At 72.6% G+C, this 56,344-nt stretch carries 50 protein-coding genes (1 of these 50 only partly in view); 27 read left to right on the top strand and 23 right to left on the bottom strand.

The window, feature by feature from the left end:
• Positions 1-1,277, bottom strand: the 5' portion of a protein-coding gene (locus ACFVVA_RS26485; RefSeq protein ID WP_387693261.1) for an NAD(P)H-quinone dehydrogenase. It extends 178 nt beyond the left edge of the window; 1,277 of the gene's 1,455 nt are visible here — the first part of the coding sequence; it begins with the start codon at positions 1,275-1,277; its stop codon lies off the left edge, out of view.
• A gap of 99 nt (positions 1,278-1,376) precedes the next feature.
• On the opposite strand from ACFVVA_RS26485, the gene ACFVVA_RS26480 reads away from it, so the two are divergent.
• The 3 genes from ACFVVA_RS26480 to ACFVVA_RS26470 all read left to right on the top strand — a co-directional run bounded on the left by ACFVVA_RS26480 (position 1,377) and on the right by ACFVVA_RS26470 (position 4,759).
• Positions 1,377-1,814: a gamma-glutamylcyclotransferase gene (locus tag ACFVVA_RS26480; protein ID WP_224284955.1), complete on the top strand. Its 438-nt coding sequence runs from the start codon at positions 1,377-1,379 to the stop codon at positions 1,812-1,814.
• Between the two features lie 205 nt (positions 1,815-2,019).
• Positions 2,020-2,841 carry a purine-nucleoside phosphorylase gene (locus tag ACFVVA_RS26475; protein WP_359906064.1) on the top strand — a complete coding sequence of 274 codons (822 nt, stop codon included), beginning with the start codon at positions 2,020-2,022 and terminating at the stop codon, positions 2,839-2,841.
• 193 nt (positions 2,842-3,034) lie between these two features.
• On the top strand, positions 3,035-4,759 hold the full coding sequence (locus ACFVVA_RS26470) for a phospho-sugar mutase (RefSeq protein WP_387693259.1): 1,725 nt from the start codon (positions 3,035-3,037) through the stop codon (positions 4,757-4,759).
• 66 nt (positions 4,760-4,825) lie between these two features.
• Here ACFVVA_RS26470 and ACFVVA_RS26465 read toward each other — a convergent pair whose 3' ends face one another.
• The gene (locus ACFVVA_RS26465) at positions 4,826-5,506 is read right to left on the bottom strand and encodes a PH domain-containing protein (RefSeq protein ID WP_387693257.1); all 681 of its coding nucleotides are present in this window, start codon (positions 5,504-5,506) and stop codon (positions 4,826-4,828) included.
• Between the two features lie 106 nt (positions 5,507-5,612).
• Here ACFVVA_RS26465 and deoC point away from each other — a divergent pair, with 106 nt between their 5' ends.
• From deoC to ACFVVA_RS26440, 5 genes are all read left to right on the top strand, one after another.
• Complete coding sequence (deoC, locus tag ACFVVA_RS26460; RefSeq protein ID WP_387693255.1) at positions 5,613-6,599, top strand: deoxyribose-phosphate aldolase; 987 nt, start codon at positions 5,613-5,615, stop codon at positions 6,597-6,599.
• A gap of 5 nt (positions 6,600-6,604) precedes the next feature.
• A complete protein-coding gene (locus ACFVVA_RS26455; protein WP_387693253.1) occupies positions 6,605-8,092 on the top strand; it encodes an aldehyde dehydrogenase family protein in 1,488 nt (495 codons plus the stop codon).
• A gap of 1 nt (position 8,093) precedes the next feature.
• Positions 8,094-8,999: an aldehyde dehydrogenase family protein gene (locus ACFVVA_RS26450; protein ID WP_387693251.1), complete on the top strand. Its 906-nt coding sequence runs from the start codon at positions 8,094-8,096 to the stop codon at positions 8,997-8,999.
• Between the two features lie 221 nt (positions 9,000-9,220).
• Positions 9,221-9,628, top strand: a complete 408-nt coding sequence (locus ACFVVA_RS26445) for a hypothetical protein (RefSeq protein ID WP_387693249.1) — start codon at positions 9,221-9,223, stop codon at positions 9,626-9,628.
• A 62-nt stretch (positions 9,629-9,690) separates the two neighbouring features.
• Positions 9,691-10,314 carry an ATP-binding protein gene (locus tag ACFVVA_RS26440; RefSeq protein ID WP_387693312.1) on the top strand — a complete coding sequence of 208 codons (624 nt, stop codon included), beginning with the start codon at positions 9,691-9,693 and terminating at the stop codon, positions 10,312-10,314.
• Positions 10,315-10,520: 206 nt separating this feature from the next.
• Here the strand turns inward: ACFVVA_RS26440 and ACFVVA_RS26435 are convergent, their stop codons facing one another.
• Positions 10,521-11,393, bottom strand: a complete 873-nt coding sequence (locus ACFVVA_RS26435) for a SigE family RNA polymerase sigma factor (protein WP_387693310.1) — start codon at positions 11,391-11,393, stop codon at positions 10,521-10,523.
• A gap of 380 nt (positions 11,394-11,773) precedes the next feature.
• Between ACFVVA_RS26435 and ACFVVA_RS26430 the strand changes: the two genes are divergently transcribed.
• From ACFVVA_RS26430 to ACFVVA_RS26415, 4 genes are all read left to right on the top strand, one after another.
• Positions 11,774-12,451 (top strand): response regulator transcription factor, encoded by a 678-nt coding sequence (locus ACFVVA_RS26430; RefSeq protein ID WP_030257458.1) that lies wholly within the window; start codon positions 11,774-11,776, stop codon positions 12,449-12,451.
• Between the two features lie 60 nt (positions 12,452-12,511).
• Complete coding sequence (locus ACFVVA_RS26425; protein WP_387693247.1) at positions 12,512-14,056, top strand: ATP-binding protein; 1,545 nt, start codon at positions 12,512-12,514, stop codon at positions 14,054-14,056.
• Entirely contained in the window at positions 14,053-14,385 is a 333-nt protein-coding gene (locus ACFVVA_RS26420; RefSeq protein ID WP_387693245.1) for a hypothetical protein, read from the top strand. Before ACFVVA_RS26425 ends, ACFVVA_RS26420 begins: the two co-directional genes overlap by 4 nt.
• A 117-nt stretch (positions 14,386-14,502) precedes the next feature.
• Positions 14,503-15,108, top strand: a complete 606-nt coding sequence (locus ACFVVA_RS26415) for a VanZ family protein (protein ID WP_387693243.1) — start codon at positions 14,503-14,505, stop codon at positions 15,106-15,108.
• On the opposite strand, the gene ACFVVA_RS26410 is transcribed toward ACFVVA_RS26415, so the two are convergent.
• Positions 15,078-15,758, bottom strand: a complete 681-nt coding sequence (locus ACFVVA_RS26410; RefSeq protein WP_387693241.1) for a PhzF family phenazine biosynthesis protein — start codon at positions 15,756-15,758, stop codon at positions 15,078-15,080. The genes ACFVVA_RS26415 and ACFVVA_RS26410 overlap by 31 nt on opposite strands.
• Before the next feature lie 148 nt (positions 15,759-15,906).
• On the opposite strand from ACFVVA_RS26410, the gene ACFVVA_RS26405 reads away from it, so the two are divergent.
• A complete protein-coding gene (locus tag ACFVVA_RS26405) occupies positions 15,907-16,506 on the top strand; it encodes a hypothetical protein (RefSeq protein WP_387693239.1) in 600 nt (199 codons plus the stop codon).
• Between the two features lie 80 nt (positions 16,507-16,586).
• Here ACFVVA_RS26405 and ACFVVA_RS26400 read toward each other — a convergent pair whose 3' ends face one another.
• Complete coding sequence (locus ACFVVA_RS26400) at positions 16,587-17,978, bottom strand: hypothetical protein (protein ID WP_387693237.1); 1,392 nt, start codon at positions 17,976-17,978, stop codon at positions 16,587-16,589.
• A 348-nt stretch (positions 17,979-18,326) separates the two neighbouring features.
• Between ACFVVA_RS26400 and ACFVVA_RS26395 the strand changes: the two genes are divergently transcribed.
• A complete protein-coding gene (locus tag ACFVVA_RS26395; RefSeq protein ID WP_387693235.1) occupies positions 18,327-18,512 on the top strand; it encodes a PspC domain-containing protein in 186 nt (61 codons plus the stop codon).
• A 60-nt stretch (positions 18,513-18,572) separates the two neighbouring features.
• On the opposite strand, the gene ACFVVA_RS26390 is transcribed toward ACFVVA_RS26395, so the two are convergent.
• From ACFVVA_RS26390 to ACFVVA_RS26380, 3 genes are all read right to left on the bottom strand, one after another.
• Positions 18,573-18,944 (bottom strand): ATP-binding protein, encoded by a 372-nt coding sequence (locus tag ACFVVA_RS26390; RefSeq protein WP_359911518.1) that lies wholly within the window; start codon positions 18,942-18,944, stop codon positions 18,573-18,575.
• A 229-nt stretch (positions 18,945-19,173) separates the two neighbouring features.
• Entirely contained in the window at positions 19,174-20,331 is a 1,158-nt protein-coding gene (locus ACFVVA_RS26385) for an adenosine deaminase (RefSeq protein ID WP_387693233.1), read from the bottom strand.
• A 130-nt stretch (positions 20,332-20,461) separates the two neighbouring features.
• Positions 20,462-21,430 carry a LysR family transcriptional regulator gene (locus tag ACFVVA_RS26380; RefSeq protein ID WP_387693231.1) on the bottom strand — a complete coding sequence of 323 codons (969 nt, stop codon included), beginning with the start codon at positions 21,428-21,430 and terminating at the stop codon, positions 20,462-20,464.
• Between the two features lie 92 nt (positions 21,431-21,522).
• Between ACFVVA_RS26380 and ACFVVA_RS26375 the strand changes: the two genes are divergently transcribed.
• The 3 genes from ACFVVA_RS26375 to ACFVVA_RS26365 are packed head-to-tail and all read left to right on the top strand — an operon-like array spanning position 21,523 to position 23,467.
• Positions 21,523-22,824 carry an MFS transporter gene (locus tag ACFVVA_RS26375; protein ID WP_387693228.1) on the top strand — a complete coding sequence of 434 codons (1,302 nt, stop codon included), beginning with the start codon at positions 21,523-21,525 and terminating at the stop codon, positions 22,822-22,824.
• 9 nt (positions 22,825-22,833) lie between these two features.
• Positions 22,834-23,187 (top strand): AbrB/MazE/SpoVT family DNA-binding domain-containing protein, encoded by a 354-nt coding sequence (locus ACFVVA_RS26370; protein WP_387693226.1) that lies wholly within the window; start codon positions 22,834-22,836, stop codon positions 23,185-23,187.
• Positions 23,174-23,467, top strand: a complete 294-nt coding sequence (locus ACFVVA_RS26365) for a hypothetical protein (RefSeq protein WP_387693224.1) — start codon at positions 23,174-23,176, stop codon at positions 23,465-23,467. The genes ACFVVA_RS26370 and ACFVVA_RS26365 overlap by 14 nt, the downstream gene beginning before the upstream one ends.
• 60 nt (positions 23,468-23,527) lie before the next feature.
• Here ACFVVA_RS26365 and ACFVVA_RS26360 read toward each other — a convergent pair whose 3' ends face one another.
• From ACFVVA_RS26360 to ACFVVA_RS26325, 8 genes are all read right to left on the bottom strand, one after another.
• A complete protein-coding gene (locus ACFVVA_RS26360) occupies positions 23,528-24,805 on the bottom strand; it encodes a thymidine phosphorylase (RefSeq protein ID WP_387693222.1) in 1,278 nt (425 codons plus the stop codon).
• Between the two features lie 114 nt (positions 24,806-24,919).
• Positions 24,920-25,330 (bottom strand): cytidine deaminase, encoded by a 411-nt coding sequence (locus tag ACFVVA_RS26355; protein WP_387693220.1) that lies wholly within the window; start codon positions 25,328-25,330, stop codon positions 24,920-24,922.
• On the bottom strand, positions 25,327-26,592 hold the full coding sequence (locus ACFVVA_RS26350; protein ID WP_387693218.1) for an ABC transporter permease: 1,266 nt from the start codon (positions 26,590-26,592) through the stop codon (positions 25,327-25,329). Before ACFVVA_RS26350 ends, ACFVVA_RS26355 begins: the two co-directional genes overlap by 4 nt.
• Positions 26,589-27,749: an ABC transporter permease gene (locus ACFVVA_RS26345; protein ID WP_387693216.1), complete on the bottom strand. Its 1,161-nt coding sequence runs from the start codon at positions 27,747-27,749 to the stop codon at positions 26,589-26,591. Before ACFVVA_RS26345 ends, ACFVVA_RS26350 begins: the two co-directional genes overlap by 4 nt.
• A gap of 3 nt (positions 27,750-27,752) precedes the next feature.
• Entirely contained in the window at positions 27,753-29,279 is a 1,527-nt protein-coding gene (locus ACFVVA_RS26340) for an ABC transporter ATP-binding protein (protein WP_387693308.1), read from the bottom strand.
• A 346-nt stretch (positions 29,280-29,625) separates the two neighbouring features.
• Entirely contained in the window at positions 29,626-30,684 is a 1,059-nt protein-coding gene (locus ACFVVA_RS26335) for a BMP family protein (RefSeq protein WP_387693214.1), read from the bottom strand.
• A 253-nt stretch (positions 30,685-30,937) separates the two neighbouring features.
• On the bottom strand, positions 30,938-32,191 hold the full coding sequence (locus ACFVVA_RS26330) for an amidohydrolase (protein ID WP_387693212.1): 1,254 nt from the start codon (positions 32,189-32,191) through the stop codon (positions 30,938-30,940).
• A gap of 212 nt (positions 32,192-32,403) precedes the next feature.
• Positions 32,404-33,993, bottom strand: a complete 1,590-nt coding sequence (locus ACFVVA_RS26325) for a methylmalonyl-CoA mutase (protein ID WP_387693210.1) — start codon at positions 33,991-33,993, stop codon at positions 32,404-32,406.
• A 121-nt stretch (positions 33,994-34,114) separates the two neighbouring features.
• Between ACFVVA_RS26325 and ACFVVA_RS26320 the strand changes: the two genes are divergently transcribed.
• The 7 genes from ACFVVA_RS26320 to ACFVVA_RS26290 all read left to right on the top strand — a co-directional run bounded on the left by ACFVVA_RS26320 (position 34,115) and on the right by ACFVVA_RS26290 (position 41,221).
• Complete coding sequence (locus ACFVVA_RS26320) at positions 34,115-34,870, top strand: SDR family oxidoreductase (RefSeq protein ID WP_359911551.1); 756 nt, start codon at positions 34,115-34,117, stop codon at positions 34,868-34,870.
• Positions 34,871-34,943: 73 nt separating this feature from the next.
• A complete protein-coding gene (locus ACFVVA_RS26315) occupies positions 34,944-36,593 on the top strand; it encodes an alpha/beta hydrolase (protein WP_387693208.1) in 1,650 nt (549 codons plus the stop codon).
• Positions 36,594-36,919: 326 nt separating this feature from the next.
• The gene (locus ACFVVA_RS26310) at positions 36,920-37,405 is read left to right on the top strand and encodes a 2-oxo-4-hydroxy-4-carboxy-5-ureidoimidazoline decarboxylase (RefSeq protein ID WP_359911557.1); all 486 of its coding nucleotides are present in this window, start codon (positions 36,920-36,922) and stop codon (positions 37,403-37,405) included.
• 368 nt (positions 37,406-37,773) lie between these two features.
• Positions 37,774-38,154, top strand: coding sequence for a succinate dehydrogenase, cytochrome b556 subunit (sdhC, locus tag ACFVVA_RS26305; protein WP_033332398.1), 381 nt, complete (start codon positions 37,774-37,776; stop codon positions 38,152-38,154).
• Positions 38,155-38,162: 8 nt separating this feature from the next.
• Positions 38,163-38,654 carry a succinate dehydrogenase, hydrophobic membrane anchor protein gene (sdhD, locus tag ACFVVA_RS26300; RefSeq protein WP_359911559.1) on the top strand — a complete coding sequence of 164 codons (492 nt, stop codon included), beginning with the start codon at positions 38,163-38,165 and terminating at the stop codon, positions 38,652-38,654.
• Between the two features lie 51 nt (positions 38,655-38,705).
• The gene (sdhA, locus tag ACFVVA_RS26295) at positions 38,706-40,448 is read left to right on the top strand and encodes a succinate dehydrogenase flavoprotein subunit (protein WP_387693206.1); all 1,743 of its coding nucleotides are present in this window, start codon (positions 38,706-38,708) and stop codon (positions 40,446-40,448) included.
• Entirely contained in the window at positions 40,448-41,221 is a 774-nt protein-coding gene (locus ACFVVA_RS26290) for a succinate dehydrogenase iron-sulfur subunit (protein ID WP_359911565.1), read from the top strand. Before sdhA ends, ACFVVA_RS26290 begins: the two co-directional genes overlap by 1 nt.
• A 64-nt stretch (positions 41,222-41,285) precedes the next feature.
• Here ACFVVA_RS26290 and ACFVVA_RS26285 read toward each other — a convergent pair whose 3' ends face one another.
• Both ACFVVA_RS26285 and ACFVVA_RS26280 read right to left on the bottom strand, forming a co-directional pair.
• Positions 41,286-42,899, bottom strand: coding sequence for a hypothetical protein (locus ACFVVA_RS26285; protein ID WP_387693204.1), 1,614 nt, complete (start codon positions 42,897-42,899; stop codon positions 41,286-41,288).
• A 95-nt stretch (positions 42,900-42,994) separates the two neighbouring features.
• Positions 42,995-43,255, bottom strand: coding sequence for an SCO4848 family membrane protein (locus ACFVVA_RS26280; protein WP_359911571.1), 261 nt, complete (start codon positions 43,253-43,255; stop codon positions 42,995-42,997).
• A 136-nt stretch (positions 43,256-43,391) separates the two neighbouring features.
• Here ACFVVA_RS26280 and ACFVVA_RS26275 point away from each other — a divergent pair, with 136 nt between their 5' ends.
• Complete coding sequence (locus ACFVVA_RS26275; protein WP_387693202.1) at positions 43,392-44,579, top strand: D-alanyl-D-alanine carboxypeptidase family protein; 1,188 nt, start codon at positions 43,392-43,394, stop codon at positions 44,577-44,579.
• 64 nt (positions 44,580-44,643) lie between these two features.
• Here the strand turns inward: ACFVVA_RS26275 and ACFVVA_RS26270 are convergent, their stop codons facing one another.
• Together ACFVVA_RS26270 and ACFVVA_RS26265 are read right to left on the bottom strand one after the other, a co-directional pair.
• Positions 44,644-45,645 carry a YihY/virulence factor BrkB family protein gene (locus ACFVVA_RS26270; RefSeq protein WP_387693200.1) on the bottom strand — a complete coding sequence of 334 codons (1,002 nt, stop codon included), beginning with the start codon at positions 45,643-45,645 and terminating at the stop codon, positions 44,644-44,646.
• 103 nt (positions 45,646-45,748) lie between these two features.
• Positions 45,749-46,747 carry a glycosyltransferase family 2 protein gene (locus ACFVVA_RS26265; RefSeq protein WP_387693198.1) on the bottom strand — a complete coding sequence of 333 codons (999 nt, stop codon included), beginning with the start codon at positions 46,745-46,747 and terminating at the stop codon, positions 45,749-45,751.
• A 134-nt stretch (positions 46,748-46,881) separates the two neighbouring features.
• Between ACFVVA_RS26265 and ACFVVA_RS26260 the strand changes: the two genes are divergently transcribed.
• On the top strand, positions 46,882-50,454 hold the full coding sequence (locus ACFVVA_RS26260) for a CDP-glycerol glycerophosphotransferase family protein (protein ID WP_387693196.1): 3,573 nt from the start codon (positions 46,882-46,884) through the stop codon (positions 50,452-50,454).
• Between the two features lie 208 nt (positions 50,455-50,662).
• The gene (locus tag ACFVVA_RS26255) at positions 50,663-53,194 is read left to right on the top strand and encodes a CDP-glycerol glycerophosphotransferase family protein (RefSeq protein WP_387693194.1); all 2,532 of its coding nucleotides are present in this window, start codon (positions 50,663-50,665) and stop codon (positions 53,192-53,194) included.
• A gap of 31 nt (positions 53,195-53,225) precedes the next feature.
• On the opposite strand, the gene ACFVVA_RS26250 is transcribed toward ACFVVA_RS26255, so the two are convergent.
• The 3 genes from ACFVVA_RS26250 to ACFVVA_RS26240 all read right to left on the bottom strand — a co-directional run bounded on the left by ACFVVA_RS26250 (position 53,226) and on the right by ACFVVA_RS26240 (position 56,173).
• Positions 53,226-53,780: a 2'-5' RNA ligase family protein gene (locus tag ACFVVA_RS26250; RefSeq protein WP_380542974.1), complete on the bottom strand. Its 555-nt coding sequence runs from the start codon at positions 53,778-53,780 to the stop codon at positions 53,226-53,228.
• Positions 53,777-54,772 (bottom strand): tryptophan--tRNA ligase, encoded by a 996-nt coding sequence (gene trpS / locus ACFVVA_RS26245; protein ID WP_380542986.1) that lies wholly within the window; start codon positions 54,770-54,772, stop codon positions 53,777-53,779. The genes ACFVVA_RS26250 and trpS overlap by 4 nt, the downstream gene beginning before the upstream one ends.
• A gap of 75 nt (positions 54,773-54,847) precedes the next feature.
• Positions 54,848-56,173: a hemolysin family protein gene (locus ACFVVA_RS26240; protein ID WP_359915475.1), complete on the bottom strand. Its 1,326-nt coding sequence runs from the start codon at positions 56,171-56,173 to the stop codon at positions 54,848-54,850.
• Between the last annotated feature and the right edge of the window lie 171 nt (positions 56,174-56,344).

Raw genomic sequence — 56,344 nt, 5'->3', positions numbered from 1 at the left:
CCGCCGACCACGATGCCGGTGCCCGGGCGGCAGAACAGCTTCACAAAGCCGTCCCGGATGCCCTGCATCTTCGCCCGCGGGTTGCCGCGCAGCGGGAGCTTGACCACGACGGCGTCCATCTTGCCGCACTCCACGTCGGCCGCCGTGTAGCCGACGGTGGCGATCTCCGGGTCGGTGAAGACGTTGGACGCCACGGTCTTGAGGTTCAGCGGCTGCACCGCGTCGCCGAGCGCGTGGTACATCGCGATCCGGCCCTGCATGGCCGCCACCGAGGCGAGCATGAAGACGCCGGTGCAGTCGCCGGCCGCGTACACGCCGGGGGCGCTGGTGCGGGAGACCCGGTCGACCTGGATCTGGCCCCAGTCGTTGAGCTTGACCCCGGCCTCCTCCAGGCCCATCTCGGAGGTGTTGGGGATCGAGCCGACCGCCATCAGGCAGTGGGTGCCCTCGATCACCTTGCCGTCGGCCAGCATGACCTCGACCCGGTCGCCGATCCGCTTGACGCTCTCGGCGCGCGAGCGGCCCATCACGTTCATGCCGCGGCGGCGGAAGACGTCCTCCAGCACCTCGGCGGCGTCCGGGTCCTCGCCCGGCAGCACCCGGTCGCGGCTGGAGACCAGGGTCACCTTGGAGCCGAGCGCCTGGTAGGCGCCGGCGAACTCGGCGCCGGTCACGCCGGAGCCGACCACGATCAGCTCGCGGGGCAGCTCCTCCAGGTCGTACACCTGGGTCCAGGTGAGGATCCGCTCGCCGTCCGGCTGGGCGTCCGGCAGCTCGCGCGGGTGGGCGCCGGTGGCGATCAGCACGGCGTCGGCGCGCAGCGTCTGCACGGTGCCGTCGGGCGCGTCCACCAGCACCTCGCGGGAGCCGTCCGCGGCCTGCCCGCCGGTGCCGAGCCGGCCGCGGCCGCGCAGCACGGTGACGCCGGCCCGGGTGACGGACTGGGTGATGTCGTGGGACTGCGCGATGGCCAGGCGCTTCACACGGCGGTTGACCTTGCCCAGGTCCACGCCGATGACCCGGGCCGCCTGCTCGACCGGCGGAGTGTCGTCCGCGACCAGGATGCCCAGTTCCTCGTACGAGCTGTCGAAGGTGGTCATCACCTCCGCGGTCGCGATCAGGGTCTTCGACGGAACGCAGTCCGTGAGCACCGCCGATCCGCCCAGACCGTCGCGGTCGACGACGGTCACCTCCGCGCCGAGCTGAGCGGCCACCAGCGCCGCCTCGTAGCCGCCGGGTCCGCCACCGATGATCACGATCCGAGTCACGCTCCCCATTGTCCCGCACGCCGGGACGGCCGCCACGCCGGGGTCCGGGCTCCCGTACGTTCGTCCAGTAGCCCCGGCCCGCCCGCCGCCCGGGCTACGCTGGCCCCCATGCCCCTTTACGCCGCGTATGCCACCAACCTCGATGCCCGGCAGATGACCCGCCGAGCCCCGCACTCCCCACTGCGCGGCACGGGGTGGCTAGCCGGTTGGCGGCTCACCTTCGGCGGCGAGCAGCTCGGCTGGGAAGGCTCGCTGGCCACCGTGGTCGAGGACGAGAAGGACCAGGTCTTCGTCTCGCTGTACGACGTCGCGCCGATGGACGAGGAGGGCCTGGACCGCTGGGAGGGCGTCCAGCTCGGCATCTACCGCAAGATCAAGCTGCGCGCGCAGACCCTGGACGGGGACATCCCGGTCTGGACGTACGTGCTCAACGACTACGAGGGCGGCCTGCCCGCGGCCCGCTACCTCGGCCTGATCGCCGACGCCGCGGAGAGCGCCGGCGCCCCGCACGACTACGTGATGGACCTGCGCCGCCGCCCCTGCTGAGGGGTTCCCGGGGCTCCGTGCGCCTGCGGGCCGCGCGCCGGGCGAGCGGGTACGGAGGGTACGGAGCGCCGTCTGTGTGGGAACCGACGAACCGAGTGGCCCGGAACCACCGCCGAGCTGTGTTTTCGGGTCATCCGGGTAACGATCCGGCATGCCGCGGCGGAATTTCTACGCGCGTAGCCGATTCCCGTCTATCCTCGGACCCGTGAACGCTTCTCCTCAGTCGGTCGTCTCCGCCGACCCCTACGCCGCCGCCCAGGCCGCCGCCGAGCGCCTGCGCGAGCTGACCGGTGCCGAGCGGCACGACGTCGCCCTGGTGATGGGCTCCGGCTGGGTGCCGGCCGCCGACGCCCTGGGCGAGACCGTGGCCGAGTTCCCGGTCACCGAGCTCCCTGGCTTCCCCGCCCCCGCCGTCGCCGGCCACGCCGGCACGATCCGCTCGGTGAAGATCGGCGACAAGCGCGCCCTGATCTTCCTCGGCCGCAACCACTACTACGAGGGCCACGGCGTCGCCACCGTCGTCCACGGCGTGCGCACCGCCGCCGCGGCCGGCTGCGGCATCATCGTGCTGACCAACGGCTGCGGCGGTCTGCGCCAGGGCTGGACCCCGGGCCAGCCGGTCCTGATCAGCGACCACATCAACCTGACCGCGGACTCCCCGATCGTCGGCGCCAACTTCGTCGACCTCACCGACCTGTACTCCAAGCGCCTGCGCGCGCTCTGCCGCGAGGTCGACCCGTCCCTGGACGAGGCCGTCTACGTCCAGTTCCGCGGCCCGCACTACGAGACCCCGGCCGAGGTCAACATGGCCCGGGTGATCGGCGGCGAGCTGGTCGGCATGTCCACCACCCTGGAGGCCATCGCCGCCCGCGAGGCCGGCGCCGAGGTGCTCGGCATCTCCCTGGTCACCAACCTGGCCGCCGGCATGACCGGCGAGCCGCTCAACCACGCCGAGGTGCTGGAGGCCGGCAAGGCCTCCGCCGAGCGCATGGGCGAACTGCTGGCGAAGGTCCTTGAGCGGATCTGACGCCCACCAGGCGCAGAATCATGACCGACGGGGCCCACGGGCGGCGTGATCCGCTGATCACGCCCTCCCGTGGGCCCCGTCCGCATGCGCGACCCCTTTCCTTGCGGAACCCTCCGGTCACAGCGGAAACCCTCCTCCCGATCAACCGCGGAACCTCCGGCCGACACACCGACGCACTCCCGATGGAGCTGGCATGACGCAGGCACTCAACCCCGATCTCCTCGCCCGGGCCCGGACCTGGCTGGCCGAGGACCCCGACCCGCAGACCCGCGAGGAGCTCGCCGCGCTGCTGGCCCTGGCCGAGGGCCCGGAGGCCGAGACCGACGCCAAGCTCGCCTGGTCGGAGCTGGCCGAGCGGTTCTCCGACCGGCTCCAGTTCGGCACCGCCGGCCTGCGCGGCGAACTCGGCGCCGGTCCGATGCGGATGAACCGCGCCGTGGTGATCCGGGCCGCCGCCGGCCTGGTCGCCTACGTCAAGCAGCAGGGCCTGGGCGACCTGGTCGTCATCGGCTACGACGCCCGCCACAAGTCGTACGACTTCGCCCGCGACACCGCCGCCGTGGTGGTCGGCGCCGGCCTGCGCGCCGCGCTGCTGCCGCGCCCGCTGCCGACCCCGGTGCTCGCCTTCGCCGTCCGCCACCTGGGCGCGGCCGCCGGCGTCACCGTCACCGCCAGCCACAACCCGCCGCAGGACAACGGCTACAAGGTCTACCTGGGCGACGGCTCGCAGATCGTCCCGCCGGCCGACGCCGGGATCGCCGCCGAGATCGACGCGATCGGCTCGCTGGACGAGGTCCCGCGCGCCGAGGAGGGCTGGGAGGTGCTCGGCGAGGAGGTCGTCGAGGCCTACCTGACCCGGGCCGTCTCGATCATCGACGAGCACGGCCCGCGCGACCTGGAGGTGGTCTACACCCCGATGCACGGCGTCGGCCGCGACACCCTGGTCGCCGCGTTCCGCCGGGCCGGCTTCCCCGCGCCCACCGTGGTCGCCGAGCAGGCCGAGCCCGACCCGGACTTCCCGACCGTGGCCTTCCCCAACCCGGAGGAGCCGGGGGCGATGGACCTCGCGTTCCGCACCGCCGCCACCGTCGGCCCGGACATCGTGATCGCCAACGACCCGGACGCCGACCGCTGCGCGGTGGCCGTCCCCGCCAACGGCAACGCGGCCGGCGGCGGCGCCGGCGCGGCCGGCTGGCGGATGCTGCGCGGCGACGAGGTCGGCGCGCTGCTCGGCTCGGCCCTGGTCGCGAAGAAGGCCGAGGGCACCTTCGCCACCACCATCGTCTCCGCCACCCTGCTCGGCCGGATCGCCGAGGCGGCGGGGCTGGGCTACGCCGAGACCCTGACCGGCTTCAAGTGGCTCTCCCGCGCCGAGGGCCTGCGCTACGGCTACGAGGAGGCGCTCGGCTACTGCGTCGACCCGCAGGGCGTCCGGGACAAGGACGGCATCACCGCCGCCCTGCTGGTCGCCGAGCTGGCCGCCACGCTCAAGAAGTCCGGCCGCACCCTGTCCGACCTGCTGGACGACCTGGCGCTGGAGCACGGCCTGCACGCCACCGACCAGCTCTCCGTCCGGGTCAAGGACCTCACGCTGATCGCCGACGCGATGCGCCGGCTGCGCGAGCAGCCGCCGACCGTCCTGGCCGGTCTGCGGGTCACCCGCGCCGACGACCTGTCGGCCGGCTCCGCGGACCTGCCGCCCACCGACGGGCTGCGCTACTACCTGGCCGGCGAGGACGTCCGCTCCGCCCGCATCGTGGTCCGCCCCTCGGGCACCGAGCCCAAGCTCAAGTGCTACCTGGAGGTCGTCCTCCCGGTCGCCTCCGCGGCCGACCTCGGTCCCGCCCGCGAGCGCGCCGCCGCCCTCCTCGCCACCGTCAAGCACGACCTCGCCGAGGCCGCCGGCATCACCGTCTGACGTCCGCGCACACGTGAAGGGGCCCGCCGGTCGCGACCGGCGGGCCCCTTCGTGCGGTCGGCGGGGTCAGACCGCGATGACGGTGATCAGCGCGATCAGACCGGCCAGGGTGGGGGCGATGACCCACCAGCACCAGCGGACCTCGACCGGGCCGGCGGCGGAGGGTCGGGCGGCGTTGCGCTCGGCCGTCTCCTGGAGGACGGCGGTGACCTGGTCGGACCAGGCGCGGGTGGGGTCGGGCGAGCCCTGGACGACCGGGTTGGTCCGCTTGGCCATGCCCATCCCCAGACCGGTCCGGGAGGCGTGCTCGGCGGCGCTGGGGCTCTGCGCCCGGGTGGCCCGCTTGCGCTGCCGCAGCGACACCGGCACGGCCCAGAGCTGGAACTTCTTCCCGCCGGCGAGCAGCTCGACCGAGTACCCGGCGCGCAGCGCCTCCACCGAGGCCCACGGCGCGACGACGGTCCGCCACGGGTTGCGCACCACCAGCCGGTCGCGGCCGGCCGTCACGGCCGGGCGCAGCGTGTACGCGATCACCGGGAAGGCGAACACCGGCACCGCCGCGAGCGAGACGTACGGGGTCTTCCCGGTCCCGCTCACCACCGCGTCGCCGATCAGCCAGGCCGCCACGACCAGCAGCAGCACTCCGGAGATCACACCGGGGACAGAGCGGTACACGCGGTCGGCGTACTCGGGCTCCCCGTCGGGGGCGGCGGGGCCCTGGTGGGGCTTGCCGTCGGAATCGGTCATGACGTCGATTCTGCCCCATGCCCCTCGCCCCGAGGTCTCGGTCCGGCCACGAATGACGAGCGCTCTAGCGGTTTGCTACGCGCGTAGATATGCTGCTCTTGTGACTATGTCCACTGTTGCAGCCAATGCCCCCGGCGTTGCGGGCAGCGGCCTTCAGGACGTTGCGGCGTCCGAGGCCTCGCTCCGCCGATTCCTGCACGGCCTGCCCGGCGTCGACCAGGTCGGCCTGGAGGCGCGTGCCGCCGCTCTCGGTACCCGCTCGATCAAGACCACGGCGAAGGCGTACGCCATCGACCTGGCGATCTCGATGATCGACCTGACCACGCTGGAGGGCGCGGACACGGTCGGCAAGGTGCGCGCGCTGTGCGCCAAGGGCAGGACCCCCGACCCGACCGACCCGACCACCCCCCGCGTCGCCGCCATCTGTGTCTACCCGGACATGGTCGCCACCGCGAAGGCCGCCCTGAAGGGCACCGACATCCAGGTCGCCTCGGTGGCCACCGCCTTCCCGGCCGGCCGCGCCGCCCTCCCGGTCAAGCTCGCCGACACCGCCGACGCGGTGGCCGCGGGCGCCGACGAGATCGACATGGTGATCGACCGCGGCGCCTTCCTCTCCGGCCGCTACCTCGACGTCTTCCGCGAGATCACGGCCGTCAAGGAGGCGTGCGAGCGCCCCGACGGCAGCTCCGCCCACCTCAAGGTGATCTTCGAGACCGGCGAGCTCCAGACCTACGACAACGTCCGCCGGGCCTCCTGGCTGGCGATGCTGGCCGGCGCCGACTTCATCAAGACCTCCACCGGCAAGGTCGCCGTCAACGCGACCCCGCCGGTCACCCTGCTGATGCTGGAGGCGGTCCGCGACTTCCGCGCGGCCACCGGCGTCCAGGTCGGCGTCAAGCCCGCCGGCGGCATCCGCACCACCAAGGACGCCATGAAGTACCTGGTGATGGTCAACGAGACCCTCGGTGACGACTGGCTGACCCCGCACTGGTTCCGCTTCGGCGCCTCCAGCCTGCTCAACGACCTGCTGATGCAGCGCCAGAAGCTGGCCACCGGCCGCTACTCCGGCCCCGACTACGTGACGGTGGACTGATCACCATGGCCAAGAAGAAGAACACCGAGGAGCCCGTGGCCAAGCCCGCCGGCGGCCTCTTCGCCTACGCCCCGGCCCCGGAGTCCCCCGCCGCCGCGGGCGACATCGCCACCTCCTACGGCCACTTCATCGGCGGCGAGTTCGTCGACTCCTCCGGCAACGAGGCCCTGAAGACGGTCAACCCGGCCACCGAGCAGGTGCTCGCCGAGTTCGCCCAGGGCACCGAGGAGGACGTGGACCGCGCGGTCGCCGCCGCCCGCAAGGCCTTCGCCGACTGGTCGGCGCTGCCCGGCAGCGAGCGCGCCAAGTACCTGTTCCGGATCGCCCGGATCATCCAGGAGCGCAGCCGCGAGCTGGCCGTGCTGGAGTCGATCGACAACGGCAAGCCGATCCGCGAGACCCGCGACGTCGACCTGCCGCTGGTCGCCGCCCACTTCTTCTACTACGCGGGCTGGGCCGACAAGCTGGACTTCGCCGGCTTCGGCCCGAACCCGAAGCCGCTGGGCGTGGCCGGCCAGGTCATCCCGTGGAACTTCCCGCTGCTGATGCTGGCGTGGAAGATCGCGCCCGCGCTGGCGACCGGCAACACGGTCGTCCTGAAGCCGGCCGAGACCACCCCGCTGACCGCGCTGCGCTTCGCCGAGATCTGCCGCCAGGCCGGTCTGCCGAAGGGCGTCGTCAACATCGTCACCGGTGACGGCCGCACCGGCGCCGCGCTGACCTCCCACCCGGACGTCAACAAGGTCGCGTTCACCGGCTCCACCCCGGTCGGCCGCGCCATCGCCAAGCAGCTGGCCGGCACCCGCAAGAAGCTCTCGCTGGAGCTGGGCGGCAAGGCCGCGAACATCGTCTTCGACGACGCGCCGATCGACCAGGCCGTCGAGGGCATCGTCAACGGCATCTTCTTCAACCAGGGCCACGTCTGCTGCGCGGGTTCGCGCCTGCTGGTCCAGGAGTCGATCCAGGACGAGCTGCTGGACGCCCTGAAGCGCCGGATGACCACCCTGCGGGTCGGCGACCCGCTGGACAAGAACACCGACATCGGCGCCATCAACTCGGCCGAGCAGCTGGCCCGGATCACCGCGCTGACCGAGGCCGGCGAGGCCGAGGGCGCCGAGCGCTGGTCGCCGGCGTGCGAGCTCCCGGGCACCGGCTTCTGGTTCAAGCCGACCCTGTTCACCGGCGTGAGCCAGGCCCACCGGATCGCCCAGGAGGAGATCTTCGGCCCGGTCCTGTCGGTGCTGACCTTCCGCACCCCCGCCGAGGCGGTCGAGAAGGCCAACAACACCCCGTTCGGCCTCTCCGCCGGCATCTGGACGGAGAAGGGCTCGCGCATCCTCTGGATGGCCAACCGGCTCCGGGCCGGCGTGGTCTGGGCCAACACCTTCAACAAGTTCGACCCCACCTCGCCGTTCGGCGGCTACAAGGAGTCGGGCTACGGCCGCGAGGGTGGCCGCCACGGTCTGGAGCCCTACCTGAATGTCGAGGCCTGAGATGTCTGACACGACCTTCCAGCGTCTTGACGTCCTCAAGACCTACAAGCTGTACGTCGGCGGGAAGTTCCCGCGCTCCGAGAGCGGGCGGGTGTACGAGGTGACCGACGCAAAGGGCGAGTGGCTCGCCAACGTCCCGCTGGGCACCCGCAAGGACGCCCGCGACGCCGTCGTGGCCGCCCGCAAGGCGGTCAAGGGCTGGTCCGGCACCACCGCGTACAACCGCGGCCAGGTGCTGTACCGGGTGGCCGAGATGCTCCAGGGCCGGCGCGAGCAGTTCGCCGCCGAGGTGGCCGTCTCCGAGGGCATCGGCCCGAAGAAGGCCGCCGCGCTGGTGGACGCCGCGATCGACCGCTGGGTCTGGTACGCGGGCTGGACCGACAAGGTCGCCCAGATCGCGGGCGGCGCCAACCCGGTCGCCGGGCCGTTCTTCAACATCTCCACCCCGGAGCCGACCGGCGTGGTCGGGATCGTCGCCCCGCAGGCCGGGTACGGGCACTCGCTGCTCGGCCTGGTCTCGGTGATCGCCCCGGCGATCGCCACCGGCAACACGGTCGTGGTCGCGGCCGCCGCGGACGCCCCGCTGCCCGCGCTGTCGCTGGGCGAGGTGCTGGCCACCTCGGACGTCCCGGGCGGCGTGGTCAACATCGTCTCGGGCCGGACGGCGGACATCGCCCCCACCCTGGCCTCGCACCAGGACGTCAACGCGCTGGACCTCACCGGAGCCATCGCCGTCGACGGTCCCGGCGCGCCGCAGCCGCTGGAAGCGGCCGCCGCGGATACCCTGAAGAGGGTAGTCCGTCCGGTGCTGGACCCGTTCGCCCAGGACTGGACCAATGCGCCCGGTACGGACCGGCTACTCTCGTTCCTGGAGACGAAGACGGTCTGGCACCCGATGGGGATCTGACCTCCCCGCTCCGAGTAACAACTCCACAAGCTGGCCGTCCCCAGTGCCCTCACCCCCCCAGGGCCCGGACGGTCATTGGACGGACCCGCGCCTCTCCCCCCCTGGCGCGGGTCCGTCGGCGTTCCCGCGACTTTCGTCGCCGCCCGGGCCGACTTTCGGGGCTCCCGGTCCGTACGCGCCCGGGCCATGATCGTCGGGACGGAACCGGCCGAGGGGGCGCGATGGAAGAACTGGGCGAGCTGATGGCACTCGTCACGGACGGCGTGCTGCGCCGGTGGCGGGTGGCCCGGGCCCGCCGCCGGCTGGCCGCCGGGAAGGCGGTGCGGCTGCCCTGCTCGGCCCGCTCCGACCGGCCCGGCCGACGGCCCGGCTACGTCAACGGGACACTGGGGATCACCCCCGGAGCCGCCACCGCGTGCTTCCGCGCGCGCGGCGCCGACCCGCTCGAACTGCCCGTCGGGGGCACCTTCCACGAACCCGAGCCCGACACCTGGCACGACCAGGACTGGGCCGCCACCGCGTACCGGCCGCCCGGCGGCGGGGAGCCGGTGTACCTCCAGGTGGACAGCCGCTGCCTGCCGATGGTCCGGTCCGCCCTGGCCGGCCCGAAGCCGCGTCAGAAGGTCTGAGCCGACCGGTTTCGGCAACCGGCCGGGATGCGTCAGACTGGTGTCCCGTGAGTGACTCCCCCATGAACCCCGCACCGACCGGGCATGCCCGGGTGATCCTGCTCTCCGGGCCCTCCGGGTCGGGGAAGTCCTCGCTGGCCGAGCGCAGCGGCCTGCCGGTGCTCCAGCTCGACGACTTCTACAAGGACGGGGACGACCCGACCCTGCCGCGGCTGCCGGACGGCGCCGTCGACTGGGACTCCCCGCTGGCCTGGCACCGCGACCGGGCCGTCGCCGCGATCCGCGCCCTGCACGAGCACGGGCGCACGGACGTCCCCGTGTACTCGATCCCGGACAACGGCCGGATCGGCACCCGCGGCCTGGATCTGGGCGGGGCGGGCGCGTTCATCGCGGAGGGCATATTCGCCGCCGAGATCACCGCCGAGTGCGCCGACCAGGGCCTGCTGGGCGACGCCCTGTGCCTGCGCAACGGCGCGCTCACCACGGCCTGGCGCCGGCTGCGCCGGGACGTCCGGGAGGGCCGCAAGTCGCTGCCGGTGCTGCTGCGCCGCGGCCTGCGGCTGATGCGGGCCGAACGGTCCATCGTCGGGCGGCAGGTCGCGCTCGGCTCGTACGCGTGCGCCGGCCCGGAGGCCGAGCGGCGGATCCGCGCCGCGGCCCGGAGCACCGAGCTCTCCGCGGCCTGAACCCCGGGGCCGGATCCCGCGCCCCGGACCGGCCCGCGCCGCGGGGCCGGGACACCCAGGACATGACGAAGGGCCCGGTGCGTCTCCCCCGCACCGGGCCCTTCGCCTTCCCCGAACGGTCCTCGGCTCCCCCACGGGCGTGCTCCCCCGAGCCGCTGCCCCCGGACCGTGACCGTCCGCTTCCCGTCCCCCGACGGGAGTCCTCGTTACGCGACCAGCTCGCCGAACGCCCGGACGGTGTCGCCCGACTTGTTCAGGTGCTCGTCCTCGCGCAGCCGGCGCAGGGCGCGCCAGATGCTGCTCTTGACCGTGCCGACGCTGATCCCCAGCACGTCGGCGATCTCCGGGTCGGTCTTGCCCTCGTAGTACCGCAGCACCAGCATGGTGCGCTGGTTCTCCGGCAGCTTCGCCAGCGCCTGCCAGAGCACGGTGCGCAGCTCGGTGCCGCCCATCGCGTCGGTGTCGCCGGCCGTCTCCGGCAGCTCCTCGGTCGGGTACTCGTTGACCTTGCGGCGCCGCCAGGCGGAGATGTGCAGGTTGGTCATGGTGCGGCGGAGGTACCCGCCGACCGCGGCCTTGTCGGTGATCCGGCCCCAGGCCCGGTAGGTGCTGAAGAGCGCGCTCTGCAGCAGGTCCTCGGCCTCGTAGCGGTCACCGGTCAGGTGGTAGGCCGTGGCGTACAGGGAGGCGCGGCGCTCGCGCACGTACGCGGTGAACTCCGTGATGTGGTCCTCCGCGACGGCCGGGTGCTCCCCCTGCGCGCCTCCCTGTCCCGCCTCGGTGGTGCGGGCCGCGGCGGGGTTCAGCCGCAGCAGCGTCGCACCGGCGGCCTCACGACCGGTCGGCTCCCCCGAACCGACCGTCCGCAGACCGTTCCCCCCGGTCCCCCGGTTACCCCCCGGGACGTCCTTGCCCTCGACGCGGACGGGGAGGATCCCCCGCAGCGTGAGGGTGTTGGCGGAGTCGGCCGAACTCCCCAGACGGCCGATCCCGTACAGCTCCCCCGCCCTGCCGCCGCCGCTCACCCGACGGGCGCCAGGGTTTCCACCGGTGCTGTGCGCGCACCCCCGCACGGTCACGGCACCGGAGTTCTCGTCGGTCCTGACCTCGTACCGGGTCCGGTGGGACGTGGCTGACGAACGCGCGGTGCGGACAGCCGGGTTGGTCCGGGTCTGAAGCATGGCGTTCATCGTGCGCCCCCTGGGTCGGTACGAGCGGTTCCGGTAGCCGCCCTTCAGCCGGCCTTGCGGCCCGCTGTCCTGCGGCGACATGGAAAATCCTGCCCGCCGGTTGTGATGGCGCTGTCCGCCGACTGTCACAGGGGTGTCACAGGAGGGGGCCGAACATCCCGGACCGCCTCCCTCCGTACCGGACGCCGGTGGCGTCCGTTCCGGTTCCCGGAGGGACGGTGGGTGGTCCGGGGGGTGATTCGGCGCGGCCGGTGGGCCAAAATGGGGCCGTGCCTTTCCTCCTTCTGATCGAGGACGACGACGCCATCCGGACCGGCCTCGAACTCGCTCTCACCCGCCAGGGCCACCGCGTGGCCACCGCCGCCTCCGGCGAGGACGGCCTGAGGCTCTTCAAGGAGCAGCGGCCCGACCTGATCGTTCTGGACGTGATGCTGCCCGGGATCGACGGCTTCGAGGTGTGCCGCCGGATCCGCCGCACCGACCAGCTGCCGATCATCCTGCTCACCGCGCGCTCGGACGACATCGACGTGGTGGTGGGCCTGGAGTCCGGCGCGGACGACTACGTCGTGAAGCCGGTGCAGCCACGCGTGCTGGACGCCCGGATCCGGGCGGTGCTGCGGCGCGGCGAACGGGAGAGCTCGGACTCCTCCGCCTACGGCAGCGTGGTGATCGACCGCGCGGCGATGACCGTCACCAAGGACGGACAGGACCTCCAGCTCACCCCGACCGAGCTGCGGCTGCTGCTGGAGCTCAGCCGCCGCCCCGGCCAGGCGCTCTCCCGCCAGCAGCTGCTGCGGCTGGTCTGGGAGCACGACTACCTCGGCGACTCCCGCCTGGTGGACGCGTGCGTGCAGCGGCTGCGGGCCAAGGTCGAGGACGTGCCGTCCGCGCCGACGCTGATCCGCACCGTCCGCGGGGTGGGTTACCGGCTGGACCCGCCGGCCTGACCCCGAACACCTCCGACCAGCCCCACCCGCCCCTGAACTCCCGTACCACGACAGGCTCTTGTGACTGACCATCAGACGACTGCCCGGCGGTTCCCGACGGGCCGGTGGCGTCGGCTGCGCTCCCTGCGGGTGCGGCTGATCGCGGTGTTCGCGGCCGTCGCGCTGCTCGCCGCCGTCTCGGCCTCCGGTATCGCGTACTGGCTGAACCGCGACGCGGTGCTCAAGCGCGCCCAGGACACCGCGCTGAACGACTTCCGGGTCTCGCTCACCCGCAACGTCTCCGAGCTGCCGCTGAACGCGAGCTGCCCGGAACTGGCCGCGCTGGCGTCCAACGTGGCCAGCTCCGGGCTGACGTACGACGTGGTGGTGGTCGACGCGGCGCACCCGGAGTGCACGGCCTCCTCCGACCCCGCGAACTTCACGCTCGCGGACGTCCCGGCGGCGCTGCAGTCCACCGTCGCCAAGCCGCGCGAGATCACCGAGAACAACCCGTACCCGTACCACCTGTACTGGCAGCGGCAAAACCTGGAGGGCCGGCCGTTCGTGATCGGCGGCACCAAGGTGGTGCCGAACGGCCCGACGGCGTACATGTTCAAGTCGCTGGAGAACGAGCGGGCCGACCTCAACACGCTGGGCTGGTCGCTGGCCATCGCCACGCTGCTCGCGCTGATCGGCTCGGCGCTGCTCGCCCAGGCCGCCTCGGCGACCGTGCTGCGGCCGGTCAAGCGGCTCGGGGACGCCGCCCGCAGGCTCGGCGAGGGGCACCTGGACACCCGGCTGGAAGTCGAGGGCTCGGACGAACTCGCCGACCTGGCACGGACCTTCAACCGGGCCGCGGAGTCGCTGCACGAGCAGGTCGAGGAGCTGAGCGCGCGCGAGGCGCAGAGCCGGCGGTTCGTCGCCGACATGTCGCACGAGCTGCGCACCCCGCTGACCGCGATGACCGCCGTGACCGACATCCTGGAGGACGAGGCCGAGTCGCTGGACCCGATGATCGAGCCGGCCGTCCGGCTCGTGGTCAGCGAGACCCGGCGGCTGTCCGACCTGGTGGAGAACCTCATGGAGGTGACCCGCTTCGACGCCGGTACCGCCAGGCTGGTCGCCGACGAGGTGGACATCGCCGACCTGATCATGTCCTGCATCGACGGGCGGGCCTGGTACGACGCGGTCGAACTGGACGCCCCGCGCGGCATCCTGGCCGTGGTCGACCCGCGCCGGCTCGACGTGGTCTTCGCCAATCTCATCGGCAACGCGCTGAAGCACGGCGGCTCGCCGGTGCGGGTCGGGGTCCGGCAGGACGGGGAGTCGGTCGTGGTCGAGGTCTCCGACAGCGGTCCGGGCATCCCGGAGGACGTGCTGCCGCACGTCTTCGACCGCTTCTACAAGGCGGACCGCGGGCGGGCGCGCTCGGAGGGCAGCGGCCTCGGGCTGTCGATCGCGATGGCCAACGCGCAGATACACGGGGGAACGATCACGGCGGCGAACGGGGAGGTCGGCGCGGTGTTCACCCTGACCCTGCCGCTGGCCCCGCCGCCTCCGCCGTCAGCGGGCGGGACCGAGGACGGCCCCGCCGGCGACGCCGCCGAGGACAAGGACACCACGTGACCGCCCCCACCGACACCGCCGTCCCCCGCACCGCCCTGCGCCGCGGCGCCGGCGTGCTGCTGCTGCTCGCGCTGGCCTCCGGCTGCGGCATCCGGCCGACCGCCGTGCCGGTCGACGCCGGCGCGCCCGCCAGCCGGACGGCCTGCCCGACCACGCCGCACATACCGGCGGCCCTGGCCACCCCGCCGGGACCGGCCCCGACCGTGACCCCGACCCGTGGCACCAAGGCGGCCGTGAGTCCGAGCCCGTCGCCCACCCCGGTGACGCCGGGCAGCCCGCCGCCGGACAACGTGTTCGGCGCGGTGCCGACGACCTCGCCCTGCCGTTAGGGCGTGTCTGCCAATTCCCGCCGGGGAGGAGGGAGCGGACGGGACTCGGGGGGCGCGTTTGGGAATGTTCACGCCGGGTGTGGAACCGACGTGCCGTCGACCCACGTCCTTCCCCCCGTGCAGCGAGATGGCACCAGGACACGCGACGAGCGTTCCGGCGCGGGGACGGAGAGCAGCCCGGCGGCGGCCGTCCACCGTCCCCTCCGGTTGGCCGGGCTGGCGGGTCTCGCCGGCCACCTTGCACTGGCGCTCTGGCTGGTGCTGAGACCACTGCCGGTGGCCTGGGTGTACGACGCCAACCTGACGCCGCTCGCCTCGCTCCGCTCCTCCAGCGGCTGGCAGGTGGTCGGCGAACTCCTGCTGCTGGCCCCGCTCGGGGTCCTGCTGCCGCTGGCCGGCGGCCGGCTCCGGGCCCCCTGGCTGCCCTCCTTCCTGCGCACCACCGGCGTCTCCGCGCTGCTGGCGACCGCGCTGGAGTTCCTCTCGTCCTGGGCACCCGGGCACGTCCTCAACGTGGACCACATCCTGCTCGCCGTGGCCGGCGTGGCCGTCGCCCACCTCGCGCTCGTCCCCGGTCTGCGGCACCTGCTGCGGGACCGGCGGCCGCGGGCGCCCCGGATGACGGTGCTCTCCGTGCCGCCGGTGGCCGTCACCCCGGTCACGGCCGTCGCCCCCACACCCCGCCGGCGCGCCTACGCCGAACCGACGCCGCCCGCCCGCTGAGCCGGCCCCGGGGCCCGGACCACCCGGCCGCCGACCTCCACCAGCCCGCCCGGGCACGGTCCGGCCAGCAGCTGCGAGCCCCGGCCCTGGGTGACGGTCAGCGCCCGCCCCAGGCTCGCGGCCAGCAGCAGGGCGGCCGCTCCCGTCGCCTCGTCCTCGTCGATCCCGTCGCCCCGCCCGGGGAAGGCCCGGGCCCGTACGGTGCCGGCCGCCTCGTCCTGCCAGGCCCAGGCGTAGACCCACTCCCCCGGCGGCGGCACCTCCAGCGCCTCCACCTCGGCCGCCGAACCGTACTGCCGCAGCGTGCGCCCCGGGGCCCACTCCGGCCGGGCCGCGATCCGGGTCAGCCCGTCCGCGCGCCGCACCGCCACCTCGCCGGCGGCCGTGACCAGCCGGTCCACCCCGAGCAGCCAGGCCGCGCCCACGCACGGGTGGCCGGCGAACGGCAGGCGCACCGACGGGGTGTAGATGTCGATCTCCCCGCGCTCCGGGTCGTCGACGAACACCGTCTCGCTGAAGCCCAGTTCGCGGGCGATCCGCTGCCGGTCCGCACGCCCCGGAACGGCGGCGCCGTCGCGCACCACGCCGAGCGCGTTGCCGTGCCCGCCGTCCGGCCCGCAAAAGACCCGCAGCACCTCAAAATCCGTCATTTCCCACCTCGTCGACTGCCGCTGCGGCACAGCGCAATGACACCGTGACACAAAGGCGGCGACGAATGTCGGCCGCCTTTAGTACTGTGCGCTCTCGTCCCCGAACGGCGCCTGCCGTTTTTCTTCTTCCCTTCCCCAGGAAACCGCTTTGAACAATCTGGACTTCAGCGCCGAACCGCTCTTCTCCTGGTACGTCGTACTGCTGGCGCTCAGCGGCGTCATCATGGTGGCCCTCGGGGCCGCCGCCGGCGGGCTGAAGGCCGGCCTGCGCGTCCTCAACGTCGTCCTCGGCCTCGGCTTCCTCGGGTACGCCTATTACCTGGCGTTCGTCTTCGAGGGCGGCACGTACTACATCTTCTTCAAGGTGTTCATCCTGCCGGTCGGCATGATCGTCGCCTCGGTGAAGTCGCTCGTCGAACGCGGCAACGCCAAGCAGCAGCAGGCCGCCCAGGCGGCCGCCGCGTTCAACCCCAACGCGCCGCAGGGGGCCTTCAACCCGAACGCGCCGTTCAACCCCAACGCCCCGCAGGCCCCGTTCAACCCGAACGCCCCGCAGGCCCCGTACGCCCAGCAGCCGGGCGCGCCCGTCCCGCCGCAGGCCGGCGCCCCGGTTCCCCCGGTCGCGCCGCAGGCCGCTCCGCCCGCACCGCCGCAGGGCGGCGCGCCGTACCAGCCGGGCGTCCCCCCGCAGCCGGTGGCGGACAACCCGTACGCGCAGCCGCAGCCGCCGCAGAACCCGGTCGGCTGACCGCACCACCGGCTCGTACGCACACCTGAAGGCCCGTCCGTCCCCGCGCGACAGCGGGGGCGGACGGGCCTTCAGGCACGTCAGGGCCGGTTCCCGGCACCGCCCCGCACCCGGTTGCGGCGCCGCGCCACCACCAGGGTGCCGACGCCCATGGCGATCGCGGTCACCCCGGTGATCGCCATCGGCTCCGCGGCCGTGCCGCCACCGGTGGAGGCCAGCCGGGTGTCGGCGGCCGGGGCGGCCACCGCCCGCGGGCCGCCCGCCGCCGGGCTCGGCGCCATCGGAGGGGCCGCCGCCGGGACGACCGGGGCCGCGGACGGCTCCGCCGCCTCCGGGCCCGGGTCGGGGTCCTGGAACGCCGGAGCGGCCCTGGCGGTGGGACCCGTCGCGGACACGGTGATGAAGTCGGCCGCGGCGCCGACCGCCTCGGCCGCGCTCTCGCCCGGCTCCGGCAGGGTGTCCGCGACGGCGACCAGGGACTCGAACAGGATCGGCGCGTCCCTGGTGAAGGCCAGCCGGACCTCGACGGTGCGGCTCCCGCCCTTCGCCAGCGCGATGACGTCGGCGTTCCGGTCCCCGGTCCGCAGCCCGAGGCACAGCCAGGCCGGGTGCCCCGGGCTGTCGGCCGAGGTGGCCTCCCGCCACTGCCCGTCGGCGGCACGGAACTCGAACTTGACGGTGCTCGAAGGGAGTTCGGCCGCCCCCTGGAACACGGCCGCGGGCACGACCCGCAGGTCCCGGCCGCTCCGGTTGGTAAGGACCAGCGTGAACGGCTTCGCCTCCCCGCCCACCGTGAACGAGGTGGGCACGCCCTCGAACCCGACCTCCACGGTGGCCGCCGGGGTGGCCGGCGCCGTGGTCGGCACGGGGGTCGGCGCCGCCGCCGGGGCGACGACCAGGTCCGGGTGGCCGCTCTCCGCACCGGTGGTGCGCTGCTCCGGCGGCAGGGCCGGGTCCGAGACCACGGCGTCGAAGCCCGGCGTCACCCGCCCGGCAGGGGCGTCGGCGGTGACGGTGAGCCGCAGCCGGTAGACGGCCTCGGCGCCGGCCGCCAGCGACAGCACGGCGGGCTGGTCGAGCGCCCAGCGGGCGCCGGTGCCCGCGGCGTTCACCCCGGCATCCTGCCACTGGGCGGCGCCGGGCGACCGGTACTCCAGCCTGAAGTGGCCCTGCCCGGCACCGGCACCGGCACCGGTGTCCGCGAGGCCGAAGAACGAGGACGGGACGTCCAGCCGGTGGTCCGCGGTGTTCCGGAGCGTCGCGGTGAACTCCACCGCCGCGCCACCCGCCGTGACGGTGCCGGGAAGGCCCCCGAAAGTGATCGTGACCGGCGAGGGACGGGTCCGGGTGCCCGGGACCACCGCGACGGCCTGCGGCGCGGCGAGGACGGCCGGACCCTCGACGGCGGCCAGGCCGGAGGCCAGCGTGACGGCGGCGGTCGCGGTCAGGAATCTGCGATGCCGAATGCGCAATTCAACCTCACGAGAGAATGCGGGACAGAACCCATCAGGACGTGAAATCGCTTGCGCGAGAGGTCGTTCCACAACGAAGTCGGGCTTCTCGTCCGCCCCCCGGCCGACTGCGATCGGCAGCATCCTACCGAGCCGGCCCGGCCCCTTCGGACGGGCCCGGGCGCACGTTCCGGCCCTCGGCCCTCGGGGTCACCCTGAGGCCGACCCCGACGTCCGGCTACACCTACCCGGTGACCCTTCGGGGCGGAGAATCACCTGCCGGACGGAGGACCGGGGGCCGCCGGCGACGGAGTATGGAAGCAGCCCGCCGGACCGGCCGGACCGGGCCGCCACCACACGGAGACGACCATGACCGCGCGCCTCGCCCGCCCCCGCCACAACCGCGTCATCGCCGGCGTCTGCGCCGGGATCGCCGAACGCTTCGGCCTGACCCCGTGGACCGTCCGGCTGATCTTCCTGCTCTCCTGCCTGCTGCCCGGCCCCCAGTTCCTCCTCTACCTGGCCCTCTGGCTGCTGCTCCCCCAGGAGCCGTGAGCCCGGCGGCCCGTCGCCGTGCCGTGGGCCGGGGCGTGCCGGTCGGGCGCGCCCCGGACTTCAGCCGGTCAGGCCGGGGAGGGCCGGCAGGGTGCTGGTCAGCGCGCCGATCGGGGTCTTGTCCAGGCCCGGGACGGTCGGGAGGGCGGCACGCTGCTGGGTGACGCCGGCCAGCGGGGTCTCCCCGGCCGGGACGGCCTTGCCCACGCTCGGGGCGAGGGTGCCCAGCGTCTCGGTCACCTTGCCGGTGGCGGGCAGCTTGGCGGCGGTGTCGGTGACCGCACCGGTCACCGCCGGGTTCGTCAGCGCGCCGGTGGGCAGCCCGAGGCCGCCGGCCGCCTGGCCGTCGGCCGCGGAGGCGGTACCGGCGCCGACCGCCGCGATGGCGATGCCGAGCGCCGCGGTGCCCGCGGCCTTGAGAGCCTGCTTCATGGTGGGTCCCCTTTGGGTCCTCGTCGGTGGCCGACTTCACGTACGGGACCGACGGACGGGCGACCGCCGCCGAGCCGTATCGGCAATGACGGGCACACCGTAGTGAGCCGGTCACCCGGGAACCAAAGGGCATTCACTCACCCGAGTGAGTAGTCGGATGAACGCCAACTCTCATGCGGGAGCACGGCGTTCATCCGACCCGGCGGGCCCGGCGCACCGCCCCGGCGGCTCAGTTGCCGCCGGCGCCCACGCTGAACAGCCACTCCGACTTCAGCTCGGCGTAGCCCGGCTTGATCACGTCGCTGATCATCGCCAGCCGCTCGTCGAACGGCAGGAACGCGGACTTCATCGCGTTCACGGTGAACCACTCCAGGTCGCCCAGGGTGTAGCCGAAGGCCTCCACCACGTGGCCGAACTCCCGGCTCATGCTGGTGCCGCTCATCAGCCGGTTGTCGGTGTTCACGGTGACCCGGAACTTCAGCCGGCTGAGCAGCCCGATCGGGTGCTCGGCGTACGAGGCCGCGGCGCCGGTCTGGATGTTGGAGGTCGGGCACATCTCCAGCGGGATGCGCTTGTCGCGCACGTACGCGGCCAGCCGGCCGAGCTCGACCGTGCCGTCCTCGCCGACCGTGATGTCGTCGACGATCCGCACGCCGTGGCCGAGCCGGTCGGCGCCGCAGCACTGCAGGGCCTCCCAGATCGACGGCAGGCCGAAGGCCTCGCCCGCGTGGATGGTGAAGTGGTTGTTCTCGCCCTTGAGGTAGTCGAAGGCGGCCTGGTGGCGGGTGGGCGGGTAGCCGGCCTCGGCACCGGCGATGTCGAAGCCGACGACGCCCGAGTCCCGGTGGCGGTTGGCCAGTTCGGCGATCTCCTGCGAGCGGGCGGCGTGCCGCATCGCGGTGATCAGGGTGCCGATGCGGATCCGGTGGCCGGCTGCGCGGGCGTTGGCCTCGCCGAGGCGGAAGCCCTCCTGGACGGCCTCGACGACCTCGTCGAGGCTCAGCCCGGCCTCCAGGTGCTGCTCGGGGGCGTAGCGGACCTCGGCGTACACGACGCCGTCGGCGGCCAGGTCCTCGGCGCAGTCCGCGGCGACCTTGATCAGCGCCTCACGGGTCTGCATCACGGCGCAGGTGTGCGCGAAGGTCTCCAGGTAGCGGACCAGCGAGCCGGAGTCGGCGGCCTCGCGGAACCACTCGCCGAGCTCCTTGGCGTCGGTGGTGGGCAGGCCCTGGTAGCCGCAGGCGGCGGCCAGCTCGACCACGGTCTCCGGGCGCAGCCCGCCGTCCAGGTGGTCGTGCAGGAGGACCTTCGGCGCGCGGCGGATCTGGTCGGCGGTGGGGATGCGCGGGCCGGTGCCCGCGGTGGTGACGGGGATCTGCTGTTCCATTGCGGAAATATAGCCCCTACGCGCGTAGACCGACCACCGCGAACACCACCGGATGGTCCAAACTCCACGCGGAATTCCACCGCCCGGTCCATACGATCCGCCAAAACTCCGGACCGCCGCCGAGCGGGCGTCAGTCGTGCTGCAGCAGCCGCCCCCGCCGGGACAGCACGAAGTCCCGGAAGGTCCGCGCCGGCGGGGCCAGCGGCCGCCCCGCCGCCCAGGCCAGCCCGATCGCCCGGCGGGTGCGCGGCGCCGTCACCTCCAGCTCCACCACCCCCGGCCGCGGCACCAGGGCCGGCGGCAGCAGCGCCACCCCCAGCCCGGCCGCCACCAGCCCGCGCAGCGTCTCCGCCTCCTCCCCCTCGAACGCCAGCCGGGGGACGAACCCGGCCTGCGCGCAGAAGCCGTCCGTGATCGCGCGCAGCCCGTACCCCTGCTCCAGCCCGACGAACGGCTCCTCGGCCACCTCCGCCAGCCGGATCCGCCGCCGCCCGGCCAGCCGGTGGTCCGCCGGGACGACCAGGTGCAACCGCTGCTCGTCCAGCGGGCGGGCGGCGAACGCCGGGTCCTCCGGCAGCGGCGCGACCAGACAGAGGTCCAGCTCCCCGGCCCGCAGCCGCTCCAGCATCGCCGCGCCGTAGTCCTGGACCAGCTGGAACCGCACCCGCGGGTGCGCCGCGCGGAAGCCGCGCAGCAGCGCCGGCACCGCGTCCGGCCCCATCGTGTGCAGGAAACCGAAGGCCACCAGGCCCGCCTCCGGGTCCGCCTCCGCCCGGGCCGCCGCCGCACCGCGCTCGACCTCGGCCAGCGCCCGCTCCACCGAGGCCAGCAGCAGCCGGCCCGCCCGGGTCAGCTGCACCGTACGGCCCTGACGGGCCAGCAGGTCCACCCCCAGCTCCTCCTCCAGCCGGGCCACCGAGCGCGACAGCGTCGGCTGCGGCACCCCGAGCAGCGCGGCCGCCCGGGTCACGTGCTCCAGCCGGGCCACCGCCGCGAACCGGGCCAGCCGGGGCGCCAGCAGCACCGCCGGCTCCCGCGGTCCCAACTCGGCCCCCCGGTACCGCTGCTCGCCGCCGTCCGCCGACTCCGGACCGGACATCGCGCCACCACCTCGACTCATACGCCAGTGCATCGATCATCCACACTTCATGCATTGGACGCATCAACGGCGCCAGGCCTACGGTCGACGACATGCAGCCCGCCGATACCGGGGCATCCGTGACCACCCCGGATGCCCCCGCCACCGCCCCCTCCTCCGCCGCCACCGCGGACGACCGCCACCGCCCCGGCCAGCGCGGCTTCCGCCGCGCCAACCTCGCCCTGTTCGCCGCCGGGGTCGCGACCTTCGTCCTGCTCTACTCCACCCAGGGCCTGCTGCCGATCCTCTCGGCCGATCTCGACCTCACCCCCGGCCAGGCCAGCTGGACGGCCTCCGCCGCCACCCTCGGCCTCGCCCTCGGGCTGCTCCCGGCCAGCGCGCTCTCCGACAAGTACGGCCGCACCGCGGTGATGACGGCCTCCACCCTCGCCGCCTCCGCCCTCGCGCTCGCCCTGCCCTTCGCGCCGGACCTCACCGCCCTCGTCACCCTGCGGGTCCTCCAGGGCGCCGCCCTCGCCGGGCTCCCCGCCACCGCCATGGCCTACCTCGCCGAGGAGGTCCACCCCAGCGCGCTGCCCTCCGCGATGGGCCTGTACGTGGCCGGCAACAGCATCGGCGGAATGGGCGGCCGGCTGCTCTCCGGCTGGACCGCCGCCGGACTCGGCTGGCGCTGGGGCCTCGCCGCCTCCGCCGTCCTCGCCCTGCTCGCCACGCTCGCCTTCCGGCTGCTGCTCCCCGCGGCCCGGCACTTCACCCCCGCCCCGGTGGACGCCCGCGCGCTCGCCCGGACCGTCGGACGGCATCTGCGCAACCCGCTGCTGGTGCGGCTGTACGCGCTCGGGATGCTGTTCATGGCCGTGTTCGGCGCGGTCTACAACACCGTCGGCTACCGGCTGATCTCCGCGCCGTTCCACCTGCCGGAGTCGATCGCCGCCTCGATCTTCGTGGTCTACCTGGTCGGCACCGGCACCTCCGCCGCCGCCGGCCGGCTCTCCGGCCGCCTCGGCCGGCGCGGCGCCCTCTACGTCTCCATCGGCGTGACCGCGGCCGGCCTGCTGCTCTCCCTCGCCGAGTCCCTGGTCTGCGCCCTGCTCGGCCTGGTCCTGATCACCGCCGGCTTCTTCGCCGGCCACGCCACCGCCTCCTCCTCGGTCGGCCGCACCGCCACCGAGGGCCGCGCCCAGGCCTCCGCCCTCTACCTGATCGCCTACTACCTCGGCAACAGCCTCGGCGGCACCCTCGGCGCCGACGCCTACCACGCCACCGGCTGGCCCGGCGCCGCCGCCGTCGGGCTCGCCGCCATGACCCTCGCCGCAGCCGTCACCCTCTACGCCACCCACCGGGCCCACGCGGCCCGCCGAACGGGGCAGCTGGGCAGACTTTCCGCCAGGTAGACTTTCCTCATGGCAGACCTCAAGCGCCGCCGACGTCCCCACTTGGTGTCCACTCCCGTGCGGAAGAAGGGCGTGGTCACCATTCCGCAGGAGATAAGAGAGCAGCTGGACCTCCAGGAGGGCGACCAACTGGTTGTCGCGGTGGAGGACGGCCGCATCGTGCTGACCCCGGCCTCGGTCATCCCGGACGACCAGGCGTGGTTCTGGAGCGGCTCCTGGCAGGAGAAGGAGCAGGAGGTCGACGAGGCGATCGCCGCGGGCGAGCGGGGCGAGGTATTCCAGGACGGGGACGCCTTCCTCCAGTCGCTCGCCGACGAGGCCGGTCTCGACCTGGGGGAGATCAAGCGCCGTGCCGACGTATGAGTCACTGGCTCACTTCCTGCGCGACTGGAAGGGCCTGACCGCCGCGCAGAAGGCCGCGTTCCTGGTCGCGGTGACCCAGTTCGTCACCGACCTCCGAGCCGGACAGGGCTTCCGCCGAGGCCTGCGGGTGAAGAAGATGCAGGGCCATCCGGACATCTGGGAGATGACCTGGGCCCCGGACGGCCGGGCGACCTTCAGCTACGGAACCCCGGTCCAGGACGGCGAGCCGCACATCGTCTGGCGCCGGATCGGCACCCACGACATCTTCGGCCGCCCCTGATCGGGGAAAACGCCGGGCCGCCCACCGGTGCACCGGTGGGCGGCCCGTTCACGACCGCCCTCAGGCGATGCGGTCGAGGACGATCGGGTTCGGGGTGAAAGCGGTGCCCGCCGGGGCGACCTCGATGCCGCCGGCCAGGGCCTCGACGGCGTAGTCGAAGCGCTCCGGGGTGTCGGTGTGCAGGGTCAGCAGGGGCTGGCCGGCCACCACGGTGTCGCCGGGCTTGGCGTGCATCTCGATGCCGGCGCCGGCCTGGACCGGGTCCTCCTTGCGGGCGCGGCCGGCGCCCAGGCGCCAGGCGCTGACGCCGATCGCGTAGGCGTCCAGCGTGGTGAGGACGCCGGAGGCGGGGGCCGGGATGACGTGCTGCTCGCGGGCGACCGGGAGCGGGGCGTCGACGTCGCCGCCCTGGGCGGCGATCATGCGGCGCCAGTGGTCCATCGCGGAGCCGTCGCGCAGCGCGTCGGCCGGGTCCTTGCCCTGCACGCCGGCCGCGGCGAGCATCTCGCGGGCGAGCGCGAGGGTCAGCTCGACGACGTCGGCCGGGCCGCCGCCCGCGAGCACCTCCAGGGACTCCCGGACCTCCAGCGCGTTGCCCGCGGTGAGGCCGAGCGGGGTGGACATGTCGGTGAGCAGCGCGACGGTGTTGACCCCGGCGGTGGTGCCCAGGCCGACCATGGTGCGGGCGAGTTCGCGGGCGTCGTCCAGGTTCTTCATGAACGCGCCGGAGCCGACCTTGACGTCCAGGACCAGCGCGCCGGTGCCCTCGGCGATCTTCTTCGACATGATCGAGGAGGCGATCAGCGGGATGGCCTCGACGGTGCCGGTGACGTCGCGCAGCGCGTACAGCTTCTTGTCGGCCGGCGCGAGGCCGTCGCCCGCCGCGCAGATCACCGCGCCGGCGGAGCCCAGCACGTCCATCATCTCCTCGTTGGAGAGCAGGGCGCGCCAGCCGGGGATGGACTCCAGCTTGTCCAGGGTGCCGCCGGTGTGGCCGAGGCCGCGGCCGGACAGCTGCGGAACGGCGGCGCCGCAGGCGGCGACCAGCGGGGCGAGCGGCAGGGTGATCTTGTCGCCGACGCCGCCGGTGGAGTGCTTGTCACTGGTGGGCAGCGGCAGCGAGGAGAAGTCCATCCGGACGCCGGAGCGGATCATGGCGTCGGTCCAGCGGCTGATCTCGTGCGGCTTCATCCCGTTCAGCAGGATCGCCATCGCCAGCGCGGACATCTGCTCGTCGGCGACCTCACCGCGGGTGTAGGCGTCGATGACCCAGTCGATCTGAGCGTCGCTCAGCTCTCCGCGATCGCGCTTGGTCCTGATGACGGAGATGGCGTCCATGCGTGCTCCAAGAGGGGTTTCAAAAGCGAAGAGTGTCGCGAGATGACCGGGTTCCGGCCCACTCGCGACACTCTACGCGCGTAACAATTGCTGCGGCTAGGGCCAACCGGGCCCTTAGAGCCGCTCCGGCCCGAACGCGTCGGGAAGGACCTCGCTCATCGGCTTCACGCCCGAGGCCAGCTCGACCAGCAGCCCCGGACCGCCGTGCTCGTACAGCAGTTGGCGGCAGCGCCCGCACGGCATCAGCAGTTCGCCGGCGCCGTCCACGCAGGTGAAGGCGACCAGCCGGCCGCCGCCGGAGGAGTGCAGCGCGGACACCAGCCCGCACTCGGCGCACAGCCCGAGCCCGTACGAGGCGTTCTCGACGTTGCAGCCGGTGACCACCCTGCCGTCGTCCACCAGGGCGGCCGCGCCGACCGGGAACCTGCTGTACGGCGCGTACGCGCGGCCCATGGCCTCGCGCGCCGCCGCACGCAGCAGCTCCCAGTCGATCGCGGGCGGCGCCGCGGGCGCGGAGGTGGTCACTTGCCCTGGCCCTTGCGGTAGATCTGACCGTCCGCCTTCGGCATCCGCAGGCGCTGCGAGGCCAGCGAGAGCACCACCAGGGTGATCACGTACGGCGTGGCGACGATCAGCGGGCGCTGCACCTCGTCGGTCAGCGAGTACCAGGCGATCAGGCCGCCGGCCACCACGAAGGAGACCGCCGTCGCGGTGTACTTGCGGCGGTACAGCTGCCAGAGCGCGAACAGGATCATCGCGATGCCGACGATCAGGATCAGCACGTGCACCGACTCCGGGTCGCGCAGCTGGAGGCTGTCGGTGAAGCCGAACAGGCCGGCGCCCATGGCGAGGCCACCGGGCATCCAGTTGCCGAAGATCATCGCGGCGAGGCCGATGAAGCCGCGGCCGAGGGTCTGGCCGTCCTTGTAGAAGTGCGCCGCGACCAGCGAGAGGTACGCCCCGCCGAGGCCGGCGAAGGCGCCGGAGGCGATGACCGCGAGGTACTTGTACTTGTAGACGTTGACGCCCAGCGACTCGGCGGCGGTGGGGTTCTCACCGCAGGAGCGCAGCCGAAGGCCGAACACCGTGCGCCAGAGCGCGAAGTAGCTGACCACGATCAGCGCGCCGGCCAGCAGCACGACCACCGAGATGTTGGTGACCAGGCCGCCGAGCACGCCCGCGACGTCCGAGACGAAGAACCAGTGGTGGCTCTCGATGCTCTTCAGCCCGGAGGACAGGCCCGGGACGGTGATGTACGGCAGCGGGTCCGCCGGCGGGGACTGGTTCTGGCCGGCGCCGACCGAGATGTAGTCCTTGTAGTAGATCCGGTTGACGTACGCGCAGATGCCGGGGATCAGCAGGTTGATGCCGACGCCGGAGACGATGTGGTCGACGCCGAAGGTGACGGTGACGACCGCGTGCAGCAGGCCGCCGACCGCCCCGCCCAGCATGCCGGCCAGCAGGCCGACCCACGGGTTGACCAGGTAGCCCGCCCAGGCCCCGCAGAAGGTGCCGGCGACCATCATGCCTTCGAGACCGATGTTGACCACACCGGCCCGCTCGGACCAGAGACCGCCCAGACCGGCCATGCCGATCGGCACGGCGGCGCCGAGCGCGGCGGTGACCTGCCCGGAGGAGGTCAGCGAGTGGTTGCCGGTGGCCAGGCCCACGGCGGAGAACAGCATCAGGGCGCCCGCGATCAGGAGCAGGACGACCGGCCAGGACAGCTTGCGCTTCTTCGCGGGTGCGCCCGACGCCTTCGGACGGGCAGCCGTTGCCGTGCTCATGCGGACACCTCCTTCTTCTCACTGTTCGCGGCAGCCTGGGCGGCGAGCTGGGCGCCGACCTTCTGCTGCTGACGCTTCAGGCCGTAGCGGCGCACCAGCTCGTACGCGACGACGACGCAGATGACGATGGTGCCCTTCATGACGTCGACGATCTCGAACGGGAAGCCGCCCTGGAGCGGCAGCTGCGAGCCGGTGGCGTCCAGGAAGGCGAACAGCAGCGCGGCGAACGCGATGCCGATCGGGCTGTTCCGACCGAGCAGAGCGACCGAGATGCCCAGGAAGCCCAGGTTCAGCTGGAAGGTCTGCCCGAAGTAGTACGAGTTCTGCAGCAGCTCCGGCAGGCCGATCAGACCGGCGATGGCGCCCGAGACGACCATCGAGACGACCACCATGCGCTTGACGTTCACGCCGGAGGCGGTCGCGGCGGTCTCCGAGCGGCCGGTGGCGCGCAGGTCGAAGCCGAAGCGGGTGCGGGTCAGGGTGACCTGGAAGATCACGCCGACCAGGACGGCGACGAAGAGGAAGCCCCAGAGCTTCCCGCCGTTCGTCTCCATCGAGAAGAAGTGGCTGGACTGCGAGATCGGCGCGGTCTGCACCGAGTTGCTGGTGCCGCTGACCTTCGGCGCGAAGATGCCGGGGACGAGCAGCAGACCGATGATCGCGGTCGCGATCGAGTTCAGCATGATGGTCGAGATGACCTCGCTGACGCCGCGGTAGACCTTCAGCAGACCGGCGATGCTCGCGTACAGACCGCCGACCACCATGGCGGTGAGCAGCAGCAGCGGGATCTGGATGAAGGCCGGCAGGTCCACCTTGGCGCCGACGAAGGCCGCGAACAGCGCCGCGACCTTGTACTGGCCCTCGACGCCGATGTTGAACAGGTTCATCCGGAACCCGAACGCGGCGGCCGCGGCGGCCAGGTAGTACGTGGTGGTCCGGTTGAGGATGTTCACCTGGCCGTCGGCCTTGCCGGCGTTGGTGATCATCAGGTCCCACGCGTCGAACGGGTTCTTGCCCGAGGTCGCCAGCAGGACGGAACAGATCGCGACGGAGAGCAGGACCGCGAGCACCGGCGCCGCCAGCGCGAGCACGATCCGCTCACCGTTGAACCGCTGGGCCAGACCGGGCTTCGCGGCGGCGGGGTTGGGACTGGTCATGGGTTACTCCCCCGCCTGCGGGTCGTCGGCGGTGTCGGTGGGCTGGTGCCCGGCCTCGGCCTCGGTGCCCTCGGCCGCGACGGCCTGCGCCTCGGCGACGGCCTCCGGCTCGGACTCCAGGTGGCCCCTGGCGGCACCGGTCATCGCGGTACCGAGGTCCTCGGCGGTGACGGTGGCCGGGTCGGCGTCGGCGACCAGGCGGCCGCGGTAGATGACCCGGATCGTGTCGGACAGGCCGATCAGCTCGTCCAGGTCGGCGGAGATCAGCAGGACGGCCAGGCCGGCCCGCTGGGCGACCCGGATGTGCTCCCAGATCTGCGCCTGCGCGCCGACGTCCACACCGCGGGTGGGGTGGGCGGCGATCAGCAGCTTGGGCTGGTGGCTCATCTCGCGGCCGATGATCAGCTTCTGCTGGTTGCCGCCGGAGAGCGAGGCCGCGGTGACCTCGATGCCGGGAGTGCGGACGTCGTACTCCTCGACGATCCGCCAGGTGTCCGCGCGGGCGGCGGCCGGGTCGAGCAGCACGCCCTTGGAGTTGGGCGCCTCGGTGACGTGCCCGAGGATGCGGTTCTCCCAGAGCGGGGCCTCCAGCAGCAGGCCGTGCCGGTGGCGGTCCTCGGGGATGTAGCCGATGCCGGCCTCGCGGCGGGCCCGGGTCAGGGTGCCGGAGAGGTCCTTGCCGTCCAGGGTGACGGTGCCGGCGTTCAGCGGCAGCATCCCCATGACGGCCTCGACCAGCTCGGCCTGGCCGTTGCCCTCGACACCGGCGATGCCGAGGATCTCGCCCTTGTGGATGCGCAGCGAGATGTCGTCGAGGACGACGCGCTCGATGCCCTCGGCGTCGGTCTTGGCGATCCGCAGGCCTTCGACGTCGAGCATCACGGTCTCGGTGACGGTCGACTCGCGGCTCTCCGGGGAGGGCAGCTCGGCGCCGACCATCAGCTCGGCGAGCTGCCGGGCGGTGACGGCCTTCGGGTCGGCGTCGCCGACCGTGGTGCCGCGCCGGATGACGCTGATCGCGTCGGCCACCGCGAGCACCTCGTGCAGCTTGTGCGAGATGAAGATGACGGTGACGCCCTCGGACTTGAGCTCGCGCAGGTTGTCGAACAGCGCGTCGACCTCCTGCGGGACGAGCACGGCCGTGGGTTCGTCGAGGATCAGGATCTTGGCGCCGCGGTACAGCACCTTGAGGATCTCGACGCGCTGGCGGTCGGCGACGCCGAGGTCCTCGACCAGGGCGTCCGGGCGCACGCCCAGGCCGTACTGGTCGGAGATCTCCTTGATCTTCGCCTTCGCCCTGGCGCCGATGCCGTGGAGCTTCTCGCCGCCGAGGACGACGTTCTCCCACACCGTGAGGTTGTCGGCGAGCATGAAGTGCTGGTGCACCATGCCGACGCCGCGCGAGATGGCGTCGCCGGGGGTGTTGAACTCGCACTGCTCGCCGTTGATCGCGATGGTGCCCTCGTCCGGCTTCTGCATGCCGTAGAGGATCTTCATCAGCGTCGACTTGCCGGCGCCGTTCTCACCCATCAGGGCGTGCACGGTCCCGGTGCGGACGGTGAGGTTGATGTCGTGGTTGGCCACGACACCCGGGAAGCGCTTGGTGATGCCGCGCAGTTCGACGGCCGGTGTCGCCGTCCCCGCGCTGGGGGTGCCGTCCTTGCGCAGGGGGACGGGGTCGGATGCGGTGATGGCGGTCTCCTGGTGGTCTGGAGGCGCGTCGTTGCGCTCGGAGGGCCAAGGGGGAACGGAGAGACGGAACGGGGCCCGGGGGGTACGCGTTGAGCGCACCCTGCCGGGCCCCTCCCGTGAACTGTGTGGTGCGTCGCCCTGCCGGGCAGGCGGCGGGCTCTGCGGCGTCCGGGACGCGCGGTGCTTACTTGACCGGCGCGGTCGGAATGGTGGTGGCGCCGGACTTGATCGCGTCGGCGGCGACCTTCAGCTTGTCCTGGATGTCGTCGATCTTGCCGCCGGTGGTGGCGAGCGAGACGCCCTCGGCCTTCAGGTCGAACAGCTTGACGCCGGTCGGGCTCTGGCCCTGCTTGACCGACTGGATGTACGAGAACACCGCGGTGTCGACGTTCTTGACCATCGAGGTCATGATGCTGTTCTTGTACTTCGCCAGGGCCGGCTGGCTGGCCTGGTCGGAGTCGACACCGATGGCCAGGGCGCCCGACTTGTTGGCGACGGCCTCGATGGCGCCGTTGCCGGAGGAGCCGGCGGCGGTGTAGATGACGTCCGCGCCCTTGTCGAGCTGGCCCTGGGCGGCCTCCTTGCCCTTGTCGGGCGAGGCGAAGCCGGTGAAGTCCGGCGGGGTGCTCAGGTAGGTGGTCTCGACCGTGATGCTCGGGTCGACGGACTTCACACCCGCCGTGTAACCGGCCTCGAACTTCTTGATCAGCTCGGACTGCACACCGCCGATGAAGCCGACGTGCTTGGCCTTCGACTTGTTCGCGGCGGCGACACCGGCCAGGTACGAGCCCTCCTGCTCGGCGAAGAGCAGCGAGGTGACGTTGGCCGGCTGGTCCTTGTCGTTCGAGTCGATGATCGCGAACTTGACCGTCGGGTTGTCCTTGGCGACCTTGTCGACCGCCGGCTGGTAGACGAAGCCGACCGCGATGATCGTCTTGTAACCCGCGTCGATCAGGTTCTTGAGACGGGTCTCCTTGTCGGCCTCGGCCTCGTTCTGCTTGGCCTCGGCCTCGGTCACGGAGACGCCCAGCTCGGACTTGGCCTTGTCGAGGCCACGGGCGGCGGAGTCGTTGAACGACTGGTCGCCGCGGCCGCCGATGTCGTAGGCCATGCCGACCTTGAGCGAACCGTCGCCCGAGCCGGAAGAGGAGGAGTCGGTGCTCTTTGCGCCGCAAGCGGCGAGCGAGGCCATGCCCAGGGAACCCGAGAGCACAACCGCGGCGAGCTTCATTGAACGGCGCAAGGGGATATCTCCTTCTACACGCAACCGTTTGGCGTGGTCGGACGCCACCGTAACGCGCGTAGAACACGGTTGTGTTACGGGGTGCCGGAGCATACGGGTTGTTATCAAACCGTGGTCTGATGTTCTCCCCGGGGCTCTTATCCCCCGCGCGGACGGTGGTCCGAGGTCGGTTCGGTCAGTTTACGTAACCCCGACGGGACCCCGGATCCGGCCGTTCCGCTTCGCTCCGGCCGCACCGCCCCCGGACCTGCCGTCAGCTGCCGTCAGCCTCCAGGGCCAGCGCCGAGAACAGTTCCACGCCGATGCCGATCGCCCGCTCGTCCACGTCGAACCGGCCCTGGTGCAGGTCCCGGACCGTGGCGTCGCCGGGGGCGCGGACGCCGAGCCGGGCCAGCGCGCCCGGGGCGTGCTCCAGGTACCAGGAGAAGTCCTCGCCGCCCAGGCTCTGCTCGGTGCCCTCCACCACCACGGCGCCGTCCCCGCCGAAGCGGGCGTGCATCGCCCCGTCCAGCAGGGCGACCGAGACCGCCTCGTTCACCACCGGCGGCACCCCGCGGTGGTAGTCCAGCGTCCACTTGGCCCGGTGGGTCTCGGACAGCTTGGCGATCAGCTCGTGCAGCAGGTCCGGCGCCTCCCGCCAGCCGTCCAGCTCCAGGCAGCGAACGGTGCCCTCCAGCTCGGCGTGCTGCGGGATGACGTTGGGCGCGGAACCGGAGGCGATCCGCCCCCAGACCAGGCTGACGCCCCAGCGCGGGTCCATCCGGCGGGCCAGCGCCCCCGGGAGGTCGGCGGCCGTCCTGGCGACCGCGGTGACCAGGTCCGTGGTCAGGTGCGGACGGGCGGTGTGCCCGCCGGGGCCGTCCAGGTGCAGCACCAGGCGGTCGCAGGCCGAGGTGATCGCCCCGACCCGCAGGGCGATCCGGCCGACCTCCACCTTCGGGTCGCAGTGCACCGCGAAGATCCGCCCGACACCCGCCATCCCGTCGGCCTTGATGACGTCCAGCGCGCCGCCCGGCATGACCTCCTCGGCGGGCTGGAACACCAGCCTGACGGGGCGGCGCAGCTCGCCGGCGCGGGCGGCCTCGGCCAGCACCAGGCCGGTGCCGAGCACCACCGAGGTGTGCACGTCGTGGCCGCAGGCGTGGGCCCGGCCGGGGACGGTGGAGCGGTACGGCACGTCGGTCTTGGCGTCGTCGATCGGCAGCGCGTCGATGTCGGCGCGGAAGGCCAGGAACTCCGTTCCCGGGGCGGTGCCGGGCGGGACGATGTCGACGAGCATGCCGGTGCCGCCGGGCAGCACCCGGGGTTCGAGCCCGGCGGCCGCCAGCCGGTCGCGCAGCAGCCCGGTGGTTCGGAACTCCTGGCGGCCCAGCTCCGGGTGCCGGTGCAGATCACGACGGAAGGCGACCAGCTCGGGCTCCAGCTCCCGGACCCGGTCGCGCAGATCGGCGGCGGGGCGTGGGGCGGCGAGAGTGGTGCCCGGCTGAGCGGGCTCAGGACGGTTCATCTCGCCAATCGTAGGCCTGTTGGGGGGATTTGGCCCGACTTCCGGAAAACTAGTCCCCGGATGGGTGCATACCGGCCGGACACGTGGGTATGACATCTTGTTTCAGCCGCCTTCCCCGGGTTGCGTGCCCTGTGCAACGACCACCCCGGCCGACGGTCACGGCCGCCACTTCCCCGACGACACCGGCGGGTTGACGGCCGTTCAGCAGGACGTCAGAAGCGCTCCACCGGGGAGTACGTCCCCCACACTCCGCGCAGCGCGTCGCACACCTCGCCGACGGTGGCCCGGGCGGCCAGCACCTCCTTCATCGGGTACAGCACGTTCCCCGTCCCCTCGGCGGTGCGGCGCAGCGCGTCCAGCCCCCGGGTGACGGCGCCGGCGGAGCGCTCGGCCCGAATCCGGGCCAGCCGCCGCGCCTGCCGCTCCTCGATCACCGGGTCCACCCGCAGCGGCTGGTACGGCTCCTCCGTGTCCGACCGGAAGCGGTTGACCCCGACCACCGTCCGCTCCCCGGAGTCGGTCTCCCGCTGGAGCCGGTAGGCGGTGCGCTCGATCTCGCCCTTCTGGTAACCCCGTTCGATCGCGGCCACCGCGCCGCCCTGCTCCTCGATCCGGTCCATCAGCGCCCGCGCGGCGGCCTCCACCTCGTCGGTGAGCGACTCGACGGCGTAGGAGCCGGCGAACGGGTCGACGGTGGCGGTCACGTCGGTCTCGTACGCGAGCACCTGCTGGGTGCGCAGGGCGAGCCGGGCGGCCTTCTCGGTGGGCAGCGCGATCGCCTCGTCGTAGCTGTTCGTGTGCAGCGACTGGGTGCCGCCGAGCACCGCGGCGAGCGCCTGCACGGTGACCCGGGCCAGGTTGACCTCGGGCTGCTGGGCCGTGAGCTGCACTCCGGCGGTCTGGGTGTGGAAGCGCAGCATCTGCGAGCGCGGGTTCCGGGCGCCGAACACCTCGCGCATGATTGTGGCCCAAATCCTGCGTGCCGCACGGAACTTGGCCACTTCCTCCAGCAGCGTCGTGCGGGCCACGAAGAAGAACGAGAGCCGGGGGGCGAAGTCGTCCACGGCCATCCCGGCGGCGATCGCGGTGCGGACGTAGGCGATGCCGTTGGCCAGCGTGAAGGCGATCTCCTGCGCGGGGTCGGCCCCGGCCTCGGCCATGTGGTAGCCGGAGATGGAGATGGTGTTCCAGCGCGGGATCTCGGCCCGGCAGTACCGGAACACGTCGGCGACCAGCCGCAGCGAGGGCTGCGGCGGGAAGATGTAGGTGCCGCGGGCGATGTACTCCTTCAGCACGTCGTTCTGGACCGTGCCGGTGAGCGCCGCCGGCGCCACCCCCTGGGCCTCGCCGACCAGTTGGTAGAGGAGCAGGAGCAGGGCGGCGGGCGCGTTGATGGTCATCGAGGTGGACACCCCGCCGAGCGGGATGCCGTCGAACAGCACCGCCATGTCCTCGACGCCGTCCACGGCGACGCCCACCTTGCCGACCTCCCCGGCGGCGAGCGGCGCGTCCGAGTCGTAGCCCATCTGGGTGGGCAGGTCGAAGGCGACCGAGAGGCCGGTGCCGCCGCCCGCGATCAGCTGCCGGTAGCGGGCGTTGGACTCGGCGGCGGTGCCGAAGCCCGCGTACTGGCGCATCGTCCAGGGGCGGCCGGTGTACATCGTCGGATGGATGCCCCGGGTGTAGGGGTACTCCCCCGGCCGGCCGAGCCGGGCGCCGGCCTCCCGGCCGGCCAGGGACTCCGGGCCGTACAGCGGCTCGATCGCGAAACCCGACTCGGCGCGGCGCGGTTCGGCTGTCATGGGGGTGCCTCCTCCGGGACTGGGGAGCGGGTCCTCGCAATGTAGGGCCTGACCGGCCCGCCGCGGCGGCGACGCGGTTGAGATGATCGGGTGAACGACCGATGAGCCCCAGGGAGTGGCAATGACCGAGCAGAAGGTGGCCGTGGTCACCGGTGCCAGCAGCGGAATCGGCGCGGCGACCGCCCGCCGGCTGGCCGCCGAGGGCTTCGACGTGGTGCTGACCGCCCGGCGCACCGACCGCGTCGAGGCGCTGGCCGAGGAGATCGCCGCCCGGGGCGGTTCGGCCCGCGCGGTCACCCTGGACGTCACCGACCGGGCCGCGGTGGACGCCTTCGCCGCCGCGGTCGGCCGGGTGGACGTCCTGGTGAACAACGCCGGCGGCGCGATCGGCGCGGAGAGCGTCGAGCACGGGGACCCGGCCGACTGGCGGGCCATGTACGAGGTGAACGTGCTCGGCGTGCTGCACGTGACGCAGGCCCTGCTGCCGGCCCTGCGGGCCACCGGCGACGGCACGGTGCTGGTGCTCTCCTCGACCGCCGCGCTGGCCGCGTACGAGGGCGGCGGCGGGTACGTCGCCGCCAAGCACGCCGCGCACACCATCGCCGCCACGCTGCGGCTGGAGCTGTGCGGGGAGCCGATCCGGGTGATCGAGATCGCGCCCGGCATGGTGAAGTCCGAGGGCTTCGCGGTCACCCGCTTCCGCGGCGACGAGGAGAAGGCCGCCGCCGTCTACGCGGGCGTGGCCGAACCGCTCACCTCGGAGGACATCGCGGACACCGTGGCGTGGGCGGTCACCCGGCCCTCGCACGTGAACATCGACCTGCTGGTGGTCCGCCCCCGGGCGCAGGCCGCCAACCACAAGGTCCACCGCGCCTGAGCCCGGCCCGGCGGGCGGCCCCGGAGCAGGGGCCAAGATCGAACACGTCACCCCCCAGTGGTACACACGTGCGATGAGAACCTTCCGGGCCGCCCGCCCACGGGTCCTGCTGGCCGCGCTGGCGGCAGGCACCCTGCTCCTCGCCTCCGCCTGCGACGACACCGCCGCGCCGGCCCAGGACCGGGCCGCGGGCACCACGGCGCCCGCCGCCGCCACCCCCACGGCCACCCCGACACCGACCCCCAGGCCCACCGGCGAGGCCGACCCGGCGCTCAAGCCCTTCTACGGCCAGCAGATCACCTGGGCCGACTGCCCGGCCGACGCCCAGGCCGAGAAGGCCAAGATCGACATATCCGGCATGCGGTGCGGCACGCTGCACGTCCCGCTGGACTACGCCGCCCCCGCCACCGACGCCCTCGACCTCGCGCTGGTCAAGTACCCGGCCGCCAAGCCGGACCAGCGGATCGGCTCGCTGATGGTCAACCCCGGCGGCCCCGGCGAATCCGGCGTCGGGATGGTCAAGTACGGCGCCAAGCAGTTCGCCGGCACCCTGCACGACCGCTTCGACGTGATCGGCTTCGACCCCCGCGGCACCGGCGACAGCTCCCCGGTCGTCTGCTACGACGACAAGCAGCACGACGCCGTCAACCAGACCGACGCCTCCCTCGACCCGGCCGTCCGCAAGGCCGAGCACGTCAAGCAGGCCACCGAGCACGCCGCCGCCTGCCAGGCCAGGTCCGGCAGGCTGCTGCCCTTCGTCGGCACCCGCAACACCGCCCGCGACCTGGACGTGCTGCGCGCCGCGGTCGGCGACAAGCAGCTCAACTACCTCGGCATCTCCTACGGGACGTACCTCGGCGCGCTCTACGCCGAGGAGTTCCCGAAGAACACCGGCCGGCTGATCCTGGACGGCGCGGTCGACCCCGGCCAGGACCGGCTGGACCACGGGATCGACCAGCAGGTCGGCTTCGAGAAGTCCTTCGAGCGCTTCGCCGCCGACTGCGTGGAGAACCACGCCGACGAGTGCCCGCTCGGCAAGGACGGCAGCAAGGCCGCCAAGAAGGCCGCCGACTTCCTCGACGGGCTGTACGACCACCCGCTGACCACCAAGGACGGCCGCAAGCTCGGCCGCGACCAGGCCTGGACCGGCACCATCTCGCTCCTCTACGGCGACGAGACGACCTCCTGGAAGTACCTGCGCGCCGCCCTCGGCTGGGCGATGGTGCGCGACAAGGGCGACTACCTGATGGCCTTCGCCGACGACTACAACGGCCGGGACGCGAACGGCCACTACAGCCCGGTGGACGAGGCCAACAACGCGATCGGCTGCGCCGACGCCGCCCGCCCCGCGCCCACCCCCGAGCACGCCAGGGCCGCCGTGGACCGGCTGCTCGCCGAGGCGCCGCTGATGTCCAGGGGCGTCACGGTGGACGACTTCAGCGAGGCCGGCTGCGCCTACTGGCCGTTCAGGACGCAGGAGACGCCGCACACCGTCCGGGCCGAGGGCAGCGCGCCGATCCTGGTGGTCGGCAGCACCGGCGACCCGGCCACCCCGTACGCCTCGGCCGAGGCGCTGGCCAAGGGCTTCGCCAACGCCACCCTGCTCACCCGGGTCGGCGAGGGGCACGGCGCCTTCGGGAAGGGCAACACCTGCATCGACCGGGCCATGGCGACCTACCTGACCGAGGGCACGATGCCGGCCGCGGGCACCCGCTGCGACTGAGTGCCCGCGGACCGGCCCGGCCCCCGGTGGACGGCGGCGCCGCGGCCGGCGGCAGGACACGGGGAGGGCGCTGACGCGCAGGTGTCAACGTCACAACTTGATAGCTCGTCCGGATGAATTCGGCGCGCGCCCTCCCCAACTGATGACCGCTCAACTACCTTTGAGGCGCAGGTCGACCGGCGCCAACGCGCCCCTCGGCAGCCCCCATCCCACCCGTTCACCACCCCACTCCACCGGCACCTTCCCGCCCTCACGAGGAGGACCCGCTGGCCAGCGACATCCCGTCACAGCGGCTCGACGTCAGAACAGAGCCGACCCTCCTCGGGTTGCACCGCTTCAACGAAGCCGACGCCGGCGCTGCCGAGGAGGCCCTGCTGGCCTGCTGCGGCAGCCACCGCTGGGCCCTGCGGCTCACCGCACACCGGCCCTACCCCGACATCGAGTCCCTGCTGGCCGCCGCCAGCGAGGCCTCCTACGACCTCCGCCCGGCCGACCTCACCGAGGCGCTGGCGGACGAGAGCTGGATGCCGCAGCCGCTGCTCGGCATGCGGGCTCCCGGAAGCCAGGCCGCGCACACCGCGCTGCGGGCCGCGCACGCCGCGTACGAGGCCCGGTTCGGCCACGTCTTCGTGGTCTGCCTGGAAGGGGTCGCCCCGGAGGAGATGCTCGACACCGTGCTCTCCTCCATCCGCACCCGCCTCGCCAACGACCCGGACGAGGAGCGGCTGATCGCGTCCGACGAACTCCGCCGGATCGCCCTCACCCGCCTGGAGCACCTGGTCGCCACCCCCTCGGAGGCCGCGGCGCGCTGAGCGCACATCACCCACCCCTCTTCACCCACGCTTCTTCACCCGTGCGGGTGACCTCGCCCACGAAACCGCCCGGACGAGTGAGGCCGCGGCACCATCCGATCCGAACCACCACCGAATCCGAACCCGCCCCGCCCCGCGCCCCTCACCCTCCGGCGCGGGGCGCGAGCATGCCGTCACCCATCGTGACGCCCTCGGGTTTGGTTCCCGCCCCGCTAGGCCAGAAGTGCCTGATTGATCACACCTGGGGCCCCCGGAGGCGGTTCACGGAAAGGCGTCGATAGGATGCTGGCGGCCGGTGGACCGTACCCGGCCGGGCTGACCGACACCGAAGCCGGCCGAGCCCCCAATCGCTTCCGGAGGGTTTTTCCGTGCCGGCTGGAACGCTGTACCGCGGCCGGGAAGGCATGTGGAGCTGGGTGGCTCATCGAGTCACCGGCGTCCTCATCTTTTTCTTCCTGTTCGCCCACGTCCTGGACACCGCCCTCGTGCGAGTGTCGCCGGAGTCCTACGACACCGTCATCCAGACGTACAAGACTCCGCTCGTGAACCTGATGGAGTACGGCCTGGTGGCCGCCATCCTGTTCCACGCCCTCAACGGCCTGCGCGTCGTCGCAGTGGACTTCTGGTCCAAGGGCCCGAAGTACCAGAAGCAGATGCTCTGGACCGTCGTCGGCGTCTGGGTCGTCCTGATGGCCGGTTCCTTCTACGGGATCCTCCAGCACACGCTGATCTCCTGGTTCGGGAAGTGAGCCGAGACATGTCCACGGAATACTCCGACGCCATCGTCGTCCCCTCCAAGCAGGCGCACACCGGCAGGGGACTGGGCACCGGCAACCCCGCCGACGCGTTCGTCATCGAGCCTCCGCGCCAGCGGACCAAGAAGACCCCGCGTCGCACCCGCACCAACTTCGAGATGCTGGCCTGGCTCTTCATGCGCCTGTCCGGTGTCGTTCTGGTCGTGCTGATCCTCGGCCACCTGCTGATCATGCTGGTGCTCGACGGCGGCGTCTCCAAGATCGGCTTCGCCTTCGTGGCCGGCCGCTGGGCCTCGCCGTTCTGGCAGGGCTGGGACCTCCTGATGCTCTGGCTCGCCATGCTGCACGGCGCCAACGGCATGCGTCAGGTGATCAACGACTACGCCGAGAAGGACTCGACCCGGCTCTGGCTCAAGGGGCTCATGGGCACCGCCACGGTCTTCACCGTGCTGCTCGGCACCCTGGTGATCTTCACCTTCGACCCCAACATCTGAGCCGCGAGCACCATCGACCATCGGCAGAGGCCAGAGGCGAGTTAACCCCCCATGCAGATTCACCAGTACGACACCGTCATCGTCGGCGCCGGCGGCGCCGGCATGCGAGCGGCCATCGAGTCGACGCAGCGCAGCCGCACCGCCGTCCTGACCAAGCTCTACCCGACCCGGTCCCACACCGGCGCTGCCCAGGGCGGCATGTGCGCCGCCCTCGCCAACGTCGAGGAGGACAACTGGGAGTGGCACACCTTCGACACGGTCAAGGGCGGTGACTACCTGGTCGACCAGGACGCCGCCGAGATCATGTGCAAGGAGGCCATCGACGCCGTCCTCGACCTGGAGAAGATGGGCCTGCCCTTCTCCCGCACCGAGCAGGGCCGGATCGACCAGCGCCGCTTCGGCGGTCACTCCCGCAACCACGGCGAGGCCCCGGTCCGCCGCTCGTGCTACGCGGCCGACCGCACCGGCCACATGATCCTCCAGACGCTGTTCCAGAACTGCGTCAAGCACGGCGTCGAGTTCTTCAACGAGTTCTACGTCCTCGACCTGCTGATCAACGAGGGCAAGACCTCCGGCGTCGTCGCGTACGAGCTGGCCACCGGCGAGATCCACGTCTTCCAGGCCAAGTCGGTCGTCTTCGCCTCCGGCGGCACCGGCAAGTTCTTCAAGGTCTCCTCCAACGCCCACACCCTCACCGGTGACGGCCAGGCCCTGGTCTACCGCCGCGGCCTGCCGCTGGAGGACATGGAGTTCTTCCAGTTCCACCCGACGGGCATCTGGCGCATGGGCATCCTGCTCACCGAGGGCGCCCGCGGCGAGGGCGGCATCCTGCGCAACAAGGACGGCGAGCGCTTCATGGAGCGCTACGCCCCCGTCATGAAGGACCTCGCGTCCCGTGACGTCTGCTCCCGCGCGATCTACACCGAGATCCGCGAAGGCCGCGGCTGCGGTCCGGACGGCGACCACGTCTACCTGGACCTGACCCACCTGCCGCCGGAGCAGCTGGACGCCAAGCTGCCGGACATCACCGAGTTCGCGCGCACCTACCTCGGCATCGAGCCCTACACGGACCCGATCCCGATCCAGCCCACCGCGCACTACGCCATGGGCGGCATCCCGACCAACGTCGAGGGTGAGGTCCTGCGCAACAACACCGACATCGTCCCGGGCCTGTACGCGGCCGGCGAGGTCGCCTGCGTGTCCGTGCACGGCGCCAACCGCCTGGGCACCAACTCGCTGCTGGACATCAACGTGTTCGGCCGTCGCGCGGGCATCGCCGCCGCCGACTACGCCAACGCCAACGAGTTCGTCGAGCTGCCCGAGGACCCGGCCGAGAAGGTCCAGGCCCTGGTCGACGGCCTGCGCGAGAGCACTGGCACCGAGTCCGTGGCGCAGATCCGCAAGGAACTGCAGGAGACCATGGACGCCAACGCGATGGTGTACCGCACCGGCGCCACCCTGAAGCAGGCGGTCGAGGACATCGCCGCGCTGAAGGAGCGCTACAAGAACGTCTCCATCCAGGACAAGGGCTTCCGGTACAACACGGACCTGCTGGAGGCCGTCGAGCTGGGCAACCTGCTCGACCTGGCCGAGGTGCTGGCCGTCTCCGCGCTGGCCCGCGAAGAGTCCCGCGGCGGCCACTACCGCGAGGACTTCCCGACCCGTGACGACGTGAAGTTCATGCAGCACACCATGGCGTACCAGGAGGTTGCCGCCGACGGCACCACCTCCATCCGCCTCGACTACAAGCCGGTCGTCACGACCCGCTACCAGCCGATGGAGCGTAAGTACTGATGAGCACTCCGACCGTGGAGAAGCACTCGGCCGCTCTGGACGCGGTCGAAGCCGGTGCCGTCCAGCCGATCACCGTCACCTTCCGGATCCGCCGGTTCAACCCGGAGGAGCACCCGGACCCGGTGTGGGTGGACTACCAGCTGACGATGGACCCGAAGGAGCGCGTCCTGGACGCGCTCAACAAGATCAAGTGGGAGCAGGACGGCACCCTCACCTACCGCCGCTCCTGCGCGCACGGCATCTGCGGCTCCGACGCCATGCGGATCAACGGCCGCAACCGGCTGGCGTGCAAGACCCTGATCAAGGACGTCGACCCGGAGAAGCCGATCACGATCGAGGCCATCAAGGGCCTGACGGTCCTCAAGGACCTGGTCGTCGACATGGACCCGTTCTTCCAGGCGTACAAGGACGTCATGCCGTTCCTCATCACCAAGGGGAACGAGCCGACCCGGGAGCGCCTGCAGTCCGCCGAGGACCGCGAGCGCTTCGACGACACCACCAAGTGCATCCTGTGCGCCGCGTGCACGTCGTCCTGCCCGGTGTTCTGGAACGACGGCCAGTACTTCGGCCCGGCCGCCATCGTCAACGCGCACCGCTTCATCTTCGACTCGCGCGACGAGGGCGGCGAGCAGCGCCTGGAGATCCTCAACGACCGTGAGGGCGTGTGGCGCTGCCGCACCACCTTCAACTGCTCCGAGGCCTGCCCGCGCGGCATCGAGGTCACCAAGGCGATCCAGGAAGTGAAGCGGGCGCTGGTCACCCGCCGCTTCTGATCCCCGCCCGACACCCCGAAGGCCCCCGCCCGATCCTCCGATCGGGCGGGGGCCTTCGCCCGTTTCAGCGCAGGGCGCCGACGTCGGTCGGATCGCTCCAGCCGGAGAAGTACAGCAGGTGCCGGTCGGCGGTCTCGGCCCACAGGTCCGGACGGCCGTCCGCGTTCAGGTCGCCCGAGCTGCCGAGCGTCGGGTAGGCGGCGGCGGTGAAGCCGGTGGCGACGACGTTCGCCTTCGGGTCGGCGAGCGCGGAGAAGTCGCGGCTGCCGTCGGCCTGCTTCGGGATCGGGTACGCGTGCAGCTCACCGGTGGCCCGGTCGCGCGCCCAGAGGGCGAGGTCGCCGACGGAGTCGGGGCCCGGGGCGACCAGGTCGTAACCGGCCCACGAACCGTTGTCGGTGAGCTGCCGGGCGGTGGACAGACGGTAGGAGAATCCCGGTTTGGCGAACAGCCAGAGGTTGCCGTCCTCGACGGTCAGCAGTGACGAGACCGTCCTGCCGTCCAGCGAGCCGATCAGCGCCAGCTGGTCGGCCTTGCCCCAGTCGGAGGCGAAGGTCGTGGGGCAGGCGGTGGCGGCACCCGCGGCATTCTGGCAGTTGGTCGGCCGGCCCACCGACATCTGACTCCGGGTGAACGAGAGGTAGTCCTGGTTGCTGTAGAAGTACAGGGCGCTCGATCCGTTCGCGTGGATCAGAAGGTCGTCCATCGGCGCGTGCGCGCTGGAGTCCCAACCGCGGTGCAGGAGTTGGTACCCGGCCCAGGACGTCCTGTCCGGCGACCAGTTGGCACGGATCGTGGCGGACGGCACGGTGCTGCCCGAGCCCGTGCTGATGATCTGCAGGTTGCCGGCGGAGTCGGGCAGCAGGACGTCCGGAACGCCGTCCCCGTCGACGTCTCCGGGGACCCTCGGCGGGTTCGGGTTCGAGGGGGCGGAGAAGGTGTAGCTGCCGTAGCTGACGTTGCCGGCGTTGTCGATCACCTGAAGGTTGAGGATGTTGGTGCCCCAGTCCAGGACACGCGCGGCGACGGTCGCCGTGCCGTCGGCCGCCGGCTTGACCGCGTCGGACGAGTCGCAGCCGCCGACACCCAGCGTGCGGAAGCCGTACCGGATGCAGGCGACGCCGGACGCCTGACCGCCGGCCGGCGCCGGGTCGAGCCCCGTCAGGACGAAGGTGCCGGTCTGGCCCGCGTACTTGGTGGCGGGGCCGCTCGCCGGGAAGTCGGTCGAGGAGGCCGTGACGGTCGGGCTCGTGGTGTCCACGGTGAAGCGGCAGTCCGCCGACGGGGCGGAGAGCTGGGTGTCCTGGAGGGCCCAGGCGTGCCAGGCGTAGCTGTGCCCGTCCAGCAGACCGGGGGCGTTGACGCTCGCCCACTGTCCGTAGGCCCGGGCCTCACCGGTGTACACCGGGTCCTGGGCGCCCGTGGTCTCGTCCCGGACGCTGAACCGGGCACTGGTGCCGGTGACGTTCGCGACGAGCTTCGGACCGTACATGGTCCGTCCGCTCCAGAGCGGGACGGTGGTCGAGTCGCAGGCGCTGGTGACGTAGTCACCGCCCTGTTCCGTCCCGAGGACGGTCGGTGCCGTGTCGGCCACGGCCGCCGTCGGCACGGTGAACAGACCCGCGGCCGCGGTCGCCGCGACCAGCCTCCCGAACCTGCGTGAACGCGTGTGCTTCATCAAGAAATCCCCACCCTCTGTCGGCATATCCGTTCGAGACGTGCACGAGCGGTGAGGATCCTGCCAGTAGGGGCCGACAGCGGCAACGGGGATTCTCAGTCGGTGGCCGGGGTGCGGCGGGTGGTGGCGCGAAGGCCGCGCACGCCGATGGTGCCGACGGCGATGCCGAGGGCGAAGGAGGTGACGGCGAGGAGCAGGTGGACCCAGAAGAAGGCGGTGGGCTGGGAATGGTCGCCGTTGGTGAAGGCCTGGCCGCCGGAGTCCTTCCAGAGGTTCTTCACGAAGGTCGTCCAGATGATGATCGACCAGACCCCGAAGGCGGTCAGGAACCAGGAGGTGCGGCGGCTGAGCTTCATGGGGGTCCTCGGCGTGTGAAGGCGGTGTGCTTCCCCAGTATGCGCGGGCCGCCGATCGGCGTAGGGCGGGCCCCTCCTGCGGAGGACGGGCCCCTGGGGAAGGGCGCCGGGAGCCGTGAGTGGGTACGGTCTGCTGGTGCCCACACCCCGTCTCACGTTCGCGCGTCTGTGCGCCGCGGTCACCGCGGCCCTGCCGGTACTGCTCGCCGCTCCGGCGGGCGCGGCCCCGCAGCAGCCGCCCCCGTCGGCCGCGGTCGGCGGCGAGCGGCTCGGGCTCCCGGGGGTGCAGGTCGCCCCGATGGCGGGCGCTCCGCCGTTGCCCGCCGACCTCACCGGCCAGTCCTGGATAGTCTCCGACGCGGTGTCGGGGGAGGTGCTGGCGGCCAGCAATCCGCATCTGCGGCTGCCCCCGGCGAGCACTCTGAAGATCCTCTTCGCGGACACCGTGCTGCCCAAGTTCGACCGTAACGCGGTGCACCGGGTGGCCGACGAGGAGATCCAGGGGATCGGTCCCGGCAGCAGCCTGGTCGGCATCAAGGAGAACCTGGACTACCGGGTCGAGGACCTGTGGCGCGGGGTGTTCCTGAGCTCCGGCAACGACGCGGTGCACGTCCTGGCGCACATGAACGGCGGGGTGCAGCGGACCGTCGCCGAGATGCAGACGCGCGCCGACACGCTCCAGGCGCGGGACACCCGGGTGATCTCCCCGGACGGCTACGACATGGACGGCCAGGTGTCCTCGGCCTACGACCTGTCGCTGTTCGCCCGGGCCGGTCTGCGCAACGCGGACTTCCGGATGTACTGCGCGACCCGGGACGCGATGTTCCCGGGCGCCGTCGACCGGAACACCGGCCAGCGCGGCAGCTTCGGGATCGCCAACACCGACCGGCTGCTGGGCAAGTACCCGGGCCTGATCGGCGTGAAGAACGGCACCACCACCAACGCCGGCTCGACCTTCGTCGGCGCCGCCGAACGCGGCGGCCGCACCCTGCTGGTGACGGTGATGCACCCGTCGAGCTACCAGAAGGTGTACGACGAGACGGCCGCGCTGCTGGACTGGGGCTTCGCCGCGGCCGGCAAGGTCCAGCCGGTCGGCCGGCTGGTCGACGAGCTCCCGCCCGGCGGCGCCGAGCCGACCGGCCAGGCCGGTGGCGGTGACGGAACGCCCGCGCCGCCGCCGCACCCCGCCGCGCCGGCGGCCGCGACGCCCACCGCGGAAGGCGGGGGCGGCCGGTCCGGCGTCGTCGGCTGGTCGGCCGTGGTGCTGGCCGGGGCCGCGCTCGGGTACGGCGCGGTGGTGCTGCGGCGCCGCTCCGCCGGCTGATCCGCCGACGAGGCCGAACCGGCTGTTCCGGCGGCTGACCACCGGCCTGCGGCAGGGCCCGGCCTCAGTCCTGGGGCCGGGCTTTCCCCTTTCCCTTTCCCTCCGTCTTCTCCTTCTTCCGGGCCCGGGCGGCGCGCTCCGCGGCGTCCGCCCGGGCCGCCGCCTCCGCCTTGTCGGCCGCCTCCAGCAGCGTCCGCCCGTGCGCCCTGGTCCGCTCCCGGGCGGCCTGCGGGTCGGCCGTCGCCGTCCAGGCCACGCAGTACATCAGCAGCCGGGAGACGAAGTTGATCCACAGCAGCAGCGCGACCGGCGTGGCGAACGCCCCGTAGAGGCTCCGTCCGGCGATCGAGCCCAGGTAGGAGGCGAGCAGGATCTTCAGCAGCTCGAAGCCGACGGAGCCGATCAGCGCGCCCTGCACGAGGTCCCGGCGGCGCTGGTCGGTGATGCCGGGGAAGGGCGCCAGCAGGTAGGCGAAGAGCAGCATGTCGCACGCTATGGCGATCAGCACGCCGACGGCGGTGAGCAGGTAGCCGCTGTTGAGGCCGATCGCGTCGGCGATCCGGCCGGCCAGCGTGGTCCCGGTGGCGGAGGCGGCGAGTGAGAACAGCGAGACCAGGCCGAGGCCGCCCAGCACCGCCACGTCCCAGGCCTTGCGCAGCACCGGGTTGCCCTCCTCCTGGGGCAGCTGCCACAGGTCCCGGATCGAGCTGCGCATGGTGTCCACCCAGCCGAGGCCGGAGATCAGCAGCAGCGCCCCGCCGACCAGCCCGACGGTGCCCGCGTTGGACACCAGGGCCGGCAGGTTGAGCGCGTCCGAGAGCCCCGGCAGCTGGTCGGAGATGTGCTTCTGCAGCTCGTGCACCCGGTCGTCGCTGAGCGCCGCCGCGGCGATCGCCAGGCCCACCGTGAGCAGCGGGAAGAGGGCGAGGAAGCCGAAGAAGGTGACGGCGCCGGCCAGCCGGTTGCCCCGGGCGGCGGAGAAGTACTCGTACACCCGGTACGGGCGGCTGCGCAGCACCCGGGCCACGAGCGGGCCGAGGACCGGCAGGCGGGTCAGGAAGTCCACCCACCGGTTATACCGGCCCTGTCCCCCGAATGGGCGTCAGGCCCCGGGTGGGTGTCCCGCGGGTTTCGGCGGACCCGGCGGGGACCGGCAGGACGCCCCGCGGCTACCGCTTGACGAGTCGTCGGGCCTTGGCGAGGGCGCGGACGGCCTGGTAGGCCCCGTAGCGGCCGTGGCTGAGCAGTTCGGTGCGCACGCCGTCCACGCCGGCCGGCGGCCGGTAGCCGGCCGGCCGCAGCCGGGCGCAGTGCCCGGCTGCCCGGCGGAAGTACTCGCGACGGTCGCCGGACGGGACCCGGCCGGGCTTGGAGACCACGGTGTTGAGGTGGTGCAGCATCCGGCCGTAGACGACCGGGCGCCAGCGCTCCAGGTCGGGGCGGCGGTCGAGGAAGGCGAAGACCAGGTCGTACTGGGCGAACACGTCGAAGTGCTTGCGGCTGGCGGTGGCCAGGATGTTGCCGCCCTCCTGGCGCTGGCGGTAGTGCACGCCGACCTGGTCGAGCAGGGTGATCCGGGCGGCGGCGAGCAGCGCCGGGTACGTCCAGGGGGTGTCCTCGTAGTAGCCGGCCGGGAAGACCAGCCGCTGTTCGGCGATGAAGCCGCGGCGGTAGGCCTTGTTCCAGACGACCTGGAGCAGGTCGAGCAGGTCGGGGCGGGCGTCGAGGTCGAAGACGTCCGGGGAGGCGGCGCCGAAGACGTGGGCGGAGGCGGCCCGGGTGATCCGGCCGTCGGCGTAGGTGCGGGCGTAGTCGTAAACCAGGATGTCCGGGTCACCCGTGGCGGTGAGCCGCTCGTCGATGCCCTTCAGCAATCCGGGGGTGAGTGTGTCGTCGCTGTCGAGGAAGATCACGTAGTCCCCGGTGGCGACCTCCAGGCCGGCGTTGCGGGCCCGGCCGAGGCCGACGTTCTCCGGCAGGTGCAGCACCCGGACCCTGGCGTCGGCGGCCGCGGCCTCGTCCAGCAGGGCGCCGCAGCCGTCCGGGGAGCGGTCGTCCACGGCGATCAGTTCGAAGTCCGGGCCGTCCTGGCCGAGTACCGAATCGAGGCATTCGGAGAGGTAGTCCTGGACCTGGTACACGGGGACGATCACGCTGAAACGGGACACGGACCCAGCGTAGTGGTCCCGGGGTGGGCGAGGTCCCCGGAGGTAGGATCGGGGGCGCACGTACGCACCGATCCAAGTGCGGCCAGGCCCCGTACGGGCTGCCACGCTCCTCCAGAGAAAGGCCTGCGTAGCCGATGGCTCCCCGCCTCTCCATCGTCGTCCCGATCTACAACGTCGAGCGCTACCTCGTCGAATGCCTCGACTCGATCGCCGCCCAGACCTTCACGGACTTCGAGTGCGTCATGGTCGACGACGGTTCGAAGGACGGCAGCGCGGCGCTCGCCGAGGCGTACGCGGCCGAGGACTCCCGGTTCCGGCTGGTCCGGCAGGTGAACAAGGGACTCGGCGCGGCCCGCAACACCGGCATCCGGCACATCGACCCGGACTCCGAGTTCCTGTGCTTCGTGGACAGCGACGACTCGATGCCGCCGAGCGCGTACGAGCTGATGATCAACACGCTGGACGAGACCGGCTCGGACTTCTGCACCGGCAACGTGCTGCGCTTCCGCGCCGTGGGCTACTACCAGTCCGGCGGCCACCTGAAGCCGTTCAAGGAGACCAGGCTCAAGACCCACATCACCGAGATCCCGGCGCTGGTCACCGACCGCACCGCGTGGAACAAGGTGTACCGCCGCTCGTTCTTCGACGGCGCCGGCCTGCTCTACCCCGAGGGCATCCTGTACGAGGACGCGCCGGTCAGCGTGCCGCACCACTACCTGGCCAAGAGCGTGGACGTGCTCTCCGAGCCGATCTACCACTGGCGCGAGCGCGAGGTCGGCGAGATGTCGATCACGCAGATGCGCACCAACCCCAAGGGCCTGATCGACCGGGTCGCCTCGGTCGAGCTGGTGCGCGCCTGGCTGATGAAGCAGACCGAGCCGCGCTTCGCCGAGTACCTGCGCTCTTACGACGAGAACACCCTCGTCGAGGAGATCCCGATGTTCTTCTCGTCCCTGGTGGAGGGGGACAAGGACTACCGGGACGCCTACCTCCAGCACGTCGGCCGGCTGCTCCGGGCGATCGGCTCCGACCACGTCGGCCGGCTGCGCGCGCCGGTGCGGCTGAAGTACCACCTGACCCTGTCGGGCCGGATGGACGAGCTGGTCGACCAGATCACGTACGAGCGCGAGAGCGGCGGCGGTGTCCAGGCCCGCGGCCTGCTGCGCCCGTACGCCGACTACCCGTTCCTGCGCGGCGGGCGCAAGAGCGTGCCGGCCGGGGTGCTGAAGCTGGACAACTCGCTGGTCATCCGCAGCCGGCTGTACCGGAGCGTCTGGGAGGACGGGAAGCTGCGGCTGACCGGGCACGCCTACCCGGAGCAGCTGGGCGCGGCCGGCAAGCACGACATGGTCCGCACCCTGGTGCTGCGCGAGGCCAAGGGCCGCCGGGTCATCGCGGTGCCGATGAGGACGACGTACAGCCCCGAGGCCACCGCGAGCTGCCAGCACGACCTGTACAGCTGCGACTGGTCCGGCTTCAACGTGGCCATCGACCCGAAGAGGCTCCGGCACCGCGGCCAGTGGAAGGACGGCAACTGGCGCGTCCTGGTGGCCGGCGCCGGCAAGGGCGGGGTCTACAAGGGACGGATCTCGGCCGGGTGGAGCGACAGCGCGCAGTTCCTCCCGTCGCACTGGGTCGAGCCGGACGTGCGGATCGTGCCGTGGATCCGGGACAACTTCGTCTACCTCCGGGTGGAGACGGTCAAGGCCCGGGTGACCGGCCTGGCCGCGCACGGCGACCGGCTGGAGGTCTCGGGCGCGGCCCGCTCCGGCCCGAGCTTCGCCGGGGCGCGGCTGCGGCTCACCCACGTCGAGTCGGACCGCCACGTGACCTTCCCGCTGGAGCTGGGCGCCCCGGTCGGCTCGCTCCAGCCGTTCACCGCGCTCGCCCCGGTCGCCGAGCTGACCGCCGTCCGCGAGGCCTGGGCCGAGCTGGACCCGGTGGCCGCCGAGCGCAGCCGCGACCACTGGGACGGCTCCCTGCTGCTGGCCGACGGCAGCACCCTCCCGCTGGCCTGGGACGACCGCAACGCGCCCGAGCGGCTGCACCTGGCGCTGAACCCGCAGGCCCCGGTGGCCGAGCGCCGGGCGCTCTACTCCAAGCCCTCCCCCAACGGGCACCTCCAGTTCACCGACCAGGTGCTCCAGCCGCTGGTGGACGACGTGTCCTCGCGCGGCGCCGACGGCTTCCTGCTGAGCGGCTCGTTCCCGCTGCCCGGCGCGCACCGCTGGGAACTGGTGGTCCGCCACAAGTGGCGCGAGGAGGAGCACGCCTACCCGGTGGAGATCTCCGACGGCCGGTTCCGCACCGCGCTGCCCGCCGTGCCGACCGCCTCCTTCGCCGGCCGGGTTCCGCTCTCCCGGGGCACCTGGCACGTCGTCTTCCGCCCGGTCGGCGTGCAGGTGCCCGAACTGCCGGACGCCGCCGCGCTGGTCACCCCGGACTGCTTCGACGTCCTGCCGGTCGTGGTGGAGTCCCGCGGCAAGCGGATACTGCTGGAGCGCCGCGACCACGACGGCCTGTCGCTGGAATCGGACTCGGTGCTGCTGCCCGAGGAGCGGGCCGGCTTCCGCCAGCGCCAGCTGCAGAGCGTGGACTACCCGGCCGCCCGACGGCTGCCGGTGCGCGACACGGTGGTGTACCACACCGGCAAGTACGGCACGTACTCCGGCTCGCCCCGGGCCGTCCACGAGGAGCTGGTCCGCCGCGGCCTGCCGCTGGAGCACCTGTGGGGCAACGACGACATGCAGGCCGAGCTGCCGCAGAGCGCGACCGCGCTGCGGTACCGCAGCCCGGAGTGGTACGAGGCGCTGGCCACCGCCAAGTACGTGGTGGCCAGCACCCACCTGCCCGACTTCTTCGTCCGCCGTCCCGACCAGGTGGTCGTCCAGACCTGGCACGGCACCCCGCTGAAGCAGATCGGCTTCGACTTCGAGAAGGTCTGGTTCACCGACTCCAAGTACCTCAAGAGCCTGGCCCGGGAGGTCCCGAACTGGAGCCTGCTGGTGGCCGGCAACCGCTGGTCGGCCCCGGTGCTGCGGCGCGCCTTCGACTTCAAGGGCGAGATCCTGGAGAGCGGCTCGCCCCGGAACGACCTGCTGTTCGCCTCCGACCGGGAGAAGACCGCCGAGCAGGTCCGGGAGCGGCTCGGCCTGCCCGAGGGCAAGAAGGTCGTGCTCTACGCGCCGACGTGGCGCGAGGACCGGCGCCGGCCGCAGGACGGCTACCAGATCGACCTGCGGATCGACCTGGCGGCGGCCAGGGCCGCGCTCGGTGACGACCAGGTGCTGCTGGTGCGCCGGCACCACCTGATGTGCGGCCAGATCCCGGGTGCCGGCAACGGCTACATCTGGGACGTCGGCAGCTACCCCGACATGGCGGAGCTGCTGCTGATCGCCGACGTGCTGGTGACCGACTACTCGGCGAGCGTGTTCGACTTCGCGGCGACCGGCAAGCCGATCGTGTTCTTCACCTACGACCTGGAGCACTACCGGGACAACCTGCGCGGCTTCAGCCTGAACTTCGAGGCCGAGGCGCCCGGCCCGATGCCGGCCACCTCCGAGGAGCTCGTCTCCGTGCTCGGCCGGGTGGACGGGATCACGGCCGAGTACGCGGACCGGGCCACCGCGTTCCGCGAGGCGTACTGCGACCTGGACGACGGCAAGGCCTCCGCCCGGGTGGTCGACGCGATGCTCCGCAAGGAGTAGCCGCCGCGCCCGCCTGTGTCCGGGCACCTGTGCGTCCGGGCGGAAGGGATCGAGAAGGGCCCGGCAGAAAGGACCGGAACACCGGATCCGCATTCGAACCGGCGTTCCCGGAAATGCATTCCCCAGGGCATTCGAAAAAGCGTGCAATTGACCCCGGCGCCATTTCTGGATGGGATGTTGACTTCCCTTCCGAAGGGCTCCCACCGCCATGCCTGTGCTCACGCGGCTGGTCCTGCCGCACGCCGCCCCCCGGGTGACCGCCGGCCGCCCCGCCGAGGACGAGGACGTCGTCTTCGGGCTGCTGCGCGCCCACTGGCACGGCCGCGGCCTGGAGCTCACCGGCTTCGCCCGCCCGAAGGGCCAGGACACCGCCCGCCCCGGCTCCGCCTGGACCTGGCTGACCCTGCGCCACCAGAACCGGTCCCAGCCGCCGCTGCACCTGCGCTCCCGCCCCCGCCGGATGCCCGAGGTCACCGACGACAGCGCCCAGCCCGAGCACAACCACGACTGGTCCGGCTTCACCGCGCTGATAGCACCCGGCCGGCTGCGCCGCGGGGACCACTGGCTGCTCGGCGACTGGCGGATCGAGGCCACGCTCTTCACCCGCCCCCGCGCCGCCCGGGTGCGCCGCCGGTACGGCGCTCTCGCCCCGCACTGGTGCGGCTCCGGCGAGTACCCGCCGGCCCACTGGGTGGACGACGGTGTCCGGCTCCAGCCGTTCTTCGCCGACGGCCGGCTGCGGCTGCGGCTGGAGCGCCCGGCCGTCCGGATCACCCGCGCCACCCCGGCCCCCGGCGGCCTGGACCTGGGCGGGGTCGCCGACGCCTGCCCCTCCGGCACCGTGCTGCGGCTGCGCCACCGGGAGAGCGACGCGGTGGTCGAGCAGCCGCTCGCCCGCACCGGCAACACCTTCACCGTCCGGGTGCCGTACCGGCCGTTCACCGCCGACGGGCGGGGCAGCGGCAGGCTGGAGCACTGGGACGCCGAACTGCTGCGCCCCGACGGCGGCACCGAACAGCTCTGCCTCGACGAGCGCGGCGGCCCGGTGGCCGGCCAGCACCCGCTGCCCGGCGCCCCGGACCGGGTGCTCTACCTCAAGCACCTCGCCGACGGCCGGCTCCAGCTCTGCGTCCAGCCGGCGGCCGGCCTGGTCGACCGGATCGCCGTACGGGACGGCGGCTTCGAACTGTCCGGCCGCTGCCCGGACCCGGCCGCGGACCGGCTGCAGCTGGTGCTGCGGCACACCGGCTCCGCGAGCGAGGTCCGCACCCCGGTCGCCACCGGCCCGGACGGCCGCTTCCGGGTCCGGGTGCCCGCCGCCCGGACCGGCTCGGACGGCGTCGCACTGCCGCTGCGCAAGGGCGTCTGGGAGGCCGCCCTGGAGCCGGTCGCCCGCCCCGGGGACGGCCGGCCGCTGCTCGCCGCCCCCGCCGCGCTGTCCGCCGTCCCCGCCGCCACCACCGCCGGCGGCAAGCGGGTCCTGTTGCAGCGCCGGTGGCACGACACCCTGGTGGTGGACTCCACCCCGGTGCTCACCGCCACCGAGCGCAGCGCCTGGACGCAGCGCCGGCTGCGCACCGAGCACTACCCGGCCGCCCGCCGCGCGCCGCTGCGCGAGGCGGTGCTGTACGACGTGTTCGGCGGCCGCGGCTACGCCGACTCCCCGCGCGCGGTGCACACCGAACTCGTGCGCCGCGACGCCCGGTTGGAGCACCTGTGGGTGGTCGACGACGCCCAGGCCGAGCTGCCGCCCGGGATCGTCCCGGTGCGCAGCTGGAGCCCCGAGTGGTACCGCGCGCTGGCCACCTGCCGGTACCTGGTCGGCAACACCCACTTCCCGGACTTCCTGGAGCGCCGTCCCGGCCAGGTCGTCGTGCAGACCTGGCACGGCTCCCTGCTGAAGCGGATCGCCCACGACGTCGAGAGCCCCTGGCTGGCCGACCGCGGCTACCTGGCGGCGCTCGACCGGGAGACGCCGCAGTGGAGCCTGCTGCTCTCCCCCAGCCCGTTCGCCACGCCGATCCTGCGGCGCGCCTTCCGCTACGCCGGCGAGCTGCTGGAGTCCGGGTACCCGCGCAACGACGTGCTCGCCCGACCGGACCCGCGGACCGTCGCCGCCGTCCGCCGCCGGCTCGGCGTTCCCGAGGGCCGGCGGATCGTGCTGTACGCGCCGACCTGGCGCGAGGACCAGCAGCGCGGCGACGGCGAGGGCTTCCGGCTCGACCTGCGGCTGGACCTCGACCACGCCCGGCGCCTGCTCGGGCCGGACCACGTGCTGCTGGTCCGCCCGCACGCGCACGTGCGCGAACCGCTGCCCGGCGCCGGCGACGGCTTCCTGTACGACTGCGGGGACTACCCCGACCCGCAGGAACTGCTGCTGGTCGCGGACGTCCTGGTGACCGACTACTCGTCGATCATGTTCGACTTCGCCATCACCGGCCGTCCGATGTACTTCTTCACCTACGACCTGGAGCACTACCGCGACACCCTGCGCGGCTTCTCCTTCGACTTCGAGGCGAACGCCCCCGGCCCGCTGGTGCCGACCTCGGCCGAACTGCTCGGCGCACTGCGCGGACTCGCCGACGGCGACGGCGGACCGCCGCCGGGCTACGCCGAGCGCTACCGGCGCTTCCGGGCCGAGCACTGCGCCCTGGACGACGGCCGCGCGGCCCGCCGGGTGGTCGACCGGATGCTCGAACTCGGCGGCCTGGGAGGCCGGGCGGCGGGGCTGGGCGGGTAGGCGGGAAGTCCGGGCCGGCAGACGCCCCGGTTCACCCGAACGGGTAGCTCCGCCAGGGCCGCCAGACCTCGTCCGCGCCGAAGCGGGAGAGGCCGAAGCCCTCCACCGGGAAGTCCGCCCGGAAGTCCCGCGCCTGCTCGTACGCCTGGTCCAGCACGTCGTCCGACAGTCCGTGGGCGACCGTCACGTGCGGGTGGTACGGGAAGGCCAGCTCGCGGGCCAGCGGGCCGGAGCGGATGTCCGCCTCCAGCAGCCGGCACTCCTGGGCGCCCTCCTCGACCCGGACGTACACCACCGGGGAGACCGGGCGGAAGGTCCCGCTGCCGTGCAGCAGCATCCGGAACGGGCGGTGCGCGGCCGCCACCGCCGCCAGGTGCTCCTCGATCTTCGGCAGCGCCTCGGCGGGCACCTCGGTCGGCGGCAGCAGGGTGACGTGGGTGGGTATCGACCGGGCCAGCGGATCGCCGTGCCCGGCCCGGGCGTCCTGGACCGCCGTGCCGTACGGGTCCGGGACGCTCACGGACACGCCGATGGTGACGACCTCGGGGAGGTCGCCACCACCGGGCAGGTGCGTGAGGGGAGTCACCGCTTGGCGGCCGGAAGGAAGCCGATCCGGTCGTACACCGTCTCCAGCGTCACCGACGCCACCGCGCGCGCCTTCTCGGCGCCGATCGCCAGCACCCGGTCCAGCTCCGCCGGGTCGTCCAGGAACACCCGGGTGCGCTCCTGGAAGGGGGTGACCCACTCGGCGAACAGCTCGGCCAGCTCGGTCTTCAGGGCGCCGTACATCTTGCCCTCGAAGTGCTCGACCAGCTGGTCCACCGACCGGCCGCTGAGCGCGGAGTGGATGCGCAGCAGGTTGGAGACGCCCGGCTTCTCCTCCTCGTCGTAGGAGACGACGGTGCCGGTGTCGGTGACGGCGCTCTTGAACTTCTTGGCGCTGGCCTTCGACTCGTCCAGCAGGCTGACCAGGCCCTTGGCCGAGGAGGCCGACTTGCTCATCTTGATGCCCGGGTCCTGGAGGTCCATGATCTTCGCCGTCTCCTTGAGGATGTACGGCTTCGGGATCGTGAACGTGGGGGCGTAGCGCGAGTTGAAGCGCTCGGCGATGTCGCGGGTGATCTCCACGTGCTGGCGCTGGTCCTCGCCGACCGGGACGGCGTCCGCCTGGTAGAGCAGGATGTCCGCGATCTGGAGGATCGGGTAGGTGAACAGGCCGACCGTGGTGCTCTCGGAGCCGTACCGGGAGGACTTGTCCTTGAACTGGGTCATCCGCGAGGCCTCGCCGAAGCCGGTGAGGCAGTTCATCACCCAGGCGAGCTGGGCGTGCTCGGGCACGTGCGACTGGACGAAGAGCGTGCAGTGGTCCGGGTCCAGGCCCGCGCCGAGCAGCTGGGCGGCGGAGATCCGGGTGTTCTCGCGCAGCGTCGCCGGGTCCTGCGGCACCGTGATCGCGTGCAGGTCGACGACCATGTAGAAGGCGTCGTTCTCCTTCTGCAGGTCGACCCACTGGCGCACCGCGCCCAGGTAGTTGCCGAGGTGGAACGAGCCGGAGGTGGGCTGGATGCCGGAGAGCACCCGGGGACGGTCCTTGGCCGGACCGGTGACCGCTGCGTTGACCATGCGCGCCATTGTTCCAGTTCCACCGGTCGCTCAGGAAACCTCCGCCCCCGGAGGTTCGGCCAGTGTGACCGCACTCACCCCGACCCGGGCGATCCGCCGGCCCTCGACCTTGGCCACCGTCAGCAGCACCCCGCCGCCGCCCTCGACCGGAACGCGCACCTGGTCGCCGTCCCGGGGCAGCCGGCCGAGCGCGGCGACCAGGCAGCCCGCCACCGTCTCGTACGGACCCTCGGGCAGGGAGACGCCGGTCTCCTCGGCGAAGTCGCCGAGGTTGAGCAGACCGTCCAGCTCGACGCCGCCGCCGGCCAGCCGGCGGGTCGGGGCGGCCTCCGGGCGGTCGTACTCGTCCCGGATCTCGCCGATCACCTCCTCGACCAGGTCCTCCAGGGTGACGATCCCGGCGGTGCCGCCGTACTCGTCCACCACGATGGCCAGGTGGTGGCCCTCCCGGCGCATCTCGCCCATCGCCTCCAGCACCAGCTTGGTGCCGGGCAGCAGCTTGACCGGGCGGGCCAGGTCGCGGACCTTGACGGCCTGCTCGCCGCGGGCGCCGTACAGGTCGCGGACGTGGACGAAGCCGACCACCGCGTCGGCGCTGCCCTCGACCACCGGGTAGCGCGAGTGCGGGGAGGTGTCGGCCTGGTGCCGCACGGCGGCCAGCGGGCGCTCGGCGTCCAGGAAGGTCACCTCGGTGCGCGGGACCATCACCTCGCGCAGCTGACGCTCTCCGGCGGAGAACACATCGGCGATCAACGCCCGTTCGTCGCTTCCGAGTTCGGTGTTGGCGGCGACCAGGCCGCGCAGTTCCTCGGAGCTCATCGAGCCGCGGCCCGCCGCCGGGTCGCCGCCGAGCAGCCGGACCATCAGGTTGGTGGAGTGGCCGAGCAGCCAGATCACCGGCCGCAGCACCACCGACATCACGTCCACCACCGGGGCGGCGATGACCGAGATGGACGCGGCGCGCTGCAGGCCGATCCGCTTGGGGGTCAGCTCGCCCAGCACCAGCGAGGCGTAGCTGATCACCAGGGTGAGGCCGACCAGGGCCACCGCGTCGGCCACGCCCGCGGACAGCCCGGCCCGGACGAACAGCGGGGCGACCTTGCCGGACAGGGTGTCCGCGCCGAAGGCGGCCGACAGGAAGCCCATGCAGGTCACCCCGACCTGGACGGCGGCCAGGAAGCGGTTGGGGTCGGCCGCCAGGTGCGCGGCCCGCGCCGCGCGCCGGGTGCCGAGCCCCTCCAGCGTCCGGATCTGGCCCTCGCGCAGCGAGATCAGCGAGATCTCGGCGACGTTGAACAACCCGCCCAGCAGGATGAAGACGAGGACGAGCGCGGCGTCCCCGAGTGTTTCGTTCACAGCGGGCCAGTGTAGGACCGCCGCTGCCGCGAGGACCTGAACACGACGGCGGGGCGCGCCCGAGGGGGGGGGAGACGGGGGGCGCGCGGGGGAACCGGCGGGGGGGGGGCGGGTGTGGGCCGCCGGCGGGGCGGCGGGGGGCGCCCCGCGGCGAGGGCCGGGGCGGGCACC

The sequence above is a fragment of the Kitasatospora sp. NPDC058048 genome, from assembly GCF_042885555.1.
Taxonomy (GTDB): Bacteria; Actinomycetota; Actinomycetes; order Streptomycetales; family Streptomycetaceae; genus Kitasatospora; species Kitasatospora lactacystinica.
This window is presented reverse-complemented; position numbering and strand designations above follow the sequence as displayed.

What these genes read in the sequence shown, in the direction of transcription:
- ACFVVA_RS26465 (WP_387693257.1), bottom strand. Translation starts at nt 5,506, where the DNA reads ATGACCGATTCCGACGGCAAGCCCCACCAGGGCCCCGCCGCCCCCGAC.
- ACFVVA_RS26390 (WP_359911518.1), bottom strand. Translation starts at nt 18,944, where the DNA reads ATGAAGCAGGCTCTCAAGGCCGCGGGCACCGCGGCGCTCGGCATCGCC.
- ACFVVA_RS26470 (WP_387693259.1), top strand. Translation starts at nt 3,035, where the DNA reads ATGACGCAGGCACTCAACCCCGATCTCCTCGCCCGGGCCCGGACCTGG.
- ACFVVA_RS26445 (WP_387693249.1), top strand. Translation starts at nt 9,221, where the DNA reads ATGGAAGAACTGGGCGAGCTGATGGCACTCGTCACGGACGGCGTGCTG.
- ACFVVA_RS26350 (WP_387693218.1), bottom strand. Translation starts at nt 26,592, where the DNA reads ATGAGCACGGCAACGGCTGCCCGTCCGAAGGCGTCGGGCGCACCCGCG.
- ACFVVA_RS26285 (WP_387693204.1), bottom strand. Translation starts at nt 42,899, where the DNA reads ATGAAGCACACGCGTTCACGCAGGTTCGGGAGGCTGGTCGCGGCGACC.
- ACFVVA_RS26440 (WP_387693312.1), top strand. Translation starts at nt 9,691, where the DNA reads ATGAACCCCGCACCGACCGGGCATGCCCGGGTGATCCTGCTCTCCGGG.
- ACFVVA_RS26345 (WP_387693216.1), bottom strand. Translation starts at nt 27,749, where the DNA reads ATGACCAGTCCCAACCCCGCCGCCGCGAAGCCCGGTCTGGCCCAGCGG.
- ACFVVA_RS26410 (WP_387693241.1), bottom strand. Translation starts at nt 15,758, where the DNA reads ATGACGGATTTTGAGGTGCTGCGGGTCTTTTGCGGGCCGGACGGCGGG.
- ACFVVA_RS26380 (WP_387693231.1), bottom strand. Translation starts at nt 21,430, where the DNA reads ATGTCCGGTCCGGAGTCGGCGGACGGCGGCGAGCAGCGGTACCGGGGG.
- ACFVVA_RS26340 (WP_387693308.1), bottom strand. Translation starts at nt 29,279, where the DNA reads ATGGGTGAGAACGGCGCCGGCAAGTCGACGCTGATGAAGATCCTCTAC.
- ACFVVA_RS26370 (WP_387693226.1), top strand. Translation starts at nt 22,834, where the DNA reads ATGGCAGACCTCAAGCGCCGCCGACGTCCCCACTTGGTGTCCACTCCC.
- ACFVVA_RS26480 (WP_224284955.1), top strand. Translation starts at nt 1,377, where the DNA reads ATGCCCCTTTACGCCGCGTATGCCACCAACCTCGATGCCCGGCAGATG.
- ACFVVA_RS26360 (WP_387693222.1), bottom strand. Translation starts at nt 24,805, where the DNA reads ATGGACGCCATCTCCGTCATCAGGACCAAGCGCGATCGCGGAGAGCTG.
- sdhA (WP_387693206.1), top strand. Translation starts at nt 38,706, where the DNA reads ATGCAGATTCACCAGTACGACACCGTCATCGTCGGCGCCGGCGGCGCC.
- ACFVVA_RS26385 (WP_387693233.1), bottom strand. Translation starts at nt 20,331, where the DNA reads ATGGAACAGCAGATCCCCGTCACCACCGCGGGCACCGGCCCGCGCATC.
- ACFVVA_RS26315 (WP_387693208.1), top strand. Translation starts at nt 34,944, where the DNA reads ATGAGAACCTTCCGGGCCGCCCGCCCACGGGTCCTGCTGGCCGCGCTG.
- sdhD (WP_359911559.1), top strand. Translation starts at nt 38,163, where the DNA reads ATGTCCACGGAATACTCCGACGCCATCGTCGTCCCCTCCAAGCAGGCG.
- ACFVVA_RS26325 (WP_387693210.1), bottom strand. Translation starts at nt 33,993, where the DNA reads ATGACAGCCGAACCGCGCCGCGCCGAGTCGGGTTTCGCGATCGAGCCG.
- ACFVVA_RS26320 (WP_359911551.1), top strand. Translation starts at nt 34,115, where the DNA reads ATGACCGAGCAGAAGGTGGCCGTGGTCACCGGTGCCAGCAGCGGAATC.
- ACFVVA_RS26375 (WP_387693228.1), top strand. Translation starts at nt 21,523, where the DNA reads ATGCAGCCCGCCGATACCGGGGCATCCGTGACCACCCCGGATGCCCCC.
- ACFVVA_RS26260 (WP_387693196.1), top strand. Translation starts at nt 46,882, where the DNA reads ATGGCTCCCCGCCTCTCCATCGTCGTCCCGATCTACAACGTCGAGCGC.
- ACFVVA_RS26255 (WP_387693194.1), top strand. Translation starts at nt 50,663, where the DNA reads ATGCCTGTGCTCACGCGGCTGGTCCTGCCGCACGCCGCCCCCCGGGTG.
- ACFVVA_RS26280 (WP_359911571.1), bottom strand. Translation starts at nt 43,255, where the DNA reads ATGAAGCTCAGCCGCCGCACCTCCTGGTTCCTGACCGCCTTCGGGGTC.
- ACFVVA_RS26450 (WP_387693251.1), top strand. Translation starts at nt 8,094, where the DNA reads ATGTCTGACACGACCTTCCAGCGTCTTGACGTCCTCAAGACCTACAAG.
- ACFVVA_RS26455 (WP_387693253.1), top strand. Translation starts at nt 6,605, where the DNA reads ATGGCCAAGAAGAAGAACACCGAGGAGCCCGTGGCCAAGCCCGCCGGC.
- ACFVVA_RS26290 (WP_359911565.1), top strand. Translation starts at nt 40,448, where the DNA reads ATGAGCACTCCGACCGTGGAGAAGCACTCGGCCGCTCTGGACGCGGTC.
- ACFVVA_RS26395 (WP_387693235.1), top strand. Translation starts at nt 18,327, where the DNA reads ATGACCGCGCGCCTCGCCCGCCCCCGCCACAACCGCGTCATCGCCGGC.
- deoC (WP_387693255.1), top strand. Translation starts at nt 5,613, where the DNA reads ATGTCCACTGTTGCAGCCAATGCCCCCGGCGTTGCGGGCAGCGGCCTT.
- ACFVVA_RS26330 (WP_387693212.1), bottom strand. Translation starts at nt 32,191, where the DNA reads ATGAACCGTCCTGAGCCCGCTCAGCCGGGCACCACTCTCGCCGCCCCA.